Annotated in this window: 50 protein-coding genes (2 of these 50 running past the window's edge); 24 read left to right on the forward strand and 26 right to left on the reverse strand. The window is 72.7% G+C overall.

Annotated elements, in window-relative coordinates; translation table 11 throughout:
• Positions 1 to 991: the 3' portion of a helicase HerA-like domain-containing protein gene (locus AB0G50_RS00885; RefSeq protein WP_360100520.1), read on the forward strand. It extends 536 nt beyond the left edge of the window; 991 of the gene's 1527 nt are visible here — the last part of the coding sequence; its start codon lies beyond the left edge, outside the window; it ends in the stop codon at positions 989 to 991.
• Here the strand turns inward: AB0G50_RS00885 and AB0G50_RS00890 are convergent.
• A complete protein-coding gene (locus tag AB0G50_RS00890) occupies positions 923 to 2215 on the reverse strand; it encodes an MFS transporter (RefSeq protein WP_360100523.1) in 1293 nt (430 codons plus the stop codon). The two genes, AB0G50_RS00885 and AB0G50_RS00890, sit on opposite strands and share 69 nt — an antisense overlap.
• Positions 2216 to 2287: 72 nt before the next feature.
• Here AB0G50_RS00890 and AB0G50_RS00895 point away from each other — a divergent pair, with 72 nt between their 5' ends.
• Positions 2288 to 3259 (forward strand): helix-turn-helix domain-containing protein, encoded by a 972-nt coding sequence (locus tag AB0G50_RS00895; protein ID WP_360100526.1) that lies wholly within the window; start codon positions 2288 to 2290, stop codon positions 3257 to 3259.
• Positions 3260 to 3363: 104 nt separating this feature from the next.
• Here AB0G50_RS00895 and AB0G50_RS00900 read toward each other — a convergent pair whose 3' ends face one another.
• The 6 genes from AB0G50_RS00900 to AB0G50_RS00925 all read right to left on the reverse strand — a co-directional run bounded on the left by AB0G50_RS00900 (position 3364) and on the right by AB0G50_RS00925 (position 9338).
• Complete coding sequence (locus tag AB0G50_RS00900; RefSeq protein ID WP_360100529.1) at positions 3364 to 4857, reverse strand: PH domain-containing protein; 1494 nt, start codon at positions 4855 to 4857, stop codon at positions 3364 to 3366.
• Positions 4854 to 5399 (reverse strand): PH domain-containing protein, encoded by a 546-nt coding sequence (locus AB0G50_RS00905; protein ID WP_360100532.1) that lies wholly within the window; start codon positions 5397 to 5399, stop codon positions 4854 to 4856. The genes AB0G50_RS00900 and AB0G50_RS00905 overlap by 4 nt, the downstream gene beginning before the upstream one ends.
• A 3-nt stretch (positions 5400 to 5402) precedes the next feature.
• Positions 5403 to 5567, reverse strand: coding sequence for a hypothetical protein (locus tag AB0G50_RS00910; protein WP_360100535.1), 165 nt, complete (start codon positions 5565 to 5567; stop codon positions 5403 to 5405).
• A 494-nt stretch (positions 5568 to 6061) separates the two neighbouring features.
• Positions 6062 to 7375 (reverse strand): LuxR C-terminal-related transcriptional regulator, encoded by a 1314-nt coding sequence (locus AB0G50_RS00915; RefSeq protein WP_360100538.1) that lies wholly within the window; start codon positions 7373 to 7375, stop codon positions 6062 to 6064.
• Between the two features lie 30 nt (positions 7376 to 7405).
• Positions 7406 to 9043, reverse strand: a complete 1638-nt coding sequence (locus AB0G50_RS00920; RefSeq protein ID WP_360100541.1) for an AMP-binding protein — start codon at positions 9041 to 9043, stop codon at positions 7406 to 7408.
• A gap of 97 nt (positions 9044 to 9140) precedes the next feature.
• Positions 9141 to 9338 carry a hypothetical protein gene (locus AB0G50_RS00925; protein WP_360100544.1) on the reverse strand — a complete coding sequence of 66 codons (198 nt, stop codon included), beginning with the start codon at positions 9336 to 9338 and terminating at the stop codon, positions 9141 to 9143.
• Between the two features lie 173 nt (positions 9339 to 9511).
• Here AB0G50_RS00925 and AB0G50_RS00930 point away from each other — a divergent pair, with 173 nt between their 5' ends.
• Positions 9512 to 10711, forward strand: a complete 1200-nt coding sequence (locus AB0G50_RS00930; RefSeq protein WP_360100547.1) for an FAD-dependent oxidoreductase — start codon at positions 9512 to 9514, stop codon at positions 10709 to 10711.
• On the opposite strand, the gene AB0G50_RS00935 is transcribed toward AB0G50_RS00930, so the two are convergent.
• Entirely contained in the window at positions 10712 to 11182 is a 471-nt protein-coding gene (locus AB0G50_RS00935) for a MarR family transcriptional regulator (RefSeq protein WP_360100550.1), read from the reverse strand. It abuts the gene before it with no gap.
• A gap of 107 nt (positions 11183 to 11289) precedes the next feature.
• Between AB0G50_RS00935 and AB0G50_RS00940 the strand changes: the two genes are divergently transcribed.
• From AB0G50_RS00940 to AB0G50_RS00970, 7 genes are all read left to right on the forward strand, one after another.
• The gene (locus tag AB0G50_RS00940) at positions 11290 to 11901 is read left to right on the forward strand and encodes an NAD(P)H-dependent oxidoreductase (RefSeq protein WP_360100553.1); all 612 of its coding nucleotides are present in this window, start codon (positions 11290 to 11292) and stop codon (positions 11899 to 11901) included.
• Between the two features lie 65 nt (positions 11902 to 11966).
• On the forward strand, positions 11967 to 12956 hold the full coding sequence (locus AB0G50_RS00945; RefSeq protein WP_360100556.1) for a tetratricopeptide repeat protein: 990 nt from the start codon (positions 11967 to 11969) through the stop codon (positions 12954 to 12956).
• A 24-nt stretch (positions 12957 to 12980) separates the two neighbouring features.
• Complete coding sequence (locus AB0G50_RS00950; protein ID WP_360100559.1) at positions 12981 to 13316, forward strand: hypothetical protein; 336 nt, start codon at positions 12981 to 12983, stop codon at positions 13314 to 13316.
• Positions 13317 to 13359: 43 nt separating this feature from the next.
• Positions 13360 to 15525 carry a protein translocase subunit SecD gene (gene secD / locus AB0G50_RS00955; RefSeq protein ID WP_360100562.1) on the forward strand — a complete coding sequence of 722 codons (2166 nt, stop codon included), beginning with the start codon at positions 13360 to 13362 and terminating at the stop codon, positions 15523 to 15525.
• Positions 15522 to 16691, forward strand: a complete 1170-nt coding sequence (locus AB0G50_RS00960; RefSeq protein ID WP_360100565.1) for a cation:proton antiporter — start codon at positions 15522 to 15524, stop codon at positions 16689 to 16691. Before secD ends, AB0G50_RS00960 begins: the two co-directional genes overlap by 4 nt.
• 674 nt (positions 16692 to 17365) lie before the next feature.
• Entirely contained in the window at positions 17366 to 18583 is a 1218-nt protein-coding gene (locus AB0G50_RS00965) for a hypothetical protein (RefSeq protein ID WP_360100568.1), read from the forward strand.
• Between the two features lie 1527 nt (positions 18584 to 20110).
• Entirely contained in the window at positions 20111 to 21295 is a 1185-nt protein-coding gene (locus AB0G50_RS00970) for a lactate 2-monooxygenase (RefSeq protein ID WP_360101258.1), read from the forward strand.
• Here AB0G50_RS00970 and AB0G50_RS00975 read toward each other — a convergent pair.
• The 4 genes from AB0G50_RS00975 to AB0G50_RS00990 are packed head-to-tail and all read right to left on the reverse strand — an operon-like array spanning position 21243 to position 24440.
• Entirely contained in the window at positions 21243 to 22055 is an 813-nt protein-coding gene (locus AB0G50_RS00975; protein ID WP_360100571.1) for an ESX secretion-associated protein EspG, read from the reverse strand. The two genes, AB0G50_RS00970 and AB0G50_RS00975, sit on opposite strands and share 53 nt — an antisense overlap.
• Before the next feature lie 18 nt (positions 22056 to 22073).
• A complete protein-coding gene (locus AB0G50_RS00980; protein ID WP_360100574.1) occupies positions 22074 to 23426 on the reverse strand; it encodes a hypothetical protein in 1353 nt (450 codons plus the stop codon).
• Between the two features lie 4 nt (positions 23427 to 23430).
• A complete protein-coding gene (locus AB0G50_RS00985) occupies positions 23431 to 24033 on the reverse strand; it encodes a DUF3558 domain-containing protein (RefSeq protein WP_360100577.1) in 603 nt (200 codons plus the stop codon).
• A 5-nt stretch (positions 24034 to 24038) separates the two neighbouring features.
• Positions 24039 to 24440, reverse strand: a complete 402-nt coding sequence (locus AB0G50_RS00990; protein WP_360100580.1) for a hypothetical protein — start codon at positions 24438 to 24440, stop codon at positions 24039 to 24041.
• Positions 24441 to 24567: 127 nt separating this feature from the next.
• Between AB0G50_RS00990 and AB0G50_RS00995 the strand changes: the two genes are divergently transcribed.
• A complete protein-coding gene (locus tag AB0G50_RS00995; protein ID WP_360100583.1) occupies positions 24568 to 25431 on the forward strand; it encodes a hypothetical protein in 864 nt (287 codons plus the stop codon).
• Here the strand turns inward: AB0G50_RS00995 and AB0G50_RS01000 are convergent.
• Positions 25413 to 26066 (reverse strand): AraC family transcriptional regulator, encoded by a 654-nt coding sequence (locus tag AB0G50_RS01000; protein ID WP_360100586.1) that lies wholly within the window; start codon positions 26064 to 26066, stop codon positions 25413 to 25415. The two genes, AB0G50_RS00995 and AB0G50_RS01000, sit on opposite strands and share 19 nt — an antisense overlap.
• 382 nt (positions 26067 to 26448) lie before the next feature.
• Positions 26449 to 28119 (reverse strand): bifunctional 3'-5' exonuclease/DNA polymerase, encoded by a 1671-nt coding sequence (locus AB0G50_RS01005; RefSeq protein ID WP_360100589.1) that lies wholly within the window; start codon positions 28117 to 28119, stop codon positions 26449 to 26451.
• A 141-nt stretch (positions 28120 to 28260) separates the two neighbouring features.
• On the opposite strand from AB0G50_RS01005, the gene AB0G50_RS01010 reads away from it, so the two are divergent.
• A complete protein-coding gene (locus AB0G50_RS01010; RefSeq protein ID WP_360100592.1) occupies positions 28261 to 30420 on the forward strand; it encodes a hypothetical protein in 2160 nt (719 codons plus the stop codon).
• Here AB0G50_RS01010 and AB0G50_RS01015 read toward each other — a convergent pair.
• Together AB0G50_RS01015 and pruA are read right to left on the reverse strand one after the other, a co-directional pair.
• The gene (locus AB0G50_RS01015) at positions 30407 to 31330 is read right to left on the reverse strand and encodes a proline dehydrogenase family protein (RefSeq protein ID WP_360100595.1); all 924 of its coding nucleotides are present in this window, start codon (positions 31328 to 31330) and stop codon (positions 30407 to 30409) included. The genes AB0G50_RS01010 and AB0G50_RS01015 overlap by 14 nt on opposite strands.
• Before the next feature lie 2 nt (positions 31331 to 31332).
• Positions 31333 to 32958: an L-glutamate gamma-semialdehyde dehydrogenase gene (gene pruA, locus AB0G50_RS01020; protein ID WP_360100598.1), complete on the reverse strand. Its 1626-nt coding sequence runs from the start codon at positions 32956 to 32958 to the stop codon at positions 31333 to 31335.
• A 135-nt stretch (positions 32959 to 33093) separates the two neighbouring features.
• On the opposite strand from pruA, the gene AB0G50_RS01025 reads away from it, so the two are divergent.
• Positions 33094 to 34635: a helix-turn-helix domain-containing protein gene (locus AB0G50_RS01025; RefSeq protein ID WP_360100601.1), complete on the forward strand. Its 1542-nt coding sequence runs from the start codon at positions 33094 to 33096 to the stop codon at positions 34633 to 34635.
• A 32-nt stretch (positions 34636 to 34667) separates the two neighbouring features.
• Positions 34668 to 35711 carry an acyl-CoA desaturase gene (locus AB0G50_RS01030; RefSeq protein ID WP_360100604.1) on the forward strand — a complete coding sequence of 348 codons (1044 nt, stop codon included), beginning with the start codon at positions 34668 to 34670 and terminating at the stop codon, positions 35709 to 35711.
• On the opposite strand, the gene yidC is transcribed toward AB0G50_RS01030, so the two are convergent.
• From yidC to AB0G50_RS01055, 5 genes are read right to left on the reverse strand one after another with little or no spacing between them, the layout of a single operon-like run.
• A complete protein-coding gene (gene yidC, locus AB0G50_RS01035; RefSeq protein WP_360100607.1) occupies positions 35620 to 36288 on the reverse strand; it encodes a membrane protein insertase YidC in 669 nt (222 codons plus the stop codon). The genes AB0G50_RS01030 and yidC overlap by 92 nt on opposite strands.
• A 33-nt stretch (positions 36289 to 36321) precedes the next feature.
• Positions 36322 to 36597, reverse strand: coding sequence for a DUF6412 domain-containing protein (locus tag AB0G50_RS01040; RefSeq protein WP_360100610.1), 276 nt, complete (start codon positions 36595 to 36597; stop codon positions 36322 to 36324).
• 20 nt (positions 36598 to 36617) lie between these two features.
• A complete protein-coding gene (locus tag AB0G50_RS01045; RefSeq protein WP_360101260.1) occupies positions 36618 to 37223 on the reverse strand; it encodes a uridine kinase in 606 nt (201 codons plus the stop codon).
• Positions 37220 to 37810, reverse strand: coding sequence for a DUF402 domain-containing protein (locus AB0G50_RS01050; RefSeq protein WP_360100613.1), 591 nt, complete (start codon positions 37808 to 37810; stop codon positions 37220 to 37222). Before AB0G50_RS01050 ends, AB0G50_RS01045 begins: the two co-directional genes overlap by 4 nt.
• 10 nt (positions 37811 to 37820) lie before the next feature.
• The gene (locus AB0G50_RS01055; RefSeq protein ID WP_360100616.1) at positions 37821 to 39233 is read right to left on the reverse strand and encodes a GAF domain-containing protein; all 1413 of its coding nucleotides are present in this window, start codon (positions 39231 to 39233) and stop codon (positions 37821 to 37823) included.
• A gap of 156 nt (positions 39234 to 39389) precedes the next feature.
• Here AB0G50_RS01055 and AB0G50_RS01060 point away from each other — a divergent pair, with 156 nt between their 5' ends.
• Together AB0G50_RS01060 and AB0G50_RS01065 are read left to right on the forward strand one after the other, a co-directional pair.
• On the forward strand, positions 39390 to 40913 hold the full coding sequence (locus tag AB0G50_RS01060) for an aldehyde dehydrogenase family protein (RefSeq protein ID WP_360100619.1): 1524 nt from the start codon (positions 39390 to 39392) through the stop codon (positions 40911 to 40913).
• A complete protein-coding gene (locus AB0G50_RS01065) occupies positions 40913 to 41293 on the forward strand; it encodes a DUF779 domain-containing protein (protein WP_360100622.1) in 381 nt (126 codons plus the stop codon). Before AB0G50_RS01060 ends, AB0G50_RS01065 begins: the two co-directional genes overlap by 1 nt.
• On the opposite strand, the gene AB0G50_RS01070 is transcribed toward AB0G50_RS01065, so the two are convergent.
• Together AB0G50_RS01070 and AB0G50_RS01075 are read right to left on the reverse strand one after the other, a co-directional pair.
• Positions 41264 to 42778, reverse strand: coding sequence for a beta-N-acetylhexosaminidase (locus tag AB0G50_RS01070; RefSeq protein WP_360100625.1), 1515 nt, complete (start codon positions 42776 to 42778; stop codon positions 41264 to 41266). The genes AB0G50_RS01065 and AB0G50_RS01070 overlap by 30 nt on opposite strands.
• Before the next feature lie 135 nt (positions 42779 to 42913).
• Positions 42914 to 44392, reverse strand: coding sequence for a CYTH and CHAD domain-containing protein (locus tag AB0G50_RS01075; protein ID WP_360100627.1), 1479 nt, complete (start codon positions 44390 to 44392; stop codon positions 42914 to 42916).
• Positions 44393 to 44540: 148 nt separating this feature from the next.
• Between AB0G50_RS01075 and AB0G50_RS01080 the strand changes: the two genes are divergently transcribed.
• Positions 44541 to 45341, forward strand: a complete 801-nt coding sequence (locus tag AB0G50_RS01080) for a hypothetical protein (protein WP_360100630.1) — start codon at positions 44541 to 44543, stop codon at positions 45339 to 45341.
• Between the two features lie 10 nt (positions 45342 to 45351).
• Here the strand turns inward: AB0G50_RS01080 and AB0G50_RS01085 are convergent, their stop codons facing one another.
• The gene (locus AB0G50_RS01085; protein ID WP_360100633.1) at positions 45352 to 46020 is read right to left on the reverse strand and encodes an HNH endonuclease family protein; all 669 of its coding nucleotides are present in this window, start codon (positions 46018 to 46020) and stop codon (positions 45352 to 45354) included.
• A gap of 58 nt (positions 46021 to 46078) precedes the next feature.
• A complete protein-coding gene (locus tag AB0G50_RS01090; protein WP_360100636.1) occupies positions 46079 to 47026 on the reverse strand; it encodes a methionyl-tRNA formyltransferase in 948 nt (315 codons plus the stop codon).
• Between the two features lie 74 nt (positions 47027 to 47100).
• Here AB0G50_RS01090 and AB0G50_RS01095 point away from each other — a divergent pair, with 74 nt between their 5' ends.
• Positions 47101 to 48654: an amidohydrolase gene (locus AB0G50_RS01095; RefSeq protein WP_360100639.1), complete on the forward strand. Its 1554-nt coding sequence runs from the start codon at positions 47101 to 47103 to the stop codon at positions 48652 to 48654.
• A gap of 976 nt (positions 48655 to 49630) precedes the next feature.
• Here AB0G50_RS01095 and AB0G50_RS01100 read toward each other — a convergent pair.
• Positions 49631 to 50251: a hypothetical protein gene (locus AB0G50_RS01100; protein ID WP_360100642.1), complete on the reverse strand. Its 621-nt coding sequence runs from the start codon at positions 50249 to 50251 to the stop codon at positions 49631 to 49633.
• 202 nt (positions 50252 to 50453) lie between these two features.
• Between AB0G50_RS01100 and AB0G50_RS01105 the strand changes: the two genes are divergently transcribed.
• The 6 genes from AB0G50_RS01105 to AB0G50_RS01130 all read left to right on the forward strand — a co-directional run.
• The gene (locus tag AB0G50_RS01105; protein ID WP_360100645.1) at positions 50454 to 51239 is read left to right on the forward strand and encodes an SAM-dependent methyltransferase; all 786 of its coding nucleotides are present in this window, start codon (positions 50454 to 50456) and stop codon (positions 51237 to 51239) included.
• Between the two features lie 220 nt (positions 51240 to 51459).
• A complete protein-coding gene (locus AB0G50_RS01110; RefSeq protein WP_360100648.1) occupies positions 51460 to 52734 on the forward strand; it encodes a hypothetical protein in 1275 nt (424 codons plus the stop codon).
• A 97-nt stretch (positions 52735 to 52831) separates the two neighbouring features.
• A complete protein-coding gene (locus AB0G50_RS01115) occupies positions 52832 to 53581 on the forward strand; it encodes an SCO2525 family SAM-dependent methyltransferase (protein WP_360100651.1) in 750 nt (249 codons plus the stop codon).
• Positions 53578 to 55425, forward strand: a complete 1848-nt coding sequence (locus tag AB0G50_RS01120; protein ID WP_360100654.1) for an SCO2524 family protein — start codon at positions 53578 to 53580, stop codon at positions 55423 to 55425. Before AB0G50_RS01115 ends, AB0G50_RS01120 begins: the two co-directional genes overlap by 4 nt.
• A complete protein-coding gene (locus AB0G50_RS01125) occupies positions 55422 to 56330 on the forward strand; it encodes an SCO2523 family variant P-loop protein (RefSeq protein ID WP_360100657.1) in 909 nt (302 codons plus the stop codon). The genes AB0G50_RS01120 and AB0G50_RS01125 overlap by 4 nt, the downstream gene beginning before the upstream one ends.
• A protein-coding gene (locus tag AB0G50_RS01130; protein ID WP_360100660.1) for an SCO2522 family protein crosses the window boundary here: on the forward strand, positions 56327 to 57135 show its 5' portion. It continues 157 nt past the right edge of the window; only the first 809 of its 966 coding nucleotides appear in the window; its start codon is at positions 56327 to 56329; the stop codon falls past the right edge of the window. Before AB0G50_RS01125 ends, AB0G50_RS01130 begins: the two co-directional genes overlap by 4 nt.

Genomic DNA, 57135 nt, shown 5'->3' on the forward strand with positions numbered 1-57135 from the left:
CCTCCGCTCGGTCATCACGCACCTCACCTCCGAGGAGGGCAAGGAGGACCTCAAGGGGCTCGGCGGGGTGTCGCCCGCGACGGCGGGCGTGATCCTGCGCGCGCTGGTGAACCTGGAGGCGCAGGGCGGTGACACGTTCTTCGGCGAGCCCGAGCTCGACCCGCGCGACCTGATGCTCCAGGAGTCCGGTCAGGGCGTGATCACGTTGCTGGAGCTGGCCGAGCTCCAGGCCCGGCCCGCGCTGTTCTCCACGTTCCTGATGTGGCTGCTGGCCGAGTTGTTCCAGGTGCTGCCCGAGGCGGGCGACCTGGACCGGCCGAAGCTGGTGTTCTTCTTCGACGAGGCGCACCTGCTGTTCGCCGACGCGTCGAAGGCGTTCCTGGAGCAGATCACCCAGACGGTGAAGCTGATCCGGTCCAAGGGCGTCGGCGTGTTCTTCTGCACGCAGCTGCCGACCGACGTGCCGAACGCGGTGCTGTCGCAGCTGGGCGCACGCGTGCAGCACGCCCTGCGCGCGTTCACCCCGGAGGACCAGACGGCGCTCGCGAAGACCGTGAAGACCTACCCGACGACGCCGCACTACGCGCTGGACAAGGCGCTCACGTCGTTGGGCACCGGCGAGGCGGTCGTGACGGTGCTGAGCGAAACCGGCGCGCCGACACCGGTGGCGTGGACCAGGTTGCGCGCGCCGCGGTCCTTGATGGACACCATCGGCGAGGACGCGATCCGACAGGCCGCGCAGTCCTCGGACCTGCACGGCAAGTACGCCGGCACGATCGACCGCGAGTCGGCCTACGAGAAGCTCACGGCGAGGGTGGCGCCCCCCGACGACGAAGCGCCACCACCCGCGGCGTCCGAGAAGGACGAGCCCGGTCTGGTCGACAAGGTGCTCGGCAACTCGGCGGTCAAGTCGTTCCTGCGGTCAGCCGCGAGCGCCCTGGGGCGTGAGATCACCCGGGGCCTGTTCGGCACCGCCCGCAAGCGCCGGTGACCTCCGGACCCTCATCGACAGCACGGCCGCGCCGATCGAGAGGAACCCGGCCACGTACCAGGCGGGCGCGTAGTTGCCGAAGCTGTCCCGCACCAGCCCCGCCGCGGTGGCCGCGATCGCCGCGCCGATCTGGTGCGAGGCGAACACCCAGCCGAACACGACCGGCGCGGACAGCCCGAACACCTCGCGGCACAGCGCCACCGTCGGCGGCACGGTGGCCACCCAGTCCAGGCCGTAGAAGACGATGAACACCAGCATGCTCGGGTGCACCGACGCGTGGAACAGCTGCGGCAGCAGGAGCAGCGACGCGCCGCGCAGCGCGTAGTAGGCGGCCAGCAAGATCCGCGAGTCGACCCGGTCGGTGAGCCAGCCGGAGAAGATCGTGCCGACGATGTCGAACACGCCGACCAGCGCGAGCAGCCCGGCGGCGGTCGTGGTGGGCATGCCGTGGTCGTGCGCGGCGGGGATGAAGTGCGTGCCGACCAGGCCGTTGGTGGTCGCGCCGCAGATCGCGAACCCGCCCGCGAGGAACCAGAACGGGCCGGTGCGCGCGGCCGTGGTCAACGCGGTGACGGCGCGGCGGGCGGCGCCCGAGGTCACCGTCGGCCGCGGCACGATCGCGTCGCCGCCGTACGGGGTCGCGCCCAGGTCCACCGGGTACTCGCGCAGGAACAGCAGCACCAGCGGCACGGTGGCCAGCGCGGCGGCCGAGACCAGCAGGGCCGCGGAGCGCCAGCCGGACGTCTCGGCCATCGAGGCCATGATCGGCAGGAACACCAGCTGACCGGTCGCGCCGCCCGCCGTGAGCACGCCGGTGACCAGGCCGCGGTGCTTGACGAACCAGCGGCCGGTGATGGTGGCGACGAACGCGAGCGCCATCGAGCCGGTGCCCAGACCCACCAGCACGCCCCACAGCAGCACCAGCTGCCAGCTCGTGGTCATGAACACGGTCAACCCGGAGCCGATCGCCACCACGGTCAGCGCGCACGCCACCACCCGGCGCACCCCGAAGCGCTCCATCAGCGCGGCGGCGAACGGCGCGGTCAGGCCGTAGAGCAGCAGATTCACCGACACCGCGAAGCCGACGGTCGCGGTGGACCAGCCGAACTCCGCCCGCAGCGGCTCGATCAACGCGCCCGGTGTGGCGCGGAACCCGGCCGCGCCGATCAACGCCACGAACGCGACGGCCGCGACCGCCCACGCCCAGTTCTGCCTCTTCGTCACGGGGTAGAGAGTGCGCCGGCGGGCCCGTTCGGGGGAAGTGGCCTGAAGGCCATCATGTGCAAGAATCAGGCCATGGAACGTCACCTGGTGGCCGTCCTCGCGCTCGACGAGGTGGTCGGCTTCGACCTCGGCACGCCGCCGCAGATCTTCAACTCGGCCCGCGACGAGCAGGAGCGGCGCTACTACCAGGTCCGGATCTGCACGCCCGGCGGTCGTCCGGTGCGCAGCGCCGCGCGGTTCACCGTCACCCCCGACCACGGCCTCGAGCTGCTGGAGCGCGCGGACACGGTGATCGTGGCCGGCGTGCACTACGGCGCGCGGGTGCTGGAGGACGGCACGATCCCGGACGACGTGCGCGAGGCCCTGTCGGCCGCCTCGGCGCGGGGCGCTCGGGTGATGTCCATCTGCACCGGCGCGTTCGTGCTGGCCGCGTGCGGGCTGCTGGACGGCCGCCGCGCCACCACGCACTGGCTGCACGCGGACAACTTCCGCCGGCTGTTCCCGCGCGTCGACCTGGACCCGGACGTGCTGTTCGTGGACGGCGGCGACGTGCTGACCTCGGCGGGCGTCGGCGCGGGCATCGACCTGTGCCTGCACCTGGTGCGCAAGGACCACGGCAGCGACGTGGCGAACAAGGCCGCCCGCCGCTGCGTGGTGCCGCCGTGGCGGCCGGGCGGGCAGTCCCAGTACATCGAGCGCCCGGTGCCGCAGGCGCTGGACTCCTCGACGGCGCCGGCCCGCGCGTGGGCGCTGGCGCACCTGGACGAGCCGGTGGACCTGCGCGTGCTGGCGGGTCACGCCCGGATGAGCGTCCGCACCTTCACTCGGCGGTTCCGCGAGGAGACCGGGGTGAGCCCGGGCAAGTGGCTCACCCAGCAGCGCGTGGAACGGGCCAGGCACCTGCTGGAGACCACGGACCTGGCGGTCGACCAGGTGGCGCGGCACGCGGGTTTCGGCACCGGCGCGGCGCTGCGCCAGCAGATGGCCGCCTCGCTCGGCGTGTCACCGACCGCGTACCGCACCACGTTCCGCTCGGCGGGCTGACGGCGGCGCGCGCTCGCGGGACCGACCGGGGCCGGAGGCAGCCGGGCCGCGAACCCCTTGCCGCGAAACGGGAATCGCGCCCTCGGCCGGTCGGCGGACCGGGGCTAGCCGCGTTCCAGGAACGGCCGCAGCAGGTCCGGCACGGCCTCGTCGGCGAACGCCAGGCCCTCGGCCTCGCCCACGTCCACCACGTGGTAGACGCCGTCGCCCGCGGCCGTCGTCGCGGACACCGTCACCAGGCCCGCGCGGCGCTGGAAGAACGAGCGGTGGACGCGCCAGCCGATGATTCCCGTGCGCTGCAACGCGACCGTCTCGCGCAGCGCCGAGCCCGCCCGGGCGAGCAGGTGGCGTTCGCCCAGCGCGTGGCCCAGCGCGCGGTAGCGGTCCCAGCCCAGGAACACCGCGAACGGCAGCAGCACCAAGGCGGCCTGCCACGTCCAGGACGGCGCGAACACCGCGAGCCCGACCACCAGGAGCACCACCGGCACGACCGCGCGGACCAGCCGGCGGCGCAACGCGGTCACCGGATGCCGGCGCAACGGGGTCGTGGTCGGCGACTCGGCCACGTCGAGCACCAGCGCGGCCACCCGGTGCGCCTCGGCGCGCGGCGCGGGCGGCAGCAGCAGACCGCTCTCCCCCTTGTGCCCCAACCCGGTCGCGACGGCGGTGGTCCTCGCGCCGCGACCCAGCCGCAGCAGCAACGGTTCCCGCACCTCCACGCCGCGCAACCGCTGCTCCGACACCGAGATCGAGCGGGTGGTGAGCAGCCCGCGGCGGACCCGGATCGTGCCGTCCGGCTCGCGGGTGAGCCGGTAACCCCAGAACTGCACCACGTACAGCAGCACCGAGCCGATCGTGGACAGCACCAGCGCGACGACCGCGATCACCGCCACCGTCTGCCACACGGGCTGGTCCACCACCCAGTGCGCGGCGTCGGTCAGCGGGCCGAGCAGCTCGATGTCCAGCTCGCGCGCGTAGTTCACCGTGACGCCGAACACCGCGCCGAGACCGACCAGCCCGGACAGCGTCAGCGGCGCGTACCGCAGCCAGCGGACGTCCAAAGTGGACAGCACGACGCCGTCGGCGGCGACCGGGCTCTCGGCGTGCACGACGGGTTTGTGGTTCAGCAGCAACAACCTCAGCCGCTCGGCCTCCGCCGAGGACACCGCGTCCAGGGTCAGCCCGTCCTCGCCCGGCTTGTCGTGCTGACCGGTACCGACCCGGATCGCGGACAGCCCGAACAGCCGGTGCCCCAGCTTCGCGGTCAGGTCTACGCTCCGGATCCGGTCGCGCGGCACGGCCAACCGCTTGCGGGTGACCAGACCGGTGTGCAGCTCGACCTGCTCGTCGGTGATCCGGTAGCGGGTGGAGATCCAGCGGACGAACCCGAGCCCGACCACCACCGCGACCACCGCGACGCTGGTCAGGATCCGCCACCGGTCGCCGTTGCCCAGCACGATCAACCCGACGAGCACCGGCACGAGTCCCAGCAGCTCGTTCAACGGCCGCACCACGAGCATCCGGACGTCCAGCCGGTGCCAGTCGACGACCGGTTCGTCGGCGAGTTCGGGCGCGGCGGGGAACTCCGGGCCGGTCACGTCGCGTCACCCGGGGTGGCCTGGGTGGTCGTGGTCAGCTCGTCGGCGAGCCGCACCGCGTCGTCGTGGTCGAGGCCCTCGATGTGCACCGGGCCCGCGGCGGACGCGGTCGTCACGGTCACCGTGGACAACCCGAGGAGTTGTTGCAGGGGACCGCGTTTGGTGTCCACGGTCTGGATCCGGGACACCGGCGCGATGCGCCACTCCTGGTTCAGCCACCCGGCCAGCGTGTAGACCGCGTCCGGCGTGGCCTCCCAGCGGTGCACCCGGTAGCGCCACCGGGGCATCACGACGGTGTGCGCGATGCCGACCACGAGGGTGGCGGCGAGGGCGGTCAGCTGCCAGGGGGTGCGGGTGAAGACCAGCGCGATCCCCTGCGGCACGAGCAGCACCAGCCAGCCGATGAGCGCGTGCAGGGTCCAGAGGATGATCGACTTGCGGCTCACCCGGTGCCGCGGCGCACGCAGGCGCAACTCGGTGCTCACGGCACCACTCTGCCTCAAGGCCGGGTCCGCGGAAGGGCGGACCCGGCCTCGGGGCATCGATCACGGGGCGACGTACGGCGGCGTGTAGATGTCCGTGACGTTGCCCGAGCCGACGGCGGCGGCGCTCACGGGCGCGATGGCGAGCACACCAAGGCCCGCGACGACCGCGGCCACGGCGAGGGCTCTGCGGATGGAGTTCAGGAACATCTCGGGGCTCCGTTTCATGGGGAGAAGACGTGGCAGGCGTTCCGGCTCCCGGCGTACCGGTCCGGGAACCGGCGGTCGCGCGGCGGGGCGCCGCCGTCCGACGCGGTCGTGACCGCGCGGGCGGTGCTCGGCGCCCGGCGCGACCGCGATCCGGCGGGCGGCGGGTGGTTCGGGCTCGTCCCGTCCGGGCGCCGGCGGTCCCGGCGCGGCGACCACGGGTGGTCGCGCGACGGGCGGGGTCCGGCGGGTGGGGACGGGGGACGGGACGACGTGATCCGGGAACGCCGATCGCGGGCTCCGGTGCCCACCGACCACCCGCATCGCACTACCGCCGCTTCGCCAGGGGACGCAGGGAGAAGCGTCCAACCGGAGCATGGCACAGAGGTGTCTCCCCGCTCATCACCCAGTTCTGCCGCATTCCGCTAGGCAAATACCCCGTAACGGGGAGGTGGGTCGTCGTGAACGGGCCACTCGGAGCCCACCTCGCGCGGCCATCCGGTAGGCGTCCGCGATCAGCCGTTCGGCTCGCTGTCCAGGTCGACCCACCAGACCGCCGCGCCCGCGCGGTCCCGCACGCCGATGGTGCGGTAGATCCGCTGGAGGTGGTTCTGCACGGTCTTGGGCGACAGGTCCAGCTCCTCGGCGATGGCGCTCGTGCTGGCGCCGTTGGCGACCCGCCGCAGCACCTCGATGCCGCGCCGGGTCAACCCGGCGTCCAGGGCGCGGGCGATGCGCCGGTTGACCTCCTCGGCGGTCCTGGTCGACCGCAGCGGCTCCGCGCGCCGGGGCACGGCCTCGCCCGCCGCGGCGAACGACCGGTCGGCCAGCTGCGCCACGAGCCGCGCGGACAGGTCGTGCTCGCGCATCCGCAGCAGGTCCCGGCCCTCCTGGAGTTCCCACAGCCGGTACTGCTCCAGCTGCGCGCGGGCGTGCCGCAGCGCCGCGTCCAGCTGCCCGGCCCGCTCGTGCGCCGCGCTGAGCGCGCCGTGCGCCCGCACCGCCACCTCACGCGCCAAGCACCCCATGGCCAGCTCGGCGGCTTGCGCCAGCTGGGAGATCTGCTCGCCGACCCGGTCCCGCGCGCCGCTGATCCGGGCCCGCGCGATGAGCAGCTCGGCGCGCACCACCGGCCGTTGCGCGCCGACGAGCAGCCGGTCCGCCCGCTGGCACGACCGCAGCGCCCGCTCCACCTCGCCGAGGTCCAGCCGCACGTGCGCGAGCAGCAGGTTCAGCCGGGCCATCCGCACCGGCTCGTCCAGCTGCTTCCAGCGGTCGCGGACCATGGCGCACAACGACTCCGCGCGCCGCAGCTTGCGCACGCAGGGTTCACCGTCGGGGCTGCACCGGGCGTCCTCGGTGCGGATCATGCAGTGCTCGTGGTACTGCGAGCGCATGACCTTGGCCTGCTCGTAGAGGATCGACCCGACGAGTTCGGCGTCGGTGGTCAGCTCGGCCAGCCCCAGCGCGCGGGCCAGCGAGTGCATGGACCGCTCGCGCGAGTCCAACCGCAGCTCCACCACCGACCGCGCGTAGGCGCACCACGCCTGCAACCCCACGTGCCGGTTGGCCTCGGCGATCTCCTGGACCCGGTCGATGGTGTCCAGCGCGCCCGGTAACAGCCCGCGCTTGCCCATCGCCACGGACTGCGCGAGCAGCGCGTGCGCGACGCCCTCCGCGTCGTCCAGCCAGGAGTACGCCGCCAGCGCCTTCTCGGCGGACTCCATGGCGTCGCTCAGCCTGCCCTCGTCCAGGGCCAGCCGCGCCTCGCGCAGGTTCGCGGCCGCGTTGGCGCCCGGCTCGGACGTTCGCTGGACTGAGATGGTCATCCTCGGCTCGCCCCCGGCACCGGAGGATACTCACCCGAGTTCCCGCTTCAGCACCTTCCCGGTGGCGTTGCGCGGGAGCGCGTCCACGAACACCACGTCGCGCGGCACGGAGAACCTGGCCAGGTGCGCCCGGACGTGCGCGCGGACCGCGTCCTCGTCCGGCACACCGGGTTCCGCGCGCACGACGTACGCGGCGAGCCGCTGCCCGAACCGCTCGTCCGGCACACCGACCACGGCCACCTCGCGCACACCCGGCAGTCCGGCGAGCAGGTCCTCGACCTCGCGCGGGTGCACGTTCTCGCCGCCGGACACGACCATCTCGTCGTCCCGGCCCAGCACGTACAGCAACCCGTCCGCGTCCCGGCGCCCGACGTCGCCGGTGGCCATCAGGCCGCGCCGGACCTCCTTGCCGGAGCCGTGGGTGTAGCCGTCGAACAGCATGTCGTTGGCCACGAAGACGCGGCCCGTCGCGCCCGCGGGCACCGGGTTCCCCTCGTCGTCCAGGATTTCCAGCCGGGTGCCGCGCGGCGGGCGGCCCGCGGTGTCGGGTCGGCGCGCCAGTTCCTCGGGGCGCGCGACGCTGACCCAGGACACCTCCGTCGAGCCGTAGAGGTTGTAGAGCACCGGGCCGAACCCGTCCAGGCACCGGCGGGCGACCGACGGCGGCAGCGCCGAGCCGCTGGACGCGATCACCCGCAGTTCCGGCAGGTGCGGCCGGCCGGGCAGCTCCAGAACCCGTTGCAGCATCACGGGAACGACGAACATCGCGGCCACACCGTGTTCGCGCGCGTCGGTCAGGGTGAGCGCGGGGTCGAAACCGCGGCGCAGCACCAGGGTCGCGCCCAGCACGAGCGAGAGTTGGAACGCGGCGAGGCCCCAGGTGTGGAACAGCGGCGCCGGCACCGCGAACCGGTCGCCCGCGCGCAGCGGGATCCGGGACAGCAGCGCGGCGGCGGGCGCGAGGCTCGCGGGTTCCGGCCGCTTCGCGCCCTTGGGCGCGCCGGTGGTGCCGGAGGTGAGCACGATCATCCGGCCGCGCGGTCCACCCCGGCGCGGGGGCGCGTCCGACGCGCCGGCGACGAGGTCGTCCAGGGTGCGCGCCTTCGTGGGGCCGTCGACCCAGGCCGTCACCCGGCGGACGTCGCGCGGGGCGTTGCGCAGCAGCGGGCGGAACTCGGCGTCCGCCACCACGACCGACACGTCCTGCTCGCGCAGCACGGTCGCGACCTGGCCCGCGCTCAGCCCGGTGTTGAGCAGCACGGCGTGCGCGCCGAGCTTGACGCACGCGGTGAGCGTCTCCACGAAACCCCGGTGGTTGCGGCACAGCACGGCGACCTTGTCGCCCGGTCCGACGCCGAGGTCGCGCAACCCGTTGGCCAGCCTGGTGGTCCGCCGGTCGACCTGGGCGTAGCTGAGCGTGCCGCGCTCGTCGACGATCGCGGGCCGGTCCGGGTGCCGCGCCGCGCCGACCGCGTAACCCATCGCGATCGTGATGTCCCAGCGCAGGTACGCGTCCAGCACGCCGAGCAGCCGCGCCGGCGCCATCGGCCGCACCACGCCGGAGCGGACGAGGGTGCCGAGCGCGCGCAGGGCGTCGACCGCGCGGGTGACCGGGCGGTCGACGGGTGCCCTCGGTGCGGGCGATTCGGGGACGCCGTCGCTGCTCACGTCCCGATACTGGCACTTCCTACCCGTGAGTAGGAAGAGGTCGGCCCGAATTCGGGAACGGCGGCGGGCCGTTTCCCTGTGGTGCCGGTCGGTGGGGTCAGTCGGTGCCGGAGGCGTTGACCACGGCGTCGCGCAGCGCGGCGCGCAACCGGCCGACCTCCAGCGGGGTGAGGACGGCGGCCTCGCCCGGCGGCACGGTCACCACGACGTGGCCCTGGCTGACGAACACGGTCATGTCGCGGCGGCGCGACGCGATGTCGCGACAGGCGATCTGCCACTCCTGGGGTGAGCCCACGGTCTCCGTACCTCCACCAGTTCTCGACGCGGGTGCTCGGACCAATCCGCGCGCTCCCGCGGTGGAGACGCGTGTGGATCGAGGTCATGACGGGAATTCCCGACGGGCAACCGTGCCGAGCTGCCGATAGCGTCGCACGCAGTCCTCGGCTTGGTCACCTGGGAGAGTGAAAAATGGCTGAACCGCAACGCGTGGTGATTGTCGGGTCGGGCTTGGCGGGCGCCTCGGCGGCCGGTGCGCTCCGGGACCGCGGCTACGGCGGTGACCTGGTGGTGTTCGGCCGCGAACGGCACCGGCCCTACGAGTTGCCCGCGTTGTCGAAGGACGTGCTGCTCGGCGCCGCGGACGGTCCCAACCGGGTGCACGAGCCGGAGTTCTACGAGGAGGTGGACCTCCGCCTCGGCGTCGAGATCACCGCGGTGCGGCTCGCGGACCACGTCGTGGTCGACTCGACCGGCGCCGAGCACTCGTACGATCGGCTGGTACTCGCGACCGGCTCCACGCCGCGCGCGCTGCCCGTCCCGGGCGCAGACCTCCCAGGTCTGCACACGCTGCGCACCGTCGAGGACTCCTTGGCGCTGCGGGAGAAGCTGGTCGAGGGCGCGCGGGTGGTGGTCGTCGGCGCGGGCTGGATCGGCTGCGAGGTGGCCGCCGCGGCGCGCACCCGCGGCGCGGAGGTCACCGTCGTCGACCCGGTGGACGTGCCGCTGCGCCGGGTGCTCGGCCCGACCGTCGGCGGCGTCTTCCGCGAGCTGCACGAGGCGCACGGCGTGCGGTGGCGGCTCGGCGTCGGCGTGGACGGGTTCACCCCGGACGGCGTGCGCCTCGCCGACGGCACCGAGGTCGCGGGCGACGTGGTGGTGCTGGGTGTCGGCGCGGCGCCGAACACCGCGCTCGCCCGGGAGGCCGGGCTCGCGCTCGCCGACGGGGGAGTGGCGGTCGACGCGGCGCTGCGCGCGTCGGACCCGGACGTGTTCGCGATCGGCGACATCGCCGCGCACGACCACCCGCGCTACGACGGGCGGGTCCGGGTCGAGCACTGGGCCAACGCGAAGGACCAGGGCGTCCACGTCGCGGGTTCCGTGCTGGGCGCGGCCGAGCCGTACCAGGCCTCGCCGTACTTCTTCTCCGACCAGTTCGAGCTGGGCATGGAGTACCGGGGGCTCGCCGACCCGGAGAACGACCGGCTGGTGGTGCGGGGATCGTTGGAGCGCCGGGAGTTCACCGCGTACTGGCTGCGCGACGGCAGGCTGCGCGCGGCGATGAACGTCAACCAGTGGGACGACGGCACGGCGCTCCAGGCGCTGGTCGACGCGCACGCGGCCGTCTCGCCCGACCAGTTGCGCACCGCGGCGCCGGGCGACCTCGTGTAGCTAGAGGCAGGAGCCGCTGTCCGGCAGACCCTCGGTCGCGATCAGCCGGTGCAGCAGGCCCCGCAGGGTTTCGGCCTCCTGCGGGGTCAGGTCCTGGGTGAAGCGCGACTCGACCTCGTCGTGCAGCCGTTCGACGGCGCGCTGGACCGCGCGGCCCTCGTCGGTGATCACCGGCAGTCGCACCCGCCGGTCGTTCGGGTCCGGTTGCCGGACCACCAGGCCGGCCCGCTCGAGCCGGTCCAGCTCCGCGGTGAGCGTCGTCTTGTCCAGGCCCAGTGCGTGCCCGAGCGCCAGTTGGGTGCGCCGGCACGTCTCGCTGACCAGCGCGGTGAGCACGATCTGCCCACGCGTGGTGATGCCGTGCCTGCCCGCCGCCTCCTGCGCGATCGCGCCCAGCTTCTGCGCGGCCCGGTGCAGCATCCAGTTCAGGCCCGACCTGCTCACGCACTGGGGGTCGGGAGCCAGATCCATACCCCCAGCATACGCGGCCGGGACAACCTTCCGAGGTGAGAACATCTTGACGAGGAACAACTTCGAGCATATGTTCTCGTTCAAGAACTTCTTGAGGGAGAACAATCATGGGGAACCTGCTGCACATCGACACGAGCGTGCGCGCCGAGGGATCGGTGTCCCGCGAGGTCACCGCCGCGTTCGCCGCCGCGTGGCGCGCGGAGCACCCGGAGGGCGGCTACCGCTACCGCGACCTCGGCGCGGACCCGTTGCCGCACGTGGGCGCGGACGTGGTGGACCTGCGCGCGTCCGGCGGCGACCACCCGCTGGCCCGCGAGGTCGAGGCGGAGGTGCTGGTCGCGGACACCGTGCTGCTGGGCGCGCCGATGTACAACTTCACGATCCCGTCGTCGCTCAAGGCGTGGCTGGACTGGATCGCCGCGCCCGAGTTCATCGCCGACGCCCAGGGCGGCGGCACCCTGCTGGGCGACAAGCGGGTCGTCGTGGTCACCGCGCGCGGCGGCTCGTACCGACCGGGCACGCCCCGCGCGCCGATGGACTTCCAGGAGCCCTACCTGCGCGCCGTGCTCGGCTTCCTCGGGCTCGACCGGCGGCTGGAGTTCGTGCACGCGGAGATGACCATGGCGCACGCGCGCGCGGAACTGGCCCAGTTCAAGGGACTGGCCGACGAGTCGCGCGAGGAGGCGCACCGGGCCGTGCGGACGCTGGCGGTGGGCTGAGGTCACCCGATCCGGTCGGCTCGGGCGCGCCGGCACACTGTGCGGGATTTCTCCCGGGAGGTGCGATGTCCGAGCCGATCTCCGCGGTCGTCGTCAAGGCGGCCGAGCTGACCGCGCGCGGGTTGCCGCGCCAGGCCATCGCGCTGCTCCGGCCGGCGCTGGCCGTGCAACCCCGGCACGCCGAGGCGTGGTGCCGGCTCGCCGCCGCCCACCTCGACGTGGGCGAGCCCGACCCGGCGCTGGACGCGGCCAAGCGCGCGCTCGTGCTCGACGGCGACCACGCGTGGGCGCAACGGCTGGCCGCGCTCGCGCTGAGCGAGCTGGACCGGCACGTCGAGGCGACCGTGGCGGCCCGGGAGTGCGTGCGGCGCAAGCCTTCCGACTGGCGGTGCCAGGTCGTGCTCGCCGAGGTGCTGGCCGCCGACCCGGACGGGCGGGCGCAGGCGGTGGCCGTCGGCCGGGAGGCGGTGCGGCTCGCGCCCGACGAGGCGCGGGCCTACCAGGTGCTGGGCGACGCGGCGCTGCGGGTGCGCGACTGGGGCACCGCCGAGTTCGCCTACCGCACCGCGTTGCGGCTCGACCCGTCCGACGACGACGCGCGGGCGAACCTCGAGACGGTCCGCCGGCGGCGGGGCACGACCGCGTCCTCACCGGGCGCCGACGTGCTGGCCGCCGCGCACCGGCTGGTGTGGCCGACGCTGTCCCGGCTCGCGTCCGTGCTCGTGGCGGGCGGGTTGCTGGTGCTGCTGGCCGGCATGCCGCGGCCGACGCCGTGGCTCGGGTGGGTGGTGCTCGCGCTCGTGCTGGGCTGCCTCGGCGTGGTGGGGCAACTGGTGTGGCGGGCCGGGCGTGGCGTGCGGCGGGCCCTGTTCCACCTGCCGCGGCACCGGCCCAAGGTCGCGACCGTCGGCGTGCTCTTCCTGGCGGCGCTGGTGATCCTGACCGGGTGGGCCGTCGCGCTGCTGCTCGGCGCGTCGACCATGCAGCCGCTCGTGATCGCCTGGTTGTGCTCACTCGTCGGTGGAGCGGTCGTCGTTCTCGGTGGCGGTCGGTAACCTGGTTCGCGGGAGGAGGCGCGGATGACCCGACGCGCGGTGCTCGCGATCCTGGCGTTGATCGCGGGTTTCGTCGTGTCCGGACCCGTGCCCGCGACCACCTCCGACGTGGTCGTCGCGGTGTCCTCGTCGGTCGAGGCCGCCCACCTGCCCGGCGCGCCCACGCGCCTCACGACCGCGCACCCCGTGCAGCAGCACGGACTTCTCGGCAAGCCGCTGGACGGCGTGCAGCCGCCGGTGCACGTGACACCCGTGCCGCCGGTCCGCGAGGACGTCGTCCACCCCGCGCACCGCGTGTCGCCGTCCGACGACCGCGTGCCCCTCGGCGAACGCGCGCCGCCCGTGACCTCCGGTTCCTGAGCGCCCCCTCTCGTTCCTTCTGACCGGAAGGTCCCCTTCACCCATGTCGCGCCCTTCGGCGCGGCGAGAACTCCTCGTCCGAGGGCTGCTGTCCCTCGGCGTGCTCGCCGCGTCCGCGTTCGTCCTGCTCACCAGCCAACCCCGCCTCGGGCTCGACCTGCGCGGCGGAACCCAGATCGTGCTCCAGACCCCGCCCGAGGCGTCCTCCGACGCCACCGACCGCGCGTTGGAGGTGCTGCGCCGGCGCGTCGACGAGCTGGGCGTGGCCGAACCCGTCCTCGCGCGCTCGGGCGACAACCGGATCGTCGTGGAACTGCCCGGCGTCCAGGACCCGGCCGAAGCCGTCGAGGTGCTCGGCCGGACCGCCCAGCTGACCGTGCGTCCGGTCACCGGACCGGGTGAGGTGCCCACGCCCGAGGGCGACACCCTCGCGCTCGGTGAACCCGTGCTGACCGGCGAGGGCGTCAAGGACGCCCGCGGCGCGCCGAACCAGACCGGCGTCGGGCACCAGGTGACCGTGGAGTTCCAGGGCGACGCGCCGGGGCGGTGGCAGCGGGCGACCGGCGCCGCGGCGTGTTTCCCGGCGGGCGACCCGCGGCGGCGGATCGCGTTCGTGCTGGACGGGCAGGTGGTGTCCGCGCCCCAGGTCGACCCGTCGGTGGCCTGCGGCACCGGCATGATCGGGACCAGCACCCAGATCACCGGGCGGTTCGGCCAGGCCGAGGCCGCCGAGCTGGCCCTGGTCATCCGGTCCGGCGCGCTGCCGGTGCCGGTCGAGGTGGTGGAGCAGCGGACCGTCGGGCCCACGCTCGGCGCCGAGGCGATCGAGGCGTCCGCGCGGGCCGCGGTGATCGGCGTCGCGCTGACCGGGCTGTTCCTGGTGTTCGCCTACCGGCTGGCCGGGTTGATCGCGGTGCTCGCGCTGGTCGGGTACGCGGTGCTGTCCTACGCGGCGCTGCTCGCGGTCGGCGCCACGTTGACGCTGCCCGGGTTGGCCGGGTTCGTGCTGGCGATCGGCATGGCGGTGGACGCGAACGTGCTGGTGTTCGAGCGGACCCGGGAGGAGTTCGCCCGCAGACGACGGCTGCCGCGGTCGGTGGACCAGGGGTTCCGCGGCGCGTTGAGCGCGGTCGCCGACTCCAACGTCACCACGCTGCTCGCGGCCGGGTTGCTGTTCTGGCTCGCGGTCGGGCCGGTAAAGGGGTTCGGCGTCACGCTGTCGATCGGGGTGCTGGCGTCGTTGTTCAGCGCGCTCGTGCTGTCCCGCGTGCTGCTGCGGTTGGCGATGCCGCTGCTGGAACGCCGGCCGACGTGGAGCGGGCTGCACGACCTCGGCCGGGTGCGGACCTGGTTGACCTCGCGCGGGTTCGCGCTGTTCGGGCGTCCCCGGAGGTGGTTGGCGGCGGCCGTGCTGGTGGTGCTGGTCGCGCTGTCCGGGCTGCTCGTGCGCGGGCTCGACCTGGGCGTGGAGTTCACCGGCGGCCGGATGATCGACTACACCGCGTCCGCCGTGGACGCCTCGCGGGTGCGGGCCGAGCTGGTCGCGGCCGGGTTCCCCGACGCGGTCGTCGCCACGTCCGGCACCACGGGCGTGTCGGTGCGCACCGGTCCGATCGACGACGCGGCCGCCGTCCGGGTGGGCGAGGCGGTCGACCGGGCCACCGGTGGCGCGGAGCAGGTGGCGAACGAGCTGATCGGGCCGAGCCTCGGGTCCGAGCTGCGCCGCAACGCGGTGATCGCGCTGGCCATCGCCGTGGCGGCGCAGCTGGTCTACCTGGCCGTGCGGTTCGACTGGCGGTTGGGGCTCGCGACCGTGACCGCGCTGGTGTCGGACGTGGCGGTGCTGATCGGCGCGTTCGCGTGGTTGGGCAAGACGGCCGACGGGGTGTTCCTGGCGGCGTTGCTGACCGTGATCGGGTACTCGGTGAACGACTCGGTCGTGGTGTTCGACCGGGTGAGGGAGTTGAAGCGGACCGCGGGGCGCAAAACCGCGTACCGCTCGCTGGTGTCCACGGCCGTGCTGCAAACCGTACCGCGGACGGTGAACACCGGGATCGGCGTGCTGTTCGTGCTCGCCGCCCTGCTCGTGCTCGGTGACGGCTCGCTCGCCGACTTCGCCACCGCGCTGCTGATCGGCGTCGTCGCCGGTACCGTCTCGACCGTTCTCACGGCCGCACCGGTGGCGATCGCCTTGGAGGACCGACGATGAACACGGGACACGCACTGCTGGCCGTCGGGGGCGCCTTCCTCGCGGCCGGGATCATCGGGCGGGCGGGTGTCCGGATCGGACTGCCCACGATCCCGCTGTTCATGGTGGCCGGGATCCTGTTCGGACCCAACACACCCGGACTGTCCCTTGTGGACGACCCGGCCGAGATGGGCGTGCTCGCCGGGCTCGGCCTGGTGTTCCTGCTCTTCTACCTGGGCCTGGAGTTCTCCGTCGACGACCTGGTGTCCGGCGGGCGCAAGCTCGCCTACGCGGGCGTCGGGTACCTGGCGCTCAACATCGGCGGCGGGTTGGCGTTCGGCTTCCTGCTGGGCTGGGGCACCCGCGAGGCGCTGGTGATCGCGGGCGCCATCGGCATCTCGTCGTCGGCGATCGTGACCAAGCTGCTGGTGGAGGCGAACCGGCTGCGCAACCCCGAGTCGCGGCTGGTCATGGGCATCATCGTGATCGAGGACGTGTTCTTGGCGCTGTACCTGGCCGTGTTGCAGCCGGTGCTCAGCGGCACGTCGGGGGTGCGCGCTCTGCTGGACTTCGGCAAGGCGTTCCTGTTCCTGCTGCTGCTTGCCTCCATCGCGCGGTGGGGCGGCCGCGTGGTCACCAGGCTGTTCCGCTCGGCCGACGACGAACTGCTGGTCGTGTGCTTCGTCGGCGTGGCCGTGACGGGAGCCGCCGTGGCGCACGAACTGGGCGTGTCCGACGCGATCGGAGCCTTCATGGTCGGCGCCGTCCTGGGAGGTTCGGGCGTGGCACCGCGCGTGCACAAACTCGTGCTGCCGCTGCGCGACGCGTTCGGCGCCCTGTTCTTCTTCATCTTCGGTCTGTCGATCGACCCGAGGGCGCTGGGCACCGTGTGGATCCCGATCCTGGTGGCGGTGCTGGTGACGATCGTGCTGAACCTGGGTGCCGGGCTGTACGCGGCGAAGCTGCACTCGTTCGACCGGCAGCAGGCCGTGGACATCGGCCTGACCGTCCTGACGAGAGGCGAGTTCTCCCTGGTCCTGGCGGCGATGGCGGTGACGGCCGGCCTGGACTCCCGAGTCGCGCCGTTCGTCGCGGGGTACGTGCTGCTGCTCGCCGTGGTGGGCCCGCTGGCCGTGCTGCGGTCCGACAAGCTGACCTGGCTGCTACCCCGGAGGCTGTTCGCGTAGGAAGGTGGGCGCATGACCGGATTCGCCGCGTACCAGAACGAGATCTTCCGAGTGCGCTTCGGGCTGGCCAACTACGAAGCCGGGCGGAAGCGGTCTGACCTGCGGGAACTTTCTCGTTAGTTCTCGCAGGTTCTCGTGACTGCCTGACGTTCCACGGCCTGGATACAGCCTGGAGACGATCAATTTTGGGCTGAGGTAGGCCCTGGTGCTGCCGCCAAGGTGACAGCACCGGGGCCTACTTGTGTTGTCTGTACTAGCTCCGGCTGAGCCGCCAACCGTCCTCGTTGGCAAGGCGGCGAAGCCGTCGCGGCAGTCAATCGCCGTGCCCAGCGATGCCAGGTCTTGGAGCGCGCGATTCGCCCGGCCTGGGTGCGAGAAGCCGGTTCGTAGGAAGCTCGCCGCCATCCCGTCCACGTGCACCGGCTCCGCGCGCGGCCGAAGGGCGGAGCGAAGCGGGAGCCCGGCGTGCCGCGATTCGGGAGCCGGTGCCAACGTGAGCCGGACCTGGCTGTGCCCCAATCCCATAGAGCTAAATTCGGCAGCGCCTGGAGCCTGGACATGGATCGTCGCTCGCACTGGCCGAATTCTGTGGATACATTGGCCTCTTGATCGTATGCTCCGGTCGCTAGTTTGGCGTTTGGGTTGGCGCTGAAGGTTTGGGAAGGGGTGAATGCATGGGGCATTCGAATGAATACGAAGCTCTTGCGGAACGATTCGAGGCGTTCGTTGTGGACTACGATGAAGGGGAGGGGATGGTCGTGCTAAGAGGCGGGAGAGCTGCGGTTTTCCCGATCGTCTCGCCGCCAGTTGAGGAGATTCGCATAAGAAAGACTTGTTATATGATTGCCGAGCGTCTTCTCTGGATGGTCCTTCCTGGCGGAGGTGTTGTCTCGGCAGAGGCTGGGTTCGGCCTGGTGGATCAACCTCTTATGGGAAGGCCGGTTATATACCTGGACCAGTGTCATTGGAGTGCGATTGCCAACGCAGTCTATGGTGGGCGTATTAGCGAACGGGTCAAGGAGGCGGCCCTCAGGATTCTTTCCCTTGCGAACAGCGGAAAGATTGTGCTCCCGCTGTCCTCGGCGCACATGATTGAGACTTCCGCCACCTATGCGGAAAAGCGTCAGAACCTTGCTACCGTGATGCTGGGCGCATCCCGCGGATGGATAATGCGTGACCCCATCGACGTGCGGCAAGATGAAGCTTTGTCGGCTTTGACAAGGCGGTACCTGTCCACTGAAAGGGAAGTCGAACCGGTTTTCTGCCTGGATCATTCTAGACTTTATGCGGGCCGGTCGGCGGCCTGGCACCCGGAAGGACCGCACAATGATCTTCCGCCGCTCCTGACGGAAGTCTGGATTTGGCTTACAGAGGTATCTTCGACATATGACACTCTTGTCGATCCGCAGAGTATCGACGATAGAGTGCACTACTCGAAGTGGGCTGTATATCACCAAAGACTGTCGTCGGAGTTTGCGGCGAAGCGCGAAAGCTCGGCGAGGAAGCGAAAGTTGGGACTTCTGGCTGCCTTCTCCGACGTACATCGCGAGATTGCAAAGATGGCGGCGGTTGCAAATCTTTCGGTCGAGCAATTTCGTGATTGGGTTATAGTCCACCGTGAGAGTGACATTGCACGGTTGCCGTTCTTGGGACTCTATTTCGATACAATGGCGCTTCGGCTTTCCGACTCTAGTAGAAAGTGGCAAGCGAATGATCTGATCGATGGCCTTTATCTGTCCTGTGCGACTGCGTACGCCGACGCTGTTGGGGGCGAGCGTGCGGCGACGGAATACATCCGCAGGTCATGGCGAAACCGCGATGGCCAAGCGCCGATTTTTGCGACGCTGGCGGAGCTTGTCGAATACGTGGACGGAGAGCTGTTGCGGCGCTGACGGAGGAGTCTTATCGAGCGTTCTTGCGAGTGGGGCGAGATCGATCTCAGTTGGACCCTACTGGTTTCTATCTGACGTTTTCGATACTCTCCCATGTAGGCCGGTGAGGCTGAAAACTGCTTGAGTATCTCATTCTTTCCGGGCTTGTTGACGTGAGTCGGAAATTTGATTCCGGCAGCATTAGAGGCTTTCGGGTCGAATATGGAGTCTATGGCGAAGCTGCACTGAGGCAACGAAGCCCGGCGCGTTTTCGGCACTTGGTAGAGAGGGTTCGGGTTTAATGGAAAGGGGTCGGGCTTAGTGCGCACAAGAACCGCGCGTATCTAATGTGTAAGATCGGGTAGATTGGGATGAGTTGCTATCCTTGTAAAAGAATTGTTACTTGCGATCGCACACCTACGACTGGTGGCACTTCGGACCCTGATGACCGAATTTGGACCAATGGTGGATTCCGTAGTCTTGACGGCTTTGATCTCGTGGGCTTCGCAGAGCTGCTTATGCATAGTGCGCTTCGTTGTTGTCGAGTTCAGCAGCTGGGTGTGGGTATTGAAAGGGTCTTGAGATTTCTCGGCTCCCGAAAGAAGTTCAAGGTGACTGCTGCCCGCCAAAACGTCGCGAAGCTGAGGTGTTACGTAGTGGGCAGGAGTGTTAAAGAATGCTGAACAGGCCGGACCGTCGTAGTCGAGCAGGAGTGCGGCGGTGGTTGCGATGATGTTTTGCGGGGCTTCTGGGAATTTGCTCGGATTTGAGTCCAGGGCCATCGCTTGTACCCCCATGGCTATCGTGCCCATAAGCTGTCGAACCACATTCGAGGCTGGCTTCCCGTGCTGGTGTCGCCGTCGGTGGTGCTGTGGTGGAAGAGGGTGGCGTCTTCGTCATGAGGTCGTAGATGAATTGGGGTGGCCGCCTTGGAGGGAGGACGTTCTCGAGGACGGGGCAGGAGTCGAAGAAGGCTTCGTTGTTGTTGATGAGGTAGACCTTGATGGTGTGCGGTCTTCGCTCCGCCCAAACGTGGCAAGGAGTGGGATGTTCCGCTTCCAGGCAGCATGCTGCGGGACCTTGACGCCTACGTGGCGGAGTTCCCGCCGGTCGAGGTGACCTTGCCGTGGAGGGAGGCGAAAGGTGAGCCTGGCACGTCTCGTTGAGCCTCGTCAACCAGTACGGCAAGCTGGTCCGGCGGGATGGTTTCAACCAGTACGTGTGCACGCTGGCTCTCAGCCGGGCCAAAGTCGAGCGGACTCTGCGGCAGGACGGGATTTACGCGCTGCAGCACTCCTACGCCCCCGGTGCTGCTGGACGCCGGGGAGTCGATCAAGGCGCTCGCCGAGTGGCTCGGGCACTCGGATTCGGCCTTCAGGATGCGGGTCTACACGCACCTGCTGCCGCCTCGCAGGGAACAGGCGCGCCAGGCGGTCGACCGTGTGCTTGCGGGGTCGCCGGCCGGGAACCAGCATGATCCGCAGACCGACGACGCCGACGGTGCCGCTGACGGCCGGTGGACGGCCCGGGCGGGGGATGAGGGACATCATGACCGGATTCGCCGCGTACCAGAACGAGATCTACCTCCAGGGGCTCGCCGGGAACGTGCCGCCGGCGACCACCGATCCCGGCGCGTTGGAGGCGTCGGCGCGGGAGAGGTTGGGGCCTGGGCCGTTCTGGTACGTGGCCGGTGGGGCCGGAGGTGGGGAGACGGTTCGGGCCAATCGGGAGGCGTTCGGGGAGTGGCGGATCGTGCCGCGCATGTTGACCGACGCCACCACGCGGCACCTCGGGGTGTCCGTGTTGGGTACCGAGATGCCCGCACCCGTGCTGCTCGCGCCGATCGGGGTGCAGTCGATCCTGCACCCCGACGGGGAACTCGCGACCGCGCGCGCCGCGGCGGAGTTGGGGGTGCCGTTCGTGTTGTCGTCGGCGTCCTCGCACACGCTGGAGGAGGTCGCGGAGGCGGCCGGGGACGCGGCTCGGTGGTTCCAGCTGTACTGGCCCAACGACCCGGACGTGTGCGCGAGCGTGCTCGACCGGGCGCGCAAGGCCGGGTACCGGGTGCTCGTCGTCACGCTCGACACGTGGACGCTCGCGTGGCGGCCGCACGACCTCGACCAGGCCTACCTGCCGTTCCTGCGCGGCGTCGGCACCGCGATCCCCTTCTCCGACCCCGCGTTCCGGGCCGGGTTGCAGGCGGCGCCCGAGGACGACCTGCCGATGGCGATCCTGCGGTGGGTGCAGCTCTACACCGGCACCGACCGGTCGTGGGACCAGTTGCCGTTCCTGCGCGAGCACTGGGACGGGCCGATCGTGCTCAAGGGCATCCAGCACCCCGACGACGCGCGCAAGGCCGTCGACGCCGGTGTCGACGGGATCGTCGTGTCCAACCACGGCGGCCGGCAGGTGGACGGCGCGGTCGGGTCGCTGGAGGTGCTGCCGGAGATCGCCGACGCCGTGGGCGAGCAGGTCGACGTGCTGTTCGACTCCGGGGTGCGCACCGGCGCGGACGTCGTGAAGGCGCTCGCGCTCGGTGCCAAGGCGGTGCTGCTGGGACGGCCCTACGCGTACGGGCTCGCGCACGGCGGGCAGGTCGGGGTCCGGCACGTGCTGCGGAGCCTGCTGGCCGACTTCGACCTGACGCTCGGCTTGTCCGGGCACCGCAGCCCGGCCGAGCTCAGCCGGGAAGTCCTTCGCCGAGCCGGCTCACGCGGTCCCGCAGCGTCGTGAAGTCGGCCGGCTGCACGGTGATCCACGGCGTGCCGTCGCGCCCGCCCTCCTTCGTGGTCAGGTAGCGGCCGGTGTCGGTGTCGAAGTAGGTCAACGGCGTCGCGCAGCGCTGCTTGCGGCCGAAGCGGTCGCGGCGGGCGGCGAACAGCTGCCCGCCGCCGGTCCGCCGTTGCCCGAGCAGGTCGCGCACCGACTGCGCCTCCTGCGCGTACGCGCCCGTCGGCGTGCTGGGCTGGAGGAACGAGCCGCCCTCGTCGTCCGCGCGGTGCCGGGGCCGCCGCTCGTCCACCGCGTCCTCGGGCAGCGAGAGCACGCCCCCGCGACCCGGCTTCGCCTCCGGCAACGCCGCCACCAGCGACTGCGCCGCGTCCTGCGCCCGCACCGGCTCCAGCACGAAGTGCGCGTCCGCCCGGAGGACCACGCGCAGCGCGTCGTCACCCGACCGGACGACCAGCGCGCTGCGGGTGTCACCGTCGCCGTCGCTGAAGAACCCGTAGTACTCGGCGCCCGCGTTCGCGACCAGCTTGAGCGACCGGGCCAGGTCCGGGTGCGCCTGCCGCCCCCTCGCCAACCCGAGCCGCTCCAGGTCGGCCCACCCCCGGCGCGCGAGGTCGGCCAGGCCGCTCACGTCGCCGCCCTCCAACCGGCCTTCCTCGTAGTCGACCCTGGCCAGCAGCGCGGTGTGCAGCGTCGGCAGCCCCTCGGACTGCCAGGCGTTGTAGAGCGCGACGACCGGGATGGCGACCCTGGTCCGCAGCACGTTCCCCCCTAGTCGCTCTTACTCGCCGATCACGGGCGGGGCGACCATCGCGCCGTCGCCGAAGATGTCCTCGGTCTCCTGGAGGTAGGACGCGGACCGGTGCTCCTTGTCCTCGTCACCCTCGCCGTTCGGCGCACCCGCGCCGCCCATCCCACCCATGCCGGCACCCGCTCCCGCGCCGCGCGCGCCGGAACCGGCGGGCCCGAAACCGCCCTGACCACCGGGCCCGAAGCCGCCGCCGCGCTCGGTGAGCGCGCCGGTCGTGCCGCCGCTCGCGAGCCCGCCCGTGCCGGGACCGCCCGGAACTCCGGGCGTTCCCCCTGCGCCGGGCACCCGACCGCCCAGACCGCCGGTGCCGGCGCGTCCGCCACCTGGTCCGCCGGGCACGCCGGGTACGCGCGGGGTGCCGCGGTTGTTCGGGTTGCGCGGGTCGTTGGGGTTGTTCGGGTTGTACGGCAGCCGCGGGTCGTACGGCAGGCCGCCGCCGGGCCCACCGGGGGTGCCGGGTCGGGTGGTCGGGTCACCGGGTGGGGTGACACCCGGTGGGGTGATCTGGCCGGGGGTCCACGACTTCCTGGTGTCCCCGTCGGTGGGGCCGGGGATGTCCCGGCCGGTGTCGCCCGGACCCGGCGGTGGCGGCACCACCCAGGACGGCTCGGTGATGCCGATGGGCCGGTCGTCGCCGCCGTTGTGCCCCTCGACCTTCCCCTCGACCTCGCCGTGCTCCTCGCCGACCTCGCCGTGCCCCTTGCCCCGCGGCCGGGGCGGCTTCTCCCGGGGGTGGACGGGGTGCTCGATGATCGGCTTGGGCTCCTCGACGTTCGCCCCGATGTCGGCGGGCACCGGGAACGTCGGCATCGCGGAGGCGACGTCCATCGCCGTGCCGCCGTAGGTGTTGAGCACCTGGAGGTTGCGGTTGTCGACCTCCTGGGACTTCTCGACCGCCTCGTCGTAGTCGGTGTCCCACGGGAGCGCGTCGTTGTACCAGGGCTTGTCGGGCACCTCGACCGGCTTCTCCACCGAGTTGCGCGCGAGGCGGAACGCCTCACCGAGGTGGCCGGTGCCCTTCGACGCCACGTCCGCCGCCTGCGACACCACCTGCGACCAGCTCGCGAGCGGGGAGGTCGACGCACGGGCCTGGTCGCCCGCCGTGCCCTCCCACGACGTGCCGGACTCCCGGACCGCCTTGTCGATCAACTGGCTCATCGCGGTGTGACCGTCGGCGAAGGCCTTCCACTGGTGCTGGGCGTGGTCGGTCGTGTTCTCCGGCCCGTCGCCGTCGTGGAACCACCCGTAGATCTTGTCCGCGCCGACACCCGTCTGCATCAACGAGATCCCCGCCGGGTCGACCCCGGAACCGCTCGGTGCCATCCGCTCACCCGCCCAGGTTCGCGACGACGATCGCGCCGAGCCGCTCGGTCAACGCACAGGGTTTCTCGGCCGCCGCCGTCCTGTCGTTCTTCGCCACGGAGATCGCGACCAGCACGGAATCCTTCGCGCCCGTGCTGATGGCGGTGCTGCAATCCCGGTTCTGGCCGTAGACGTCGGCGTTGACGGCCTTGCGGCCCGCGACCGTGACCTCTTCGTAGAACACGGCCTTCTTGCTGTTCGCCAGCACGTCCTCGTACGCGCCGTTGCCCACCGCGAACACGATCTCGTAGGTCGAGTTCGCCAGCGAGTCCTTGCCCGCGTACTTGCAGCTGGGCCCGGCGTCGGTCCGGGTGGCCTCCGGCGCGCGGATCTGGCCGAGTCCGCTCAACTGGTCCGCTTTGAGGATGTCGCACTGGGCTGTCCGGTACTTGGCGATGTCCAGCGCGGGTCCGCCGGACGTCGAGGTCGACGTGGTCCCCGTGCCGGCCGTGGCCGAGGTCCGGGTGGGCGTCGATTCCGGCTTGGGCTTCCCCGGGTCCGAGGCCGAGCACGCGGCCAGGACCACGGCGGTCCCCAGGACGAGCGTGGTGCCGACAATTCGCTTCACGGAGGTCATCCCCTGGTCTTGAACGCGTCGCCGACGGCGGATTCGGTGTTCTTGTACTGGTCCAGCGCGTCCTGCACCTGGGTGATCGTCGACTCGATCACGTCCTGCGCCTTGGCGATCGCGTAGGAGTAGCCGCCCTCCTCGGTGCCCGCCGAGGTCTTCATCGACTCGACCGCGGTCTGGCTGTAGCCGTCGTTGCCGGGCGAACCCATCTGGCCGAGCACCAGGGTGTTGCGGCGGAAGTCGATCACCTGCTCCAGTGCTTCCTTCAACCCGTCGATCAGCTTCTGCGCCTGGTCGGGGTCGACGCTGAACCTCGTCCGCGCCGCCGCCAGCCCTGCCCCCGCCGGGCCCGACGACACCGTGTCCGCGACGAAGGTCAGTCTTCCCCCCGCAGAGTTGTCCATCGCTGTGCTCCCCTCACACCGAAAACCCCGTTGCCGATGATGGCACAGCGTCACGATCGGGTGAGGCGGTTTGGCGGTGTCCGATTCGTTCAAGACCTGGCAGGGGGAACGGCCTAGCGTCGGGGACATGATCGAGGCAGCGCGGAGTTTTGTGTGGCACAACGCCAGGGTTCTGGAGCAGCGGGCGTTCGAGTTCCTGTTCGGGGACGGGGGTGCGGACGGGGTCGTCGCGGCGGTGCTCGCGTACCGCAACGACGACGGCGGGTTCGGGCACGCGCTCGAGCCGGACGGACGGGGGCCGTCGAGTCAGCCGTTGCACACCTACACGGCGTTGTCGTGGTTGGCCGAGGTCGGTGACGACGCGTGGGTCGGGTCGGCCGGCGACTTCCTCGCCTCGGTGTCCACTTCGGACGGTGGGGTGCCCAACGCCCTCGGCACGTCTCGCGATCACCCCCGGGCGCCCTGGTGGCAGGTGTCCGAGGAGAGCGACCTGCTGATGACCGCGTTGTGCGCGAGCGTGTTCCACCGCGTGGGCAGCGCGCACCCGTGGGTCGGGGCGGCGACCGAGTACTGCTGGCGGCGGATCGACGCGATGGAGGGCAGTCACCCCTACGAGGTGGCGGCGTGCGCGAAGTTCCTGGACCACGTGCCGGACCGGGCGCGGGCCGAGGTGGCGGCGGAGCGGGTGGGGCGGTTGGTGCGGGAGCGGGGCCTGGTCGACCTCGGTGACGGGAAGGCGCACGAGGGGTACGCCGCCGGCGAGACGCACCGGCCGCACCAGTACGCGCCCACGCCGGACAGCCTGGCGCGGCGGTGGTTCACCGACGACGAGGTGGCGCGGTCGCTGGACGGGCTCGAGGCGGCGCGGAAGGACGACGGCGGGTGGACGTTCGCGTGGCCGGTGTGGACGCCGGTGACCGAGTTCGAGTGGCGGCCGATCGTGACCATCGAGGCGCTGTCGGTGCTGCGCGCCTACGGCCGGATCAGCTGACCGAGGGTGACGCCGGCCAGTCGCTTCACCTCGCGCGCCAGGTGGGCCTGGTCGGCGTACCCGGTGCGGACCGCGATGTCCGCGAACGGCACGCCCCGCCAGGCCAGCGCGACCGCGCGGTCGAACCGGAGCACGCGGTGCAGCACCTTCGGGCCGTAGCCGAACGCGTCCAGGCTGCGGCGCAGCACCTGGCGGTCGCTCAGGCCGACCGACGCGCGCCGGCCGCGGACCAGGGCGGTGATCACGGGATCGGGTGGTGATTCGCGCAACCGGGCACGGGCGGCCTCGGCCAGCACCCGGGCCGGGTCGTCCGCGCGGGCCAGGTCGTCCTGGAGGCGCGCCGTGTCACCCCACAGCTCGGACAGGGGCACCCGCTGGTCCAGCAGCACGTGCGCGGGCACGCCCAGCGCCGCCGGCCCCACGCCCGGCTCGAAGCGGACCGCGTGCAGGGTGCCCGGCGCCATCTCGGTGCGGTGCCCGACGGTGTCCGGCCCGGCGACCAGGACCTCACCGGTGGCGGTGGCGTAGATCAGGTCGGTGCGCCCGTCCGGCACCACCAGCGCGACCTCGCGCACGTCGGTCGACCGGCTCCACGCGCAGGCGAAGCCGGGCAGCGGACGCTCCCGGTAGGTCACGCCCCGAGCCTAATCACGGTGCTCGCCCCACCGCCTTTCCGCGTCGCGTTCGAGCAGGTGGGGGCGCCGGGTTCGCTGCCGGGGTTCGCGTCTCGCGGCCGGCCGGGCCGCGACTCGGACGGTGGTGACGCGGTCTTGGTCGCCCGGCTCGACGGCAGGGGCGAACAGCGGCACACCCCGGGACCGCCCGGGGGCGGTGCTCGCAGGCGACTCGTTCCGCAGCGTCCCGCGCGGGCGGAGCCCGGCGGCGGGCGGGACCGGGCACGGAGTGGGATCGGGCAGCGGGCGGGATCGGCGGTGTGTGGGAACGGCGGCGTGGAGAGCGGAACGCGGGGTACGCCGCAGTGCGGGGCGCGGCGGCTCGTGGTTCGGGGGCGGGTGGTTACTTGGCGTCGGCGTAGGTGTCCACCGCCTCGGCCTTCAGGGGGAAGTGGACCGGGGTGGGGCCGAAGACCAGGGTGGTGGCCTCGTGGCCTGCTTCGGTGACCTCGTGGCACACCGCGGCCGCCGCTTCCGCCGGGCAGTGCACCAGCACCTCGTCGTGCTGGAAGAACACCAGGTGCGACTCGGGGGAGACCAGGTGCAGTCGGCGGCGCAGGGCGCCGAGCAGGGCGGCGGTCCAGTCCGCCGCGCTCGCCTGCACCACGAAGTTCCGGGTGAACCGGCCCCACTCGCGGGACACGCGGCGGCCTCGGCGTTCGGCGTCCTCGCTGTCGTCGGTGCTGCCGGTGGCCTCGTGCCAGGACTCGGACGGCGGCGGGGAGGTGCGGCCGAGGCGGGAGCGGACCATGCGGCCCTGTTCGCCCGCCAGCGCGGCGGCCTCGACGTAGCCGACCGCGTCCGGGAAGCGCTTGCGCAGCACGGCGAGCAGCGGGCCCGCCTCGCCGCTCGTGCCGCCGTACATCGCGGACAGCATGGCGATCTTGGCCCGGTCGCGCTTGCCGTCGAACGCGTCCGCGGCCAGCGTCGTGTACAGGTCGTCCTCGCCGGACACCGCGGCCAGCCGGTGGTCGCCGGACAGCACGGCCAGCACCCGCGGCTCCAGTTGGGACGCGTCCGCGGCGACCAGCTTCCAGCCCGGGTCCGCCCGCACGGCGGTGCGCAGCGCCCGCGGGATCTGCAACGCCGCGCCACCCCGCGTCGCCCACCGGCCCGACACCACGCCGCCCACCACGTAGTCCGGCCGGAACCGGCCGTCGGCGACCCACTCGTCCAGCCACGACCAGCCGTGCGCCACCCACAGCCGCGCGAGTTCCTTGTACGCCAACAAAGGCGCCACCGCCGGGTGGTCCACGTCCTTGAGCACCCACGCCCGCGCCGACGGCACGTCGATGCCCTCCCGGGCGAACGCGCGCACGATGCCCGGCGGGTGGTCCGGGTTGACCGGCCGGCCGAACGCGGCGGCGATCTCGTCCGCCAGCACGGCGAGCCGGCGCGGCCGCACACCCGGCGCGGTGCGGGGACCCAGCGTCTCCTCCAGCAGCGCCAGGTGGACCTCCTCCCGCCACGGCAGCCCGAAGTGGGTCATCTCGGCGGCGGCCAGCGCGCTCGCCGACTCGGCCGCGGCCAGCAGCCGCAACCCGCCCGCGTGCGCGACACCGGCGGCCGTCCGCCGCTGCGCCGCGTACACCTCGACGGCCGCCTCCAGCGGGTCCGCGTCACCGGGCAGCCGCTCGCGCTCCGGCTCGAACAGCGTGGGCTGGGCCGACTTCCGGCGCGGACCCACGTCCTCGGGCACCGGGAGCCCGCGCAGCCTGGCGACGGCTGCGGCGAACCCGCGCGGCTCGCGGTGGCGGCCCTGGTAGGCCAGCAGCAACGCCTCCACGTGGCCGAGGTCGTGGCAGCGCTCCACCCGCACCCCGCGCGCCAGCAGCTCCGGGTACACCTCGCCGGTGGCCGCCCACAGCCACCTCGGCCGCGCCGACCGCTCGTACTCCGCCACCGCGCCCGCCAGGTCGGCCGTGGCCACCGGCGGACCGGTGGGCACGCCGGCGTCGGAGAGCGGCCGGAGGCGACCGGCGTTCTCCGCGTGGGGTTCGAGGACCACGAGCACGCGCCGATTGTGCCCTCGACCACCGACAGTTCCCGGCGCGCGCTGCCCGGCGGTCGCCCGCCGTGCTCGGCCGACTACCGGTTCCGTCCCTCCTCGGGGGACACCCGTTCGTGGCGCGTGTCGACGTGCACTATGTGACCTGTGTTCTCCCCTGGACGGCTGCTGGACCCGCGGCACGAGGTCGTTCCCTTCCACGGTCGGGTGGCGGAGCTGCGCGCGTTGCGCGCGTGGCGGGACGGCGCCGGCCGCAAGGTGCTCCTGCTGCACGGCCGCGCGGGTGTGGGCAAAACGCGGCTGGCGCGGCGGCTCGACGGGGTCGAGGTGGTCGACGACGCCGACCTGGTGCCGTGGCCGGACCTGCTGCGCGCGGTGCGCGACGCGCGGGAGCCGGTGCTGCTGGTCGCCCGGTCCGACGACTGGTGGTGGTCGGCGATCCGGCAGCGCGCGGCCGACCTCGGCTACCGGGCCGACGAGCACCACCTGCGCACCGCGCCCGAGGGCGCGTTCCGGCACGCGCGCGCCGCGTTCGCCCGGGAACTCGGCAGGCCCGAGCCGGACGAGGACGCCGGAGCGCCGACCGGCACGACGCACGACCTGCACCTGGCCGCGCTCGCCGCGGTGCTCGGCACGACCGCCGCGGACCCGGTGGACCTGGTCCGCAGGCTGGCCGCCGCCGACCCGGACCCGGTGGACGAGGGCCGGTTCGCCGAGGACGTGCTCGCCGTCGCGCTGCTGGACGAGCGGATCGAGCCGGAGAAGTCGCCGCGCGCGCTGGAGACCCTGGCCAGGGCCGCGGGTCGCTGGCCGCACGTGGCCCGCCGCGCCGCCGCGCTGTTCGTCGCCGAGCCGGACCTGGCGGCACGCGCGTCCAGCGCCACCCTGCGCGTCGTGGTCGAGGACCCGGACGCGGCCAAGGCCGTGGCGCGGCACGTCTTCAACGACACCCGCTTCCACTGCGACCCGCTGCCCGCGGTGCTGACCAGGACCCTGCTGCACGACGGCGCGCGCACCGCCGACCCCGCGGAGCTGGCCGAGCTGTACGGGATGCTCGGCGCCCGGGCCGCGCTGGCCGCGCTCAAGGAGGAGGCGCTGGACGCGGCACGGGAGGAGGTCGCGCTCTACCGCGACCTGGCGCGCGCGGACCCGGCCGAGTACCGCGCCGCGCTGGCCGAGTCGTTGGCGGACCTGGTGCTCGCGCAGGTGGCGACGCGGCACCCGGTCGACGCGCTGGCCACCTCGGAGGAGGCCGTCGCGCTCTACACCGACATCGCCGCCCAGGACGACGACTACGCGCCCAGGCTCGCCCACGCGTGCGAGCAGCTGGGCATCCGGCACGCCGCGCTGGAGCAGCGGGACGAGGCGCTCGCCGCGGTCGACCGCGCGTCCCGGCTCTACCAGGAGTTGGCCAAGCGCAACCCGGCGCTGTTCCGGCCGGACTTCGCGAAGGTCAGCCACCACCTGGCGATCCGGCTGTTCGACGTGGGCCGCTCCGAGGAGGCGCACCACTCGGCGCACTGGGCCGTCGTGCACTGGCGCGCGGTCGCCGAGTCGGATCCGCGCTACGAGCCGGAGTTCGCCCGCACGCTCGCCGCCGTCGCGACCCTGCTCGCCGCGCGCGCCGCGCCGTCGGACGCGGTCGCGCTGCTGGAGGAGTCGATCGCGGTGCTGCGCCGGCTCGCCGACGCCAACCCGAGGGTGTTCGAGTCGGACCTGGCCGACGCGTTGTGCGCGCTGGGGTCGCTGCTGCGCCGGGCCGGTCACCTGCCGGAGGCGCGCAAGGCCTCCGAGGAGGGCGTGCGTGCGCTGCGCGGGCTCGCGGCGCACGACCCGTCGGCGCTGCGCCGGTTGGCGGTGGCGGTGGACGAGCAGGCCGACCTGGTCACCGGACCCGAGCGGACGGCGGTCGCGGAGGAGGCGGTGGACCTGGTGCGCGAGCACGGCGACGCGACCGCGCTCGGCCGGGCGCTGCACCGCCGGGCGGGAGTGCGCGGCGAGGTGCAGGACGCGCGCACGGCCGTGCTGCTGGCCCACCTGACGGGCGTGGCGGGCGTGCCGCTGGCCGAGACGCTGTCCCGCTACGCCACCGTGTGCGCGGCCGGCGGGCACGACCTGGACCGGGCGTTGGTGCTGGCCCACCGGGCGGTGCTGGAACTGCGCCGGGCGGGCGCCGGGCCGGACCGGTTCACCGACGCGGTCGACGCGGTGGAGGACGTGATCCGGGCGCACCCCGACCAGGAGTCGGCGCGCGCCCGGATGCAGCGCATGGTGGTGCGGGACTGGCCCGGCGTCAGCCCTTCGTGATCAGCGAGCGCAGGAAGAACGCCACGTTCGCCGGTCGCTCGGCCAGCCGCCGCATGAAGTACCCGTACCACTGGTCGCCGTAGGGCACGTAGACCCGCATGCGGTTGCCCGCCGCGGCGATCCGGCGCTGCTCGTCGGGCCGGATCCCGTACAGCATCTGGAACTCGTAGGTGTCCGCGTCCCGGGACGAGGCGAGCTCGTGCCCGATCGCGATCAGCCTCGGGTCGTGCGAGGCGATCATCGGGTAGCCCTCGCCCGCCATCAGGACCTTGAGGCACCGCACGTAGGACCGGTCCACCTCGGCCTTGTCCTGGAACGCCACCGTCGCGGGCTCCTTGTAGGCGCCCTTGCACAGCCGGACCCGGGACCCGGCGTGCGCCAGGTCGCGGCAGTCCTGCTCGGTGCGCTTGAGGTAGGCCTGGAGCACCGCGCCCACCCACGGGAAGTCGACCCGCAGCTCGCGCAGGATGCCCAGCGTCGAGTCGGTGGTGGTGTGGTCCTCCATGTCCAGCGTCACGGTGGTGCCCACCGCGCCCGCCGCCGCGCTGATCCGCCGCGCGTTCTCCAGCGCGATCTTCTCGCCGTCCACGGGCAGGAACTGGCCCACCGCGGACAGCTTCACCGACACCTCGGCGCGGTCGGCGTAGCCGGCGTCCGCCAAGCGGCGCAACAACTCCAGGTACGCCTCGACGGTGCCGTCGGCCTGCCGGGCGTCGCGGGTGTCCTCGCCGAGGTGGTCCAGCGTGACGTAGCGGCCGTCGGCCAGCACCTCGCCGGTGGTGGCGATGGCGGCGTCCACGTCGTCGCCGGAGATGAAGCGCTTGACGACGGGCCGGGTCAGCGGCGTGCGCTCGACCAGACCGCGGATGGCGCCGGATCTCGACGCGGCGAGCAGTGCGGTGCGGAACATGGTCACCCCTGGTGCGGGTAGCGGTGGTCGGTCGGAGCCACGAAGGTCTCCTTGATGGAGCGGGGCGACACCCAGCGCAGCAGGTTGTGGATCGAACCCGCCTTGTCGTTGGTGCCCGACGCGCGGCCGCCGCCGAACGGCTGCTGGCCCACGACCGCGCCGGTCGGCTTGTCGTTGACGTAGAAGTTGCCCGCGGCGAACCGCAGCACCTCCTGCGCGTGCGCCACGGCGGCCCGGTCGCGGGCGATGACCGCGCCGGTCAGCGCGTACGCCGACACGCCTTCCAACTGCCGCAGCACGGTCTCGTAGTCGGCGTCGTCGAACACGTGCACCGCGAGCACCGGGCCGAAGTACTCGGTGCGGAACACGTCGTGCTCCGGGTTCGAGCCCAGCAGCACGGTCGGCCGCACGAACCAGCCCTCGGAGTCGTCGGCGGTGCCGCCGGCCGCGATCTCGATCGCGTCGTCCGCGCGCGCCGCGTCGAGCACGCCGGACAGCTTGTCGAACGAGCGCTTGTCGATCACCGCGCCGAGGAAGTTCGACAGGTCGGTGACGTCGCCCTGGGTCAGCGACTCGACGTCGGCGAGGAACGCGTCCTTCACCTTGGCCCACACCGAGCGCGGCACGTAGGCGCGCGACGCGGCGGAGCACTTCTGGCCCTGGTACTCGAAGGCGCCGCGCACCAGCGCGGTCCGCAGCACGTCGACGTCGGCCGACGGGTGCGCGAGCACGAAGTCCTTGCCGCCGGTCTCGCCCACGATCCGCGGGTACGAGCGGTAGTTCGCGATGTTCGCGCCGACCTGGCCCCACAGGTGCTGGAACGTGCGGGTCGAGCCGGTGAAGTGGATGCCCGCGAGGTCGGGGTCCGCCAGCGCGACCTCGGACACCGCGATCCCGTCGCCGGGCAGCAGGTTGATCACGCCGGCGGGCAGGCCCGCCTCCTCCAGCAGCCGCAGCGTGAGGTGCGCGGCGAAGCTCTGCGTGGGCGAGGGCTTCCACAGCACCACGTTGCCCAGCAGGGCGGGCGCGGTGGGCAGGTTGCCCGCGATGGCGGTGAAGTTGAACGGGGTGATGGCGTAGACGAAGCCCTCGAGCGGGCGGTGGTCCGTGCGGTTCCACACGCCGGGGGAGGAGGCCGGCTGCTCGGTGGTGAGCTTGCGGCCGAACGCGACGTTGAAGCGCCAGAAGTCGATCAGCTCGCAGGCCGCGTCGATCTCGGCCTGGATCGCCGTCTTGGACTGGCCGAGCATGGTGGCGGCGTTGAGCGTGGCGCGCCACGGTCCGGCCAGCAGGTCGGCGGCGCGCAGGAAGATCGCGGCGCGGTCGTCGTAGGACAGCGCGCGCCACGCCGGCGCGGCCTCGCGGGCGGCGGCGATCGCGTCCCGGGTGTCCTGCTGCGTCGCGCCGTGCAGGGTGCCCAGGACGGCGCGGTGGTTGTGCGGCTGGACCACGTCGAAGGCCTCGCCGCCGCCGACGCGCTGCTCTCCGCCGATGGTGGCGGTGAGCTCCAGGGGCTCCTTGACCAACTCGGCCAGCGCCGCCTGAAGCTTCGCGCGCTCCGGGCTGCCGGGCGCGTAGCCGAGGACGGGCTCGTTCACCGGTGCTGGTACCGCGGTCACGGCGTCCACAAGCTGCTCCTTCGGGGAAGGCGTTCAGGGGTGTTCTCTCGAAGTCTTGGTCGCTCAACGGTAGGACTACCCAGGGTGCGGCTGGTTGTACGCGCGTCTAGGCTTGCGCACCCGCCGTTGTACGAATGGACAACAATGAGCCTGCGCCAGGTGTTGATCGCGCTGGGCGACCCGCTGGTGGAGGTGCAGGTCGCGCCGCGCGGGTTGGAGGTCGAGGTCTCCGACGTGGTGATCCTCGACCCCGACGACGCGCCGGACGTGCGTCCCGGCGACCTGGTGCTGGTCATCGGCGCCCGCGGCCGGGCGGCGTTGCCGCTGGTCAAGGCGGCGGGCGCGGCGGGCGCCGCGGCGGTGGCGGTGAAGGTGGACGCGCCGAACGCGCTGCTGCGGCAGACCGCGGCGGACGTGGGCGTCGCGCTGCTCGCGGTACGCCCCGACGTGCGCTGGGAACACCTGGAATCGCTGGTCAACGGCGTCCTGAACAGCAACCGGCTGACCGCGGACGCGGGCGCGGGTGAAGTCCTCGGTGACCTCTTCGGGTTGGCGCAAACGATTGCGGCGCTGACCGGCGGCATCGTCAGCATCGAGGACACCGCGTCCAGGGTGCTGGCCTACTCGCGGTCCTCCGACGAGGTGGACGAGCTGCGCCGGCTGTCCATCCTCGGCCGCCAGGGACCCGAGCCGTACCTGAAGATGCTGCGCGAGTGGGGCGTGTACCGGCGGCTGCGCTCGGGCGAGGAGGTCGTGCGCATCGACGAGCGGCCCGAACTCGGCATCCGGCGGCGGATCGCGGTGGGCATCCACGCGGGCAGCCAACCCCTCGGCACGATCTGGGTGCAGGAGGGCGCGACCCCGCTCGCCGGGCAGGCCGAACGCGCGCTGCTCGGCGCGGCCAGGGTCACCGCGCTGCACCTGGTGCAGCAGCGCGAGCCGACCGCCGCGTTCCGGGAGAACCTGCTGGCGTCGTTGCTCGACGGCCGGATGGACGCCGCGACGGTGGCGGGCCAGATCGGCGCCGACCCGGCCAGGCCCGCCGCCGTCGTGGTGTTCGCGCTGCGCGGCCAGGAGGGCGCCGACCGCACCGAGCACGAGCTGCGCCGGGCCGAGATGACGGGGCTGATCTCGGTGCACGCGGCGGCGTACCGGCGCAGCGCGCTGGTCAGCCAGAGCGGCGGGCGCACCTACGCGCTGCTGCCCGACCTGCCGCCGACCGCGTCGCTCTCCGCGCTCACCAAGGAGATCGTGGCCGCGGCGCGCCGGCACATGGGGCTGCACGTGCAGGCGGCCATCGGCTCGACGGTGTCCACAGTGGACGAAGTGATGATCTCCCGCGGCGAGGCGGACCGGGTGCTCGACGCGATGGAGCGCGATCTCGACGCGGAGGTCGCGACGCTCGCCGACGTGCGGTCCCGGGTGCTGGTCGGCGAGGTCCTCGCGCTGCTGGCCGACCACCCGCGGGTGCGCGACCCGAGGCTGACCGCGCTCGATCCGGAACTCGCGCGTTCACTGCTCGCCTACCTCGACGCGTTCGGCGACGTGCGCGGCGCGGCGGCCCTGCTGCACGTGCACCCGAACACCCTCCGGTACCGCGTTCGCAAGGCCGCGGAGGTCGGTGGATTCGACCTCGGTGATCCTCTCCTCCGGCTGTTCGCACAACTGCAACTAAGGCTGGCCTGAATCGGACAGAAGGCGCAGCTTAAGCTCCGCGCGTGAACCTCGAAGCGCCCGGCAGGCGCGGCAGCGATTTCGCCGAGTTGTCCAGACTGGTCAAGCAACAGGGGTTGCTCGACCGGAGGATCGGCTTCTACGTCCTGTGCCTGGTCGCCGCCGTCGGCGCGTTGGGTCTCCTGATCGCCGGAATGGTGCTGGTCGGGGACTCGTGGTGGCAGCTCGCGCTGGCCGCCGGCTTGGCCGTCGTCTACACCCAGATCGCGTTCATCGGCCACGACTCCGGCCATCGGCAGGCCTTCGCGAGCAAGAAGACGAACGACCTCGTCGGCACACTGCTCGGCAACCTGCTCATCGGCGTCGGCTACGGCTGGTGGATCGGCAAGCACAACCGGCACCACGCCAACCCCAACCACGAGGACGAGGACCCGGACGTCGACATCGCGGTGCTCGCGTTCAGCGCCGAGCAGGCCGCGCGCAAGCGCGGCTTCTTCCGCTGGGTGGTCAAGAACCAGGCCGCGCTGTTCTTCCCGCTGTTGTTCCTGGAAGGTTTCAGCCTGCACGTGGTGAGCACCGGCGCCGCGTTCCGGCGCGAGGTCAAGGCGTGGCGCCTGGAGTCCGCGCTGCTCGTCCTGCACGTCGTCGGTTACCTCGCCGTGGTGTTCCTCGTCATGTCCCCGGTCAAGGCGATCGCGTTCATCGCCGTGCACCAGGGATTGTTCGGCCTGTACATGGGCTGCTCGTTCGCGCCCAACCACAAGGGCATGCCGGTGCTCACCGCCGGCCACCAGTTGGACTTCCTGCGCAAGCAGGTCCTGACGTCCCGCAACGTGACCGGCGGCTGGTTCACCGACTTCCTGCTCGGCGGCCTGAACTACCAGATCGAGCACCACCTGTTCCCGAACATGCCGCGACCGCACCTGCGCAAGGCGCAGGGGCTGGTCCGCGACTACTGCGAGCGCTACTCGATCTCCTACGCCGAGTGCGGCCTGTTCAGGTCGTACGGCTACGTGCTGGAGCACCTGCACGAGGCGGGTGCGGCACTGCGCGGTACAGGAGAGCTCGCTCCGACAGGGTCCAGGTAGACGTCGTCACGAGGTAGATCCCGGCGGCCAGCGGCAGGATCCCGGCCATCAGGACGGTCCCGAACGGCAGCAGCCGCAGCAGTCGAGCGAACGGCGGCTGCGGCGCTCCGGACTTCGCGGCCTGCGCGGACGTCCAGCGGTAGGTGCCGAAGGCGACCAGCGCCAGCGCCGCGAACAGGACGAGGAACACCGGCGTATGCGTGAACGAGCCGAACCAGTGCGCACCCAGCGGCACGCCGAACAGCGTGTCGTCCAGCAGCGGGTTCGGCGTCGTCACCAGCCGGTACATCAGCCAGAAGAAGGGCGCCTGCACGAGCATCGGCAGGCAGCCGGCGAACAGCGAGGTGCCCTTCTCCTTGTACAGCTCCATGGTCTTCTCCTGGAGCTTCTTCTGGTCCTTGCCGTAGCGCTTCTTGAGCTTCTCGATCTCCGGCGCCAGCGCGGCGCGGGCCTTCTCCCCGCGCACGGCGGCACGGGCGAGCGGGTGCATGAGGAGTCGGACGAGCACGACGAGTCCGACGATGGCGAGCGCGGGCGTGGCGAACGAGGACAGGGCAGAGCCCAGTTCGTAGAACAAGGTGGATCTCCGTCGGTAGGGCGGAAAGGGGACTCAGGCGTGGAAGCCGAGTCCCGGTGCCCTGGGACGGGGTCGACCCGCCGCGTCCGGGTCGCGCAGCCGCACGAACGCGGCGCGCAGGGATTTCTCGCGGATCGACAGCGAGCGCACCCACGCGGGCGAGGCGTGCACGAGCGGCGCGGAGGTCAGTAGCAGCACGACCAGCGCGACGGCGGTCACCGCGGCCAGCAGTTCGGCCGGCGAGTGCAGCAGGGTGAGCGCGAAGAGGGCAGGCAGGTACAGCGCGAGCAGCAGCCGGAGCCTGTCCATGGTCACCCCCTTCGCCACCACTATCCCACGAGCGCCGGTCGTGCGGGGTGGTCGTACCGGACCGTCACGTCGGCCCGGGGTTCGTAGCCCTCGTACGCGGGCAGCGTCCACGCCAGGTCCTCGGGCGTGCGGCGGCGCAGCGCGGCGGGGGAGAGCCACAGGTGCACGGCCAGCTCGGCGGGCAGCCACTTGTCCAGCAGCAGCGTGCCGTCCAGCACCAGCACGCCGCCCGCGCCCAGCGCGACGTAGTCCGCCCGGCTCGCGCGGTCGGTGTCGGCGTTCCACAGCGACGGCAGCACCCGTCCCGAGCCGCCGGGGTCCAGCGGCGCCAGCACCTCGCGGAGCAGGCCGCCCACGTCCAGCCACTCGTAGCGGAACGCGTCCGGGTCCTGCTTCCCGTGCTCGAACCGCACCGACGCGGGCCGCAGGAAGTCCCGTGCCGACACCCGCAGCACCGGGCGGCCCAGCGCGCGCAGCGGCGTCACGAGCGCGTCGGCGGTCTCGTGCGGAGCGGTCGCGTCGGCGCCGTCCACGACCACCCGGGACCACGTGTCGCGGGGCAGCGCGGAGATCCGGGCCACCAGTTCGGCGACCAGCGCCTCCGGCGACAGCGGTCGGACGTTCACCGGGCGGCGGCCCAGTCCCGCGGCAGCGCGGGCGCGGACCACGACGGGTCCGGCGTCCAGTCCGCCCACGACGGGTCCCACCACTGCGTGCCGGCGGTCAGCATCGCCTCGATCTCCGCGCCCTGGCGGCGGATCGCCTCGCCCTGCTCGGCGGTGTACTTGCCCTCGGCCACCTGCGCCTCGAACTCGTCGCGGTCGTGCTCGCGCCACGTGCCGTCCGGCGACACCGAGTAGTCCAGCTCGTGGTCGAGCGTGTCGATGCCGAAAGGCGTGCGCCGGTACGGGTCTTGGAGGTTGAGGTACCAGCCGTTGAAGACCCGGTCCTCGCCCTTCCAGAACAGGTCCACCGAGTAGGCGTCCCGCGGCCGGTGCAGCTGGAGCCTGCCGTTGCCGCGCCAGTGCGTGCTGCCCTGGAGCTGCCACTTGTGCGGGTACGGGTGCGGCGGGTAGCCGAACGGGGTGCCCGGCGCGGTGAAGAGCACCAGCAGCCCCGGCTCGTCCCGGACGACCAGGCTCGGCAGCACCGACCACACCCGGCCGTGCAGGACCTCGCGCCGCAGCACCACGTCACCCGGGCTGAAGTACATGCACGCCAACCTAGTCGAGCAGGGCCCGGCGCAACCTCGTGATCGCGATCTCCCGGCGCGGGTCGGTGCGGGGCAGCAGGCGGGCCAGCCGTTCCAGCACCTCGGTGTCGTCGCCGTGCGCGGCGAACGCCCACAGCGCCTCGCCGTCGCCGTGGTCCAGCACGCCCCGCCGCACGGCCGCCGCCAGGTCCTCGCGCTCCTCGCGCACCGCCGGCGCGTCCGAGCGCGGCAGCAACGCGCCCCGGTACGCCGCCGCGGCCTGCGGCACGTCGCCCGCGCGCAACGCCTCGCGCACCGTCACGAAATCGCCGCGCACGTCCGCGTGCAGCCGGTACGGCCGGGTCAGCAGCACGCCGCCGAGCCGGGTGCGCAACCGGTGCAGCTCGGCGCGCACGGTGGTCGGGTTGCCGCGCTCGCCGTAGAGCAGCAGGGCCAACCGGTCCGCGGTCAGGCCCTCCGGGTGCAGCGCGAGCGCGGTCAGCACCTCGGCGTGCTTGAGGGTCAGCGCGAGCGGCCGGCCGTCGAGCGTGCCGCGCGGTTCGCCGAGGAACTGCAACGACAGCACCGACCGGCGCGCGGCGCGCTTCGGCACCCGCAGCAGGAAACCCTCGTCCAGCGGCTCGACCACGGCCTCCCGGCCGTCGTGCAGGTACACCGGTCCGGCCACGTCGACGCGGGTGTCGAGCAGCCCGTGCGGCTCGGCCACGAGCACCCGGCCGGTCGGGCTGAGCAGCGCGCCCGGTTCGCCGCGCAGGCCGAGCAGGTGCCGCATGTTGACCGACCGCAGCCGTTCGTCCCGGGCCGCGAGCCGCACCTGCAACTGGCTCTCGGCCAGCCGCGCGGCGGCCGACACCAGGGCCGCGGTCGCCGGGTGCACGCTGGTCAGCGGCCCGCTCACGTCGACCGCGCCGAGCACCCGGCCGGTGTCCGGGTCGCGCACCGGGCTCGCCGCGCAGGTCCAGCCGTGGTAGGTCCGCACCAGGTGCTCCGCCGAGTGCACGGTCACCGACCGGCCCAGTGCCAGCGCGGTGCCCATGGCGTTGGTGCCGATCGCGTCCTCGCTCCACCGCGAGCCCTCGGTGAGCCGGACCCGCTCGGCCAGCCCGCGCACCGGCGCCGCGCCCTCGCACCACAGGATCCGGCCGTCCGCGTCGGTCACGATCATCACGTGCGCGGCCTCGTCGGCGATGCTCACCAGCGTCTCGCGCAGCATCGGCAGCACCGCCGCCAGCGGGTGCGCGCCGCGCAGGTCGACCACCTCGTCCGGCGCCAGCACCACCGGCGCCTCGTGCCGGTCCGGGTCCACCCGCGCGGCGAGCGACCGGCGCCAGGACTCGAGGATCACCGGGCGGGCACCCGGTGTCTCGGACCCGGACAGCGCGGCTTCGTGCAACACGGCGAGCCGACGCGGGTCAGGGCGCATGTGGGGGCCTCCTGCCACCCAGGATGACCCTAAGTGACCGCCGGCGGCAAGCGTTTCACTCGTCCGATCGGGTCAGGCCGGAGGTCGTGCAACGCGACTGCAACGTGACGCGCACCACGATGGGCCGGACCGACGCGACGATGCGGGAGGCGTGACATGGCCAGGTACGCGGCACCGGGGCAACCGGGGAGCGTGGTCAGCTACCAGGACCGGTACGACCACTTCATCGGCGGCGAGTACGTGCCGCCGGCCAAGGGCGGGTACTTCGCCAACCCCACCCCGGTGACCGGTGAGACGTTCACCGAGATCGCCCGCGGCACGGCGGACGACGTGGAGAAGGCGCTCGACGCGGCGCACGGCGCGTCCCGGGCGTGGGGCCGGACCTCGCCCGCGCAGCGGGCCAACGTGCTCAACGAGATCGCCGACCGCATCGAGGACAACCTCGAGGCGCTGGCGGTCGCCGAGACGTGGGAGAACGGCAAGCCGATCCGGGAGACGCTGGCCGCGGACCTGCCGCTCGCGGTGGACCACTTCCGCTACTTCGCGGGCGTGATCCGGGCGCAGGAGGGCGGCATCTCGCAGATCGACCAGGACCTGGTGGCCTACCACTTCCAGGAGCCGCTGGGCGTGGTCGCGCAGATCATCCCGTGGAACTTCCCGCTGCTGATGGCGACGTGGAAGCTCGCGCCCGCGCTGGCTGCCGGCAACTGCGTGGTGCTCAAGCCCGCCGAGCAGACGCCCGCGTCGATCCACGTGCTGATCAGCCTGATCGCGGAACTGCTGCCGCCGGGCGTGCTCAACGTGGTCAACGGGTTCGGCGTCGAGGCGGGCAAGCCGCTGGCGTCCAGCAGCCGGGTCGCGAAGGTCGCCTTCACCGGCGAGACCACGACCGGCCGGCTGATCATGCAGTACGCCAGCGAGAACATCATCCCGGTGACGCTGGAGCTGGGCGGCAAGAGCCCGAACATCTTCTTCGCCGACGTGGCCGCGCAGAACGACGCGTTCTACGACAAGGCGCTCGAGGGCTTCACGATGTTCGCCCTCAACCAGGGCGAGGTCTGCACGTGCCCGTCGCGCGCGCTGATCCAGAGCTCCATCTACGACCGGTTCCTGGCCGACGCGACGGCGCGGACCCGGGCGGTGAAGCAGGGGCACCCGCTGGACACCGAGACGATGATCGGCGCGCAGGCGTCGAACGACCAGCTGGAGAAGATCCTGGCCTACATCGACATCGGCAAGCGCGAGGGCGCGCGGCTGGTGACCGGCGGCGAGCGGGCCGACCTCGGCGGCGAGCTGTCCGGCGGCTACTACGTGACGCCGACGATCTTCGAGGGCGACAACAAGATGAGGATCTTCCAGGAGGAGATCTTCGGACCGGTCGTGTCGGTGGCCAAGTTCGACGACTACGACGACGCGATCAAAACCGCCAACGACACCCTGTACGGCCTCGGCGCGGGCGTGTGGTCCCGGGACGGCTCCACCGCCTACCGCGCGGGCCGCGACGTCCAGGCCGGCCGGGTGTGGGTGAACAACTACCACTCCTACCCCGCCCACGCGGCCTTCGGCGGGTACAAGCAGTCCGGCATCGGCCGGGAGAACCACAAGGTCATGCTCGACCACTACCAGCAGACGAAGAACCTGCTGGTCAGCTACTCGCAGAACGCCCAGGGCTTCTTCTGATGCCCCGCCTGGCGGTGACCCCGGAGGCCGCGGACGTGATCCGCGGCCTCCGGGCCGAGCACGGCGAGCTGATGTTCCACCAGTCCGGCGGGTGCTGCGACGGCAGCGCCCCGATGTGCTACCTGGCGGGCGAGTTCCGGACCGGCGCCTCCGACGTCCACCTCGGTGACCTGGACGTGGGGGAGGCGTCGGTGCCGGTGTGGATGTCGGCCGCGCAGTTCGAGTACTGGCGGCACACCCACCTCACCATCGACGTGGTTCCGGGAAGGGGCGCGGGCTTCTCGCTGGAAGCCCCGTTGGGGGTCCGCTTCCTCACCCGGTCCCGGCTCCTCACCGACGAGGAGGTGGCGTCAGACCTCGTCCCACGCGATCTGGGGTGAGGGGTGGAAGTCGACGCCCTGGACCTTCCAGCGCGGCGCCTGGGCGGCCAGGCGCCCGCGGAAGGACTCCCAGTCGTGCGTCGTGCGCGGCGACCAGCCCAGCTCGGCGATCGCGGGCAGCCGCGGGAACACCAGCCGGTCGATGTGCTCCCGGCGCTCGACGGTCTCCGTCCACAGTGGAGCCTCGACGCCCAGCACCGCGTCGGCGGGCAGACCCTCGACGTACGCGCCCGGGTCCCAGTCGTAGGCGTCGCGCACCTCGACGTACCCGGCCCACTTCAGGCCGAGCGCGAAGTGCTCGTCGTACTTCATGTCCAGGTACGACCGGTTCCCGGGCGAGAGCACGACCTTGTTGCCGCGCTCGGCCGCCGCGACCAGCTCCGGCGCCTTCGGATCGGTGCCCCACCACTGCGCGAGCACGTCCGGCGCGGGCTCGGCCTTGAGGTACTCGTGCCAGCCGAGCGCGGTCTTGCCGTGCTTGGCCACGATCGGCAGCAGTCGCCGGATGAACGCCACGTACTCGTCCTCGGGCGTCTTCAGCGCCTCGTCGCCGCCGATGTGCAGGTACGGCCCGGGCGTCAGCGCCGCCAGCTCGCCCAGCACGTCGTCGATGAACTCGTAGGTGGCGTCCGAGCCGATGGCCACCGAGCTGAACCCGACCTCGATGCCGGTGTAGGGCTCCTTGGCCACGCCGTCCGCGTTCAGCTCCGGGTAGGCGACGAGCGCGGCGTTGGTGTGGCCCGGCAGGTCGATCTCCGGGATCACCGTGATGTGCCGCGACGCCGCGTGCGCGACCAGGTCGCGGTACTCCTCCTGGGTGTAGAAGCCGCCCTCGCCGCCGCCGACCTGGGTGAGCGAGCCGCGCGCGGTCAGCTCGGGCCGGCTCTTGATCTCCAGTCGCCAACCCTGGTCGTCGGTCAGGTGCAGGTGCAGGTGGTTGATCTTGTAGCCGGCGATCAGGTCGATGAACCGCTTCACCTCGGCCGGCGGGAAGAAGTGCCGCGCCACGTCGAGCATCGCGCCGCGGTGCGGGTACCGGGGGTGGTCGAGCACGGTGACGCCGGGCGCGGTCCACGGCCCGGGCTGCTCGTCGGCGGCCTCGATCGCGGCGGGCAGCAGCTGCCGGAACGTCTGCACGCCCGCGAACAGCCCGGCGGCCGTGGTGGCCCGGATCGTCACGGCGTCCTCGGTCACGTCCAGCCGGTAGCCCTCGGCGCCGACCACCGGGTCGGCGCCGGACAGGGACAGCACGACGCCCCGGTCCGACTCGCCCTGGGCGACCGGCAGCGGGTAGCCGGTCGACGGCCGCAGGATCCCGGCCAGGTACTCGCCGACCTCCAGCGCCTCCGGCGAGCCGGGGTGGGTGTGGACGGCGGTGTCCGCGTCGAGGGTGAAGGTGGTTCCCGGCCGGGGTGTGAGCTCGACGGGAGCGGGCACGATGTGCGGCAACGACGTCTCCGGGGTTGCGTCGGCTGGAGCCGCCACCGCGTGCCGACCGGCGGCCACGCGGCTCGCAGAGCCCCGCCGGCGTCCTTCCCGGCACGGCGGCGTATCCCGGGCACCGGCGGTCGGACCACCGTTCCAGCCGGGCTCGGGGGTGTCAAGGTCCAGACCAATCGGCTAGAGCTTCGGCTTGCCCAGACCGCGCCAGACCCCGGCGAACTCGCGCTCCAGGCGCTGCGCGTGGGCGACCTCCAACCCGCTCAGCAGACCGAAGGTGAACCCGTTCTCGCCGTCCAGGTGCGCCTGCGCGCCCAGCTCCCGCAGCACCGGCCGGGCCACCACGCTGTCCTGGTGCTCGCCGAGCACCGTCTGCACGTCCTTGACCTTCTTCCGGTACTTCCGGGCGGGCTCGCCCAGCAGCGGCTCGGCCACCTCCACCGCGTACCGCAGCCGCTTGGCCGCCTTGCGCGCGTCGTGCAGCGCCTCGTCGTCGTGCGCGTCCTCGGCCCGCTTCGCCAGCCGCCGGTAGGTGCGCGCGATCAGCCGCGGCAGCTCCTTCTTGGCCTTGGCGCGGGCGAGCGGGGTCAGCGGCGGGTCGGCGATCAGCGCGTCCAGCGCGTCGAGCAGCGCGAAGTAGCGCGGGCTGTCCAGCGCGCCGACGGCGCTGTCGTGCGCGGCGGCCTCCAGCGGGGCGAAGTGCCTGGTCAGCTGCGCGGACACGGAGCCGAGCACGAGCGTGTCGTCCAGCCCGGCCACGGCGTCCTCGAACCGCGTGCGCAGCACCTCCAGGTCACGCGCCTCGCCCAGCACGCCCGCGAGCCACTTCAGCTCGTCGGTCAGCGCGCGGGTGTGGTCGCGGCCGACGATCGCGCCGAACGCCTGCAACGCGCTGCGCGCCCGCCTCGTGGCCACCCGCATCTGGTGCACCGCGTCGTCCTCCCGGCGGCGCACCCGCGGGTCCCAGCGGGCCAGCGCGTCGGCCTGGTCGCGCAGGTAGGCCACGACGAGGTCGCCCGCCGTGCGGCCGGTGCGGGTGGGCGGTCCGGGCGCGATCCGGTCGGCCAGCAGCCGGGTCAGCTTCGCCGACGAGGTGGACCGCCGGATGCCCGCGGCCGCCAGCCGCTCCTCGACCCGGTCCAGCAGCGCCGTGTCGCCGTGCTCGCCCAGCTCGACCTCGACCTCTCGCCAGCTGTCCGCCGCCGCGCCCTCGTCCGAGGTGCGCGCGGACACCAGGTCCACGACCACCTCGGCGAGCAGCCGGCCGCGGCCGTCGACGAGCTGCCAGCGCTGCCGGGAGGTCCGGATCCGCGCGACCGGTGTCAGCGCCCCGCCCCGAGCGTGCACCTGGACCAGCGAGCCCAGTTCCTTCGGCGGTCGCTTCGCGGCCCGGCCGGGCGGCAGCCTGACCTCCTCGCGGGTGTCGCCGCCGACCGGCAGCTTGAGGTGCCAGCCGGCGTCGTCGCCGCCCGTGCGCCTGCGCAGGGTCAACCCGGCCCGGGCCAACCGCAGGTCGGACGTGTCGTAGTAGACGGCCTCCAGCTGCTGCTGCTCCGGGCCCGCCGAGGCGGCGACGCCGGGCAGGTCGGACAGCTCCGGCAGCGTGGTGCCGTCGGGTGCTTCGTACTTGCGTTCGGTTTCGTTGACCGTGGTGGACATGTCCTAGGCATACACCGTCCAGCTGGTGTTTACCCCAGGTCACTCTGGGTGATACCGCCGTTGCCCCTGCCGAGTGCTCCTTGCGGACAACAGCGTGGTTTTTTCGACGTGCTCTGGACTGGACGGGCCGATGAGGTTTGCTGTGAGCGTGCCTGAGCCCACGGAGAAGGAGCGGCTCGAGAAGATCGAGCCGATCGTCGCCGACCTCGTCGCGACCACGCAGGCCCTGACCGCCGAACTCGGCCGGGTCAGCCAGCGGGTCCTCGTCCTCGAACGCCGGCTCGCCGGCACCGGCGCGGGTCCCGACGAGGACCTCGACGCGGTGACCGACGAGGTCGCCGACATCGTCGGCGCGCTCCGGGTCGCGTGGGACGCCGAGCAGGAGGTGCTCGCCGACTCCGTGCGCGTCGAGCTGCGCAACGAGGTCGCCGAGTTCGACTCGCTGCGGCAGCGCCGCGAGGAGGGCCAGCGCCGGATCGCGGGCGGTCGCGTGCCCCGCTACGAGCGCGACGACCTGGAGCACTCGGTGCACCAGCTCGAGTGGCAGATCGAGGTCCGCGAGGGCTCCGCCGCCGACGCCGCGCACCGGATCGAGGCCGACCGGGTCGCGGGCGAGGAGATGTGGCGCCGCGAGGCGATCCTGGCGGGCGACAAGGCGCGGGACCGGATCCGGGACGCCGCCCTCGCCAGGCTGGAACGCGCGCTGCGGGACGAGAACCGGCTGCCCGTGTGGTTCCGGGTCGGCCTGGGCGAGATCACCAGCCCGGACCCGACGCCGTGGATGCGCGCGGCGGTCGGCCTGGTCGCCTACCGGCTGGAGTACGGCGTGCGGTCGGCCGTGGCGCCGCTGGGCGACACCCCGTCGCCGTCGTCCGGCTCGGCCGCGTGGGTGCGCCGGCACGAGGTCTACACCGACCTGGCCGAGCAGCTGCGCGCCCTGCGGCCCTAGCGGCCTCCGCTCAGCAGCCGGCGAGGATCTTCGCCAGCGCGTCGTGCTCGGCCTGGTCGACGGTGAGGGCGTAGGCGCTCTTCACCGCGATCCAGTCCGACACGTACTTGCAGGCGTAGCCCGCCGCGGGCGGCATCCACTTCGCCGGGTCCTGGTCGCCCTTGGCCCGGTTGGTGTTCGCGGTGACCGCGATCAGCTGCTGCCCGCCGAGGTCGTTGGCGAGCTTCTGCCGCTGCTCGTCGGTCCACTTGTCCGCGCCGGAGCGCCACGCCTCGGCCAGCGGCACGGTGTGGTCGATGTCCAGGTCCTTGGCGTCGGTGACGACCTTGTCGTCGTAGACGCTCGTCCAGGTTCCCGACGTGGCCTTGCACTCCGCGTCGGTCTTCACGTCCTTGCCCTGCCGTTGCAACACGACTTCCCTGGTGTCGCAGGAGTTGCCCTGCCCGCTCCAGTGCGGGAAGCGGTCCCGGCTGTAGCCCGTCATCTTCGCCTCGGGCGCGACCACCAGCGCGGCCAGCTTGGCGGCCGCGTCCCCGGCGGGAACCGGGGACGCGGCGGTCGGCGCCGGGGTGCCCTGGGGCGCGGTCGAATCCCGGTACTGCGACAGGTAGTACCCGACCACGACCAGCAGGACGAGAACGACGGCACTCGTCAGGGTGGTCGACCGCGTGCGACTCATGGTCGCAATGATCAGCGATCACGGTCACGACGCGATCACCGGGTCGTGGCGGCCGCGATCACGGCGTGGCGGTCAGGTACCCGCCCATCCGGGTGAAGTACTCGGCGGCGGGCAGTTCCACGCCGTCCTCGGTGCGGACCTTCTTGACCAGCAACGCCTTGTTCCGCCCGCGCCGGGCCAGCGCGCCCGCGACGATCGCGACGCCGTCGCCCTCGCGGTAGAAGATCCGGCCGGGCGTGCCGCCGTAGTTCTCCCGCGACACCTCGGCCTCCACGATCTCGAGCCGGCGGCCGCGGTGGAACGTGAACGCGCTCGGGTACGGGGCGGACTGCGCGCGCACCAACCGGTCCAGCTCGTCGGCCTCCCACGTCCAGTCCACGCGCAGGTCCTCCTCGGCGCGCTTGTGGAAGAAGCTCGCTTTCGACCGGTCCTGCCGGGTGAAGTCGGTGCGGCCCTTGGCGATCTCGGCCAGCCCGTCGACGGTGATCGGCCCGAACAGCTCCAGCGTCTTGTGGAACAGGTCGGCCGTGGTGTCGCGCGGACCGACCGGCACCGAGCGCTGGAACACGATGTCGCCCGCGTCGAGCGTCTCGTCCATCAGGTGCGCGGTGACGCCCACCTCCTTCTCGTCGTTGATCAGCGCCCAGATCAACGGCGAGAAACCCGCGTAGGCGGGCAGCAGCGAGTCGTGCACGTTCAACGTGCCGTGCTTCGGGAGGGAGAAGACGTGCGGCGGGATCCAGGTGCGCCAGTTGGTCGCCACGATCACGTCCGGCGCGACCTCCTTGAGGCGCTGGAACAGCTCGTCGTCGTCCGGCCGGTTGCGGATGATCGTCTCGACGCCGTGCTCGGCGGCCAGGTCGGCGACCGAGTCGGACCAGACCTTCTCGTAAGCGCCCTCGCCCTTGGGGTGGGTGACCACCAGGACGACCTCGTGTTCGGAGTCGAGCAGCGCCTGGAGCGTGCGGTGCCCCCAGGTCTGGTAGCCGAACATGACGACCCGCATCAGGCTCCTCCTTGTGTAGGCTTGCCTAAGTTATCCAACCCTAACCTAAGTGGGCTCGGGACTAGCCTGGGCGGGTGATCCTCGACCTGAAGCTGGTGAACGCCCGGTTCGTGACAGGGGACGGCGGCCGCGAGGCGTCGTCGGTCGGTGTGTGGGGCGGCCGGATCGCCGGGGTGGACGTGGGCGACGCGCCCGCGAGGCGGGTGGTCGACCTGGGTGGCGCGGTGGTGCTGCCGGGGTTTGTCGACGCGCACAACCACCTGGCGTGGGCCGGGCGGGCGACCCGCACGCCGGACATCTCCCAATGCGCCACGGTGGCCGAGGTCGTGGACCTGTTGCGCGGCGTGGCGCGGACGTCGGAGTGGTTGGAGGCCGCCGGGTACGACCACCGCGTGCTCGACCGCCCGTTGACCGCGCGCGACCTGGACGCGGTGGGTCCGCGCGTGTACGTGCAGGACGTGTCGGGGCACGCGTGCGTGGTGAGCGGGGACGTGCTGGCCCTGTTGCCGGCGTCGGTGGCCGGCGACTCGACCGGGTTCCTCGCGGAGGCGGCGCAGACGGCGGTGCGCGCCATGCGGTTGCCCTACGCGCTGGACGACATCGCGGCGGACGTCGAGCGCGGCGCGCGGCAGTGCCTGCGGGAGGGTGTCGTGTTCGCCGCCGAGGCCGGTGTCGGCGGCGGGTTGATCGGCAGCAGTCCGCTGGAGGTCGAGGCCTACCACCGCGCCTCGCTGCCGATCCGGGTGCAGCTGATGATCTCCGCCGACCGGCTGGAACCGGTGGCGGCGCACCGTTCCGACGGCATTTCCCGTGCCGTGCCACTGGGGCTGCGCACCGGGCTCGGCGACCTGCGGCTGTCGATCGGCGCGCTGAAGCTGTGGGCCGACGGCGGCATGATCGCCCGGACCGCGGCGCTGACCGAGCCGTACGTCGGCGTCGGCGGCGTCGGCCAGTTGCAGGACGACCCGGAGGCGATGCGGTCGGCGGTGCTGGACGGCCACCGGGCGGGGTGGCAGTTGGCCGTGCACGCGATCGGGGACCGGGCGGTCGACTTCGCGCTGGACGCGATCGCCGAGGCCCAGTCGACCCTGCCCCGCCCCGACGCCCGCCACCGGATCGAGCACTGCGGCCTCGTCCGGCCCGACCAGGTGGACCGGATCGCGGCGCTGGGCGTGATCCCGGTGGTGCAGCCGACCTTCCTGTGGTCCTACGGCGACGACTACGCGACGATCATGGGGCCGGGCCGCGCCGACTGGCTGTACCGGGGCCGGTCCCTCGTCGACCGCGGGGTGGTGCTGGCGGGCAGTTCGGACCGGCCGGTCGCGGACGGCAGCCCGTTGCGCGGCATCCAGTTCCTGGTCGAGCGGAAGTCGGCGAGTGGTCGCTCCATCGGGCCCGACGAGGCGCTGACGGTCGACCAGGCGATCGCGGCGTACACCTCGGGCGCGGCCTACGCGTGCGGCGTCGAGGCCGACCTCGGCGCGATCACCGAGGGCAGGCTGGCCGACTTCACCGTGCTGGCCGACGACCCGAGGACGGTGCCGGTGTCCGGGATCGGCGACATCGAGGTGCTGGCCACGATCGTGGACGGCACCTTCGCCCACGACCCGACCGGCCTCGCCTCCTGACCGTCGCGCGTGCGTCGGGCAGACCTCACTGTCTCGGGTGGGGTCTGCCCGACACGCGTGCCGGGGCCGTCCTCGCCCGCCGCCCTTCGCCCGCCCCGAACCGGTGGCGCACCGGTCCGGGGCGGGCGCCCGGGGTCGGTGGCCCACCTGCCCGGGCCGACCTCGACTCTCGCGCTTCGCGGACGCACGAGCCCGTCGCCTGCCCGCCCGGCCGGTGGCGCACCTGTCCTTCGCTTCCTCCACCGGCCTCCCCCCGGCCTACGCGCATGCCTGAGGCAGGCCTCGCCTCCCGTCCTTCGCGCGCGCCCAGGGCGGGCTTCGCCTCCTGCGTGCCCGGGGCAGGGGTGCACGCGCGCTTCGCGTGCCCCCGGAGGGTCGGTGGCGCCTCCCGCCCTTCCGTCGTGCCCCCGGCCCCGCCTCCTGCCCTCCGCGTGTCCTGGGCCGGTGGCGGACCTGTCCTCCGCGCCGCCTCCACCAGGCTCGCCCTCGGCCTTCGCGCGTGCCCAGGGCGGGGCTTCGCCCCCTGCGTGCCCGGGGCAGGGGCGCACCCGCGCTCCGCGCGCCTCCGGAGGTCGGTGGCGCCTCCCGCCCTTCGCGCGTGCCAGGGCGGGCCTTGCCTCCCGCCTTCGTGTGCCCAGGACAGGGCGCACCCGCGCTTCGCGTGCCCCTGGAGGTCGGTGGCGCCTCCCTGCCCTTCACGCATACCTGGGGAGGGTCTTGCCATCCGCCTTTCTGCGCCCAGACAGGGGTGCGCCCGCGCTTCGCGTGCCCCGGAAGCCGGTGGCGCCCCCGCCCTTGGCGCGCGCCCCTGAGGTCCGCTGACGGCGCGCGTCAGCCGTCGCCGTGACCTTCGCACCCAGGCAGGAGCGCTCCGCCTGTCCCCCCGAGGCCGACGGCGCAGCCGTTCCCCGTGCGTCCCCCTCGGGCCGGTGGTGGACGTGTGCCACCGGCCCGGTCGATCAGCTCGTCCTCTCGTTCAGGCGCTCATCCTCCAGTGCACGACGTACCCCGCCGCCTCCGCCGCGATCAGGGCGTCGAGCTTGTGCAGGTTGGTGCGCTTCGCCATCCGGAACGCGCGACCGCGCCGGGCGTCCAGGACCAGCGGCGTGGCGTCCGGCAGGGTGGCGGACATCGTCTGCTGGAGGATCCGCAGGCCCACGTTCGCCGACTCCTGCGTCATCGGGCGTTCCTTGACGTACACCAGCACCGCCGCCGTCGAGCCGTCCGGCAGCCGCAGGCCCAGGTGCGGGCGGACCTTCAGGGTCAGCTCGCCCGAGCGCCACCGGGTCGCGGACACCGGCACGCCCGTCGCGCCGGTCGCCGCGAGCCACGGCAGGAAACCCTCCCTGATCTCCTCGAACGCCCGCTCCTGGCCGTTCAGGTGCGCCGACTCGACCGCGCCCGCCAACTCCGCGGCCGGGTCGGGCGAGTTGAAGGCGCGGCGCATCGCGTTGCGGACCGGGTTGTAGAACCCGCACGGCCACCCGGCCTCGGCCAGGTAGATGCTCCGCTGCTCGGTCACGATGCTGATCCGGCCCCGCTGGCCGCTCATCGCGTACTCGGTGAAGGACAGGGCGGTGACGCTGATCGGCTCCACGGCGTAGCTCCCCTCCGCTGATCGAACCTCTGTTCGAGATTCTACCGGCGGGGTACGACAAAAACGGGCCTCGTACCCGTTCGGACGAGCGCCGGAACGACTCGGATCGACTAGTCCGGAAGAGTGACACAACGGAAGGTGAAGGGTGCTCGCGGCGGCCGTCGGAGGTGCTGGGAACGTAGTGCCCGACGACAGGAGGACCGTGGAGCCCGACATCGACCTGACCAAGCCCAGCGCGGCGCGCGTCTACGACTACTACCTGGGCGGCGCGCACAACTTCGCGGTCGACCGCGAGATGGCCGAGCAGGCGATCGCGATGTGGCCCGAGGTGCCGTTGATCATGCAGGCGAACCGGGCCTTCCTGCGCCGCGCGGTGGAGTTCTGCGCGGCCGCCGGCATCGACCAGTTCCTCGACCTGGGCTCGGGCATCCCGACCGTCGGCAACGTGCACGAGGTCGCCCTCGCCCGCAACCCGGACGCCCGCGTCGTCTACGTGGACAACGACCCGGTCGCCGCCGCGTACAGCCGCACGATCCTGGACGGCGACCCGCGCACCGCCGTGGTCCGCGAGGACCTGCGCGACCCGGAGAAGGTGCTGAACTCGCCCGAGGTGACCGACCTGCTCGACCTCTCCCGCCCCGTCGCGGTGATGACGGTGGCGGTCCTGCACTTCGTGGACGACCCCGCGCCGGTGATCGCGGCCTACCGGGACGCGGTCGTGCCCGGCAGCCACCTGGTCGTCTCGCACGCCACCCGGGACGGGCAGCGGGCACAGGCCGACGAGCACCAGGACCTGTACCGCAGGCGCACCGCCACCCCGATGACCATGCGCACCAAGGCGCAGGTGGAGGCCCTGTTCGCCGGGTTCGACCTGGTCGAGCCGGGTGTCGTGCACCTGCCCCTGTGGCGGCCCGCGAGCCCGGACGACGTGGACGGGCGGCCCGAGCGGTTCGCCGGACTCGCGGCCGTCGGCCGGAAGGTCCCGTGAGCCCGAATCCCACCTTCGTGTGATCGCGTCCCGGCACGGGGGTTCGGTAGCTTCGGGTCCAGGCAGTTGCGGCTGCCGCCGAGGCTCCTCCTGACCCGGACGGAGCGGGTGCCTCCAGAGCGCGGGAAGCGCACCGCAGTCCCCGCCACAACCGCGCTGTTCGCCGGCGACCCGTCGAACGCGGTGGCGTCGACCGGGCGGCGTCGACCGGAGGGTCTTCGTGTCGACAAGCTTCCAGGCTCTGGACAAGCGCTGCCGCTGCACGGGCGAGACACCGAACATGGTGCGCAGGCAGCGCGGCGGTGCGGGCTTCGCGCTCGGGCCGCTCGTGCCGTCGGCGCAGCGCGACGGCCAGTCCCGGATCGAGGCCGCGCTGCTGCTCGCGGTCAACCGCGCGATGGCGGGCATGCGCCGACGCGGCTGCCCGCTGCGGCCGACCGCGCTGGTCAACCGCGTGCAGCTGGACTCGCGGGTGGTCGGCCTGCACGTGCACGACGCGGGGTTGGACCACCTGCTCGCCGAGGCGCTGCCGAGCGTCGCGGGCCGGCGGATCCGCGGCGTGCCGGGGTTGCGCGCGTTCCCCGGCCGCGACCACCTCGACCTGCGCTCGTGCGAGGGCGAGGTGCGGCTGCTGGGCGTGACGCGCGAGCGGTGGCGGCACGCGGTCGCGGCCGGCGTGTCGGCGGACCTCGCGCTCAGCGAGGAGTTGGACGTGCGCGAGGTCGTCGAACCCGGCGACACGCCCGCCGACCTGCTCAGCGGCGTGTTCCGCCGACTGCCGCTGTGGCGCGGCGCCGCGTGGCTGCACTGCGCGCCCGTGCCCGGCGCGGTGGAGCTGCACTGGCGGGGCGGCCCGCCGGGTGACGCGGTGGCCGCGGTGCTGACCAGGTCGGCGTGCGGCATCCCGGGCGCCGCGGCGGTGACCTTCGGGCTGCGCGACGCGGTCCGCGGCGTCGCCCTGGACCTGGGCGGCCCGGCCGTGCCGAGACCGGTCGAGCCGGAGTGGGCGTGGACCCAGTGGCTCGCCACCACCGCGCCCGGCCCGGCGGTGCGCGAACGGGCCGTCCTCGCGGCGCGCGAGGTCGACCTGCCGGACGTGTGGGAGCAGCGCGAGGTCCGCGACGCGCTGGCCCGCCGGGACGTCGGCGCGGTGTACCTCCTGCTGCGCCAGCACGGCGTGCCGCTGTCCCGGATCGCCGCGCTCACCGGCCGCGAGGTGTCCGAGGTGGAGGAGGTCGTCGCCGGCCGCAAGGTCGAGGACTACGACGAACTCGCCGACATCGGCCGCGCGCTCGGGGTGCCGCCGGGCTACATGGGCCTGGCCTACGACGAACGCCCACCCCCGCCGCGCCCGTGCACCTGCTCGTCGGTGGACGAGCACACCAAGCGCGAGAACTTCCTGGCCCACGCGGCCCTGGTGACCATCGGCCGCTCACCGGCGTCGGCGAAGTGGGGTTGTCACTCGGAATCGTGCCCGACCGCGCTGCCCGCGTGAAATGCGGTCACGACTAGTGCTCATGATGGGCGATCGCCGCATTTCTGCGGGAATTCGACGCATTTCCGGGCGTTGTTCCCGCAGGTAGGGTGAGGTGGTGGCACAGCCGAACGCGGAAGTCGACTGGTCCGGATTCGATCCCGAGGACTACCTGCGACACAACTACGCCGAGGTCGGCGCCGAAGACCGCGACCTGGTCGGTTCGGCCCGCGAGTTCTTCGGCGAGCGGTGCGCGGGGCGGTCCGACCTGCGCGGCCTGGACGTCGGCACCGGCGCGAACCTCTACCCGGCGCTGTCGATGCTGCCGTACTGCCGGTCGCTCACCCTGTACGAGCACTCGCCGACCAACGTGGCGTGGTTGCGCGAGCAGGTCGCGGCCGGCTGGCCGTCGTGGTCGCGCGCGTGGGGGCCGTTCTGGGCACTGCTGGCCGAGCACCCCGCCCACGCCGCGCTGGCGGACCCGGCGGCGGTGCTGGCGCGACGGGCCGAGGTGGTGCGCGGCAGCGTGTTCGACCTGGACCCGGCGGCCGGCGGCTGGGACGTCGGCACCATGTTCTTCGTCGCCGAGTCGATCTCGACCGAGCGCGCCGAGTTCACCGCGGCGGTCCGCCGGTTCCTCGGCGCGCTGCGGACGGGCGCGCCGTTCTTCCTGGCGTTCATGGAGAACTCCGAGGGCTACGAGGTCGGCGGGGTGCGGTTCCCGGCCGTCCGCGTCGACGCGGACGACGTCGCCGACAGCCTCGACGGGGTGGCGACCGAGGTCGTCGTCGGGAGGGCGAGGTCCGACGGCGGCAAGGTACGCGACGGGTACACCGGCATGGTCTACGCGCACGGACTCGCCCGATGAGGATCCAGCCGCGGCGGATGCTCCTCGACGTCTGGCGCGCGCTGGCGAAGTCCGCCTACCGGGACGGCGTGTGGCACCCGGAAGGCCATTCCTCCGACTCGGTGTCGGGCGCGAGCCTGCTGCTGTGCCTGCTGCGCCCGGCCACCGAACTGCCCGCGCTCGCGCTGGACACGCCCGACGTGATGGCCGACGACGTGGCGCAGGCGCTGGGACGACTCGGCGAGCCGCGGACGATCCCGTTCCGGCTGGTCGAGGTGATCGAGGAGTTCCTGGAGCGGCACGTCCAGGACGGCGAGCCGGTGTTCGACGGGTGGACGCTGCTCGTCGCCGCGGACGGCACGACGCCGACGCCCGAGCAGTGCGAACTCGGGCTGGTCGACTCCTACGCGCGCTCGGTCGGCCTGTGCCTGTCGGCGCTGGGTTTCCTGTCCGCGTACCGCCCGCAGGTGGCCCGAAGGCCGGCGCTGGTCCACCGGATCGAGCGCGTCCAGGACAGCCTGAGGGCGAGGCTGACCGCGGCGCTCGTGGGCCTGTTGCGCTCGTTCGTGGTCCACATCGCGGACCCGGGCAGTGCCGCGCACGAGGCGATGATCGCGACCGTGCGCCGGCCGGACGAGTCCTCGACCGTGGCCGTCGCGCGGCTCGCCGACCGCCTGCACCGGGTGCGCACCCGGCTGCTGGAGGACGTGCGCGTCGGCCTGTCCGAGTCGCTCGACCTCGACGACTCCGGACGGTTGTTCGAGATCGGCTGGACGTGGGGCATCTCGTCCGGCGCGGCGCCGATCGAGGTCGACAACCCGCAGATCGGCAGGCAGCCGGTGATCGGCTCGGTGCCCGGTGTCGCCGAGCCGCGACCGCAGTTGTACGCCACCCTGCTCGTGCTGGACTGCGTCGAGGACCTCCACTCGACGCGGACCCGTGCCCTCGGCCTGCTGGACGACGAGCAGCGGCAGCTGGCCGAGGCGCTGCGGATCCGCCAGGACCTGACGCTGCGCTACTGGTCCGCGGTGGCCAGGTCGGGCACGCCGTGGCCGCTGGAGGACCTGCCCTGGCGCACGTCCGACGGCGACGAGTCCGACTTCGCCACGCTCCTGGTGACCGGCGCGGTCATCCGGGACCTCGAGCTGCGCCGGACCACCGACGAGGACGTCGAACCGGTCGCGGGCGTGCTGGAGGCGTTGGCCGGTCGCGGCCGGATCACCCGCCGGGTCACCCGGGACGACCAGGCCGCCGCCGTGCTGCCGCCCGGGGTGCGATTACCGCTGCCCGGCGCGGAGGAGCTCGGACCGCCGTTGCACCGGCACACCGTCGACTTCGCGCCGTTGCTGCTGCGCTGGTGCCTCGTCGCGGGCCACCTGTCCACCGGCAGACCGACCCGCGACCGGCTCGCCAGGCTCGCCGAGACGGTCATGGACCACCTGTCCCGGCGGCGGATCGGCGAGGGCGACCCGGCCGGCCTGTGGGACGACCCGGGTGGGGTGCCGGGAGTCGCGGCCGGTTCCGCCGCGTTGTCCTGGGCGACCACCGAGCGGGTGGTCGAGGCGCTCGTCGTGGCCGCGCGGGCGTACGCGGACCGCCCGCTGAGCAGCGCCGTCCTCGGTGCGCACGCCGAGGAGGCCCTGCACGAGGCGGAGCACCTGCTGAACCGGATGCTGCTGCGCGCCGACTCCGACGACACCTCCGCCCGCAGCCACGCGATCACCGCGGTCGAGCGGAGACTCGGTCGGGCGCGCGAGGTGCTCGCGGAACGACCCGCCACCGCGTCCGCCCTCGCGCACGAGGCGCTGCTGAGCCTGGACGAACTGGCCGTCGCCGAGCAGGACGCGTCGAGGGGGGTTCGATGATCGTCTTCGCCGCGTCCGACAAGGGCGGCTCCGGCCGCACCGTCACCGGGTGCAACGTCGCCTACCACCTCGCGCAGCGGCACGACGTCGTCTACGTCGACTTCGACTTCGGCTCGCCCACGGTGGGCGCGGTGTTCGAGGTCGGCGTGGCCGACCGCGGGATCGACCACGGCGGCCTGCACTCCTACTTCACCGACGCGATCGCCGAACCGGCGCAGCTGGACGTCTGGTCGCGCACCGCGAGGAGCGACCTCCGCGACGGCGGCGCGCGGCGCGGCAGGCTCGTGCTGGTGCCCGGTGACCGGGGCGGCGCCGAGTTCTCGGTGTCCGCCGAGTCCACGCGGCGGTGCGTCGACCTGCTCGCCCGGCTCGACGCCGAGTTCGACGTGTGCGTGGTGGACCTGAGCGGCGGTCGCTCGTACGCGCTGTCCATGGCGCTCGAAGCCACCGCGCACAGGGCGCTGGCGCCCTCGACCGTCCGGTGGCTCGTGTTCCACCGCTGGACCAGGCAGCACGTGCTCGCCGCGTCCGGTCTGGTGCACGGCCACCGCGGCCTGCTCTCGGTCGGGCAGAGCGTCGGCCACCAGCCCGACGAGCTGTTGGACGCGATCCGGTACGTGCGGGTCGCCGTGCCCGACCTGAAGATCTCCGATCACCGCGCCACGCCCGCCCTGGCCGCGTGGCTGCTGGCGTGCGACGCCGAGTTGCGCTCGCTCGCGGTGGAGCGCCGGCTCGGCCGCAGTCGCGTGCTCGGCGTGACGCCGGTCGAACCGGTGCTCCAGTGGCGGGAACAGGTGATCGCGGAGTCCGACGTCGCGGCCGGCATCGCGTCCGAGGGCACCGTGGTCGCGTTCCGCGAGCTGGCGGACCGGCTGGTGGACCCCGCGATGTGGGAGCTCGTGTGAGTGCGTCCGGCTACTCCGAGCGCGTCGCCGAGCGGCGGGTCGCCCAGGTGCCGCTGGCCCACCTCTCGGTCGAGGTCGGCCGCCTGGGCGTGGCCGAGATCCTGGCCGACGAGGGCGCGGCGCGCGCGTTGTTCCGCCGGGTCGCGCCGTGGTCGGACGCGGTGCGCGCCTCGTTGGCCGCCGAACGGCCGGATCTGCGGCCGCGGCTGAGCACGTGCTTCCTGATCGACGACTACCACTGCCCGGACAGCCGACCCCAGGAGGTGCTGGACCGGCTGCTGAGCGCGGCCGGCGAGTTCGACGTGCGGATCGACTACCTGACCCGCGAAGCCGGTTGCCACGAGGCGGACGGCGTTCCGCTGGCCGAGGTGGTCGCCGCGATGCTGGTGCCCGAACCGCCCGTCGGCACCAACGGCTCCCGCCCCCCGACCCACGACACGGGCTGGCTGTGCAACGGCGAGCGCTCGACACCCGACCGCGCGGGCCAGGCCATGACACCCGCGCACCGCTGGTCGCCGCCGGTCGAGTTCGGCAGGCGCGGCCACTCGGTGTTCCTCGACGTCGAGTTGTGGCGCGACGACCCGTCGTCGCGCCGGTGGTCCGCCGCGTTCCTGGCGGCGGTCGCGCAACTGACGCGGCTCGGCGTGCTGCGGCACGAGGGCGACCCGGTCGCCGTACCGCGCGCGTGGCCCGACACCTGGCCCGCCCGGTGGGAGGACCTGCCCGCCGTGGTCCGGCTGCGCGCGGACGCGAGTCCGTACACCGCCTACCGCACCGCGTCGATCCTGCCCGCCTCCCGGGTGGG

It is taken from the genome of Actinosynnema sp. NPDC020468, from assembly GCF_040642015.1.
GTDB lineage: Bacteria > Actinomycetota > Actinomycetes > Mycobacteriales > Pseudonocardiaceae > Actinosynnema.

Excerpts from the sequence above, each read along its gene's own strand:
- AB0G50_RS00895 (WP_360100526.1), top strand. The coding sequence starts at position 2,288 with ATGGAACGTCACCTGGTGGCCGTCCTCGCGCTCGACGAGGTGGTCGGC.
- AB0G50_RS00905 (WP_360100532.1), bottom strand. The coding sequence starts at position 5,399 with ATGCCCCGAGGCCGGGTCCGCCCTTCCGCGGACCCGGCCTTGAGGCAG.
- AB0G50_RS00910 (WP_360100535.1), bottom strand. The coding sequence starts at position 5,567 with ATGAAACGGAGCCCCGAGATGTTCCTGAACTCCATCCGCAGAGCCCTC.
- AB0G50_RS00915 (WP_360100538.1), bottom strand. The coding sequence starts at position 7,375 with ATGACCATCTCAGTCCAGCGAACGTCCGAGCCGGGCGCCAACGCGGCC.
- AB0G50_RS00930 (WP_360100547.1), top strand. The coding sequence starts at position 9,512 with ATGGCTGAACCGCAACGCGTGGTGATTGTCGGGTCGGGCTTGGCGGGC.
- AB0G50_RS00935 (WP_360100550.1), bottom strand. The coding sequence starts at position 11,182 with ATGGATCTGGCTCCCGACCCCCAGTGCGTGAGCAGGTCGGGCCTGAAC.
- AB0G50_RS00940 (WP_360100553.1), top strand. The coding sequence starts at position 11,290 with ATGGGGAACCTGCTGCACATCGACACGAGCGTGCGCGCCGAGGGATCG.
- AB0G50_RS00945 (WP_360100556.1), top strand. The coding sequence starts at position 11,967 with ATGTCCGAGCCGATCTCCGCGGTCGTCGTCAAGGCGGCCGAGCTGACC.
- AB0G50_RS00950 (WP_360100559.1), top strand. The coding sequence starts at position 12,981 with ATGACCCGACGCGCGGTGCTCGCGATCCTGGCGTTGATCGCGGGTTTC.
- secD (WP_360100562.1), top strand. The coding sequence starts at position 13,360 with ATGTCGCGCCCTTCGGCGCGGCGAGAACTCCTCGTCCGAGGGCTGCTG.
- AB0G50_RS00960 (WP_360100565.1), top strand. The coding sequence starts at position 15,522 with ATGAACACGGGACACGCACTGCTGGCCGTCGGGGGCGCCTTCCTCGCG.
- AB0G50_RS00965 (WP_360100568.1), top strand. The coding sequence starts at position 17,366 with ATGGGGCATTCGAATGAATACGAAGCTCTTGCGGAACGATTCGAGGCG.
- AB0G50_RS00970 (WP_360101258.1), top strand. The coding sequence starts at position 20,111 with ATGACCGGATTCGCCGCGTACCAGAACGAGATCTACCTCCAGGGGCTC.
- AB0G50_RS00980 (WP_360100574.1), bottom strand. The coding sequence starts at position 23,426 with ATGGCACCGAGCGGTTCCGGGGTCGACCCGGCGGGGATCTCGTTGATG.
- AB0G50_RS00990 (WP_360100580.1), bottom strand. The coding sequence starts at position 24,440 with ATGGACAACTCTGCGGGGGGAAGACTGACCTTCGTCGCGGACACGGTG.
- AB0G50_RS00995 (WP_360100583.1), top strand. The coding sequence starts at position 24,568 with ATGATCGAGGCAGCGCGGAGTTTTGTGTGGCACAACGCCAGGGTTCTG.
- AB0G50_RS01015 (WP_360100595.1), bottom strand. The coding sequence starts at position 31,330 with ATGTTCCGCACCGCACTGCTCGCCGCGTCGAGATCCGGCGCCATCCGC.
- AB0G50_RS01025 (WP_360100601.1), top strand. The coding sequence starts at position 33,094 with ATGAGCCTGCGCCAGGTGTTGATCGCGCTGGGCGACCCGCTGGTGGAG.
- AB0G50_RS01040 (WP_360100610.1), bottom strand. The coding sequence starts at position 36,597 with ATGGACAGGCTCCGGCTGCTGCTCGCGCTGTACCTGCCTGCCCTCTTC.
- AB0G50_RS01050 (WP_360100613.1), bottom strand. The coding sequence starts at position 37,810 with ATGTACTTCAGCCCGGGTGACGTGGTGCTGCGGCGCGAGGTCCTGCAC.
- AB0G50_RS01055 (WP_360100616.1), bottom strand. The coding sequence starts at position 39,233 with ATGCGCCCTGACCCGCGTCGGCTCGCCGTGTTGCACGAAGCCGCGCTG.
- AB0G50_RS01060 (WP_360100619.1), top strand. The coding sequence starts at position 39,390 with ATGGCCAGGTACGCGGCACCGGGGCAACCGGGGAGCGTGGTCAGCTAC.
- AB0G50_RS01065 (WP_360100622.1), top strand. The coding sequence starts at position 40,913 with ATGCCCCGCCTGGCGGTGACCCCGGAGGCCGCGGACGTGATCCGCGGC.
- AB0G50_RS01075 (WP_360100627.1), bottom strand. The coding sequence starts at position 44,392 with ATGTCCACCACGGTCAACGAAACCGAACGCAAGTACGAAGCACCCGAC.
- AB0G50_RS01085 (WP_360100633.1), bottom strand. The coding sequence starts at position 46,020 with ATGAGTCGCACGCGGTCGACCACCCTGACGAGTGCCGTCGTTCTCGTC.
- AB0G50_RS01090 (WP_360100636.1), bottom strand. The coding sequence starts at position 47,026 with ATGCGGGTCGTCATGTTCGGCTACCAGACCTGGGGGCACCGCACGCTC.
- AB0G50_RS01120 (WP_360100654.1), top strand. The coding sequence starts at position 53,578 with ATGAGGATCCAGCCGCGGCGGATGCTCCTCGACGTCTGGCGCGCGCTG.
- AB0G50_RS01125 (WP_360100657.1), top strand. The coding sequence starts at position 55,422 with ATGATCGTCTTCGCCGCGTCCGACAAGGGCGGCTCCGGCCGCACCGTC.